General features: G+C 67.8%; 53 protein-coding genes and 1 pseudogene. 37 read left to right on the forward strand and 17 right to left on the reverse strand.

The window, feature by feature from the left end; all coding sequences use genetic code 11:
* A pseudogene (locus A9W96_RS08500) lies at positions 1–175 on the reverse strand (slipin family protein); the annotation flags it as partial.
* A 516-nt stretch (positions 176–691) separates the two neighbouring features.
* On the opposite strand from A9W96_RS08500, the gene A9W96_RS08505 reads away from it, so the two are divergent.
* Together A9W96_RS08505 and A9W96_RS08510 are read left to right on the forward strand one after the other, a co-directional pair.
* The gene (locus A9W96_RS08505; RefSeq protein ID WP_067138934.1) at positions 692–1,849 is read left to right on the forward strand and encodes a PPE family protein; all 1,158 of its coding nucleotides are present in this window, start codon (positions 692–694) and stop codon (positions 1,847–1,849) included.
* 91 nt (positions 1,850–1,940) lie between these two features.
* Positions 1,941–3,038, forward strand: a complete 1,098-nt coding sequence (locus A9W96_RS08510) for a PPE family protein (RefSeq protein ID WP_067138937.1) — start codon at positions 1,941–1,943, stop codon at positions 3,036–3,038.
* 7 nt (positions 3,039–3,045) lie between these two features.
* On the opposite strand, the gene A9W96_RS08515 is transcribed toward A9W96_RS08510, so the two are convergent.
* Complete coding sequence (locus A9W96_RS08515; protein WP_066865197.1) at positions 3,046–3,396, reverse strand: hypothetical protein; 351 nt, start codon at positions 3,394–3,396, stop codon at positions 3,046–3,048.
* Positions 3,397–3,463: 67 nt separating this feature from the next.
* Here A9W96_RS08515 and hisN point away from each other — a divergent pair, with 67 nt between their 5' ends.
* The 29 genes from hisN (at position 3,464) to nuoN (ending at position 34,443) form a co-directional block, all read left to right on the forward strand.
* Positions 3,464–4,264 carry a histidinol-phosphatase gene (gene hisN, locus A9W96_RS08520; RefSeq protein ID WP_067138941.1) on the forward strand — a complete coding sequence of 267 codons (801 nt, stop codon included), beginning with the start codon at positions 3,464–3,466 and terminating at the stop codon, positions 4,262–4,264.
* Between the two features lie 80 nt (positions 4,265–4,344).
* A complete protein-coding gene (locus A9W96_RS08525) occupies positions 4,345–5,742 on the forward strand; it encodes an acyl-CoA dehydrogenase family protein (protein ID WP_067138944.1) in 1,398 nt (465 codons plus the stop codon).
* Between the two features lie 31 nt (positions 5,743–5,773).
* Positions 5,774–6,979, forward strand: coding sequence for an acyl-CoA dehydrogenase family protein (locus tag A9W96_RS08530; RefSeq protein ID WP_066870799.1), 1,206 nt, complete (start codon positions 5,774–5,776; stop codon positions 6,977–6,979).
* A 66-nt stretch (positions 6,980–7,045) separates the two neighbouring features.
* A complete protein-coding gene (locus A9W96_RS08535; RefSeq protein ID WP_067138947.1) occupies positions 7,046–8,044 on the forward strand; it encodes an acryloyl-CoA reductase in 999 nt (332 codons plus the stop codon).
* A gap of 22 nt (positions 8,045–8,066) precedes the next feature.
* Positions 8,067–9,038 (forward strand): NADPH:quinone oxidoreductase family protein, encoded by a 972-nt coding sequence (locus A9W96_RS08540; RefSeq protein ID WP_066870804.1) that lies wholly within the window; start codon positions 8,067–8,069, stop codon positions 9,036–9,038.
* Between the two features lie 171 nt (positions 9,039–9,209).
* Entirely contained in the window at positions 9,210–10,304 is a 1,095-nt protein-coding gene (locus tag A9W96_RS08545) for a homogentisate 1,2-dioxygenase (RefSeq protein ID WP_067138950.1), read from the forward strand.
* Between the two features lie 54 nt (positions 10,305–10,358).
* Positions 10,359–11,546, forward strand: a complete 1,188-nt coding sequence (locus A9W96_RS08550; RefSeq protein WP_067138953.1) for a S9 family peptidase — start codon at positions 10,359–10,361, stop codon at positions 11,544–11,546.
* Positions 11,543–12,748 carry a CaiB/BaiF CoA-transferase family protein gene (locus tag A9W96_RS08555; RefSeq protein ID WP_066870815.1) on the forward strand — a complete coding sequence of 402 codons (1,206 nt, stop codon included), beginning with the start codon at positions 11,543–11,545 and terminating at the stop codon, positions 12,746–12,748. The genes A9W96_RS08550 and A9W96_RS08555 overlap by 4 nt, the downstream gene beginning before the upstream one ends.
* Positions 12,749–12,800: 52 nt before the next feature.
* Positions 12,801–13,694, forward strand: a complete 894-nt coding sequence (locus A9W96_RS08560) for a hydroxymethylglutaryl-CoA lyase (RefSeq protein ID WP_067138956.1) — start codon at positions 12,801–12,803, stop codon at positions 13,692–13,694.
* 15 nt (positions 13,695–13,709) lie between these two features.
* Positions 13,710–14,333, forward strand: coding sequence for a TetR/AcrR family transcriptional regulator (locus A9W96_RS08565; RefSeq protein WP_067138959.1), 624 nt, complete (start codon positions 13,710–13,712; stop codon positions 14,331–14,333).
* Between the two features lie 24 nt (positions 14,334–14,357).
* Positions 14,358–15,596: an acyl-CoA dehydrogenase family protein gene (locus A9W96_RS08570; RefSeq protein ID WP_067138962.1), complete on the forward strand. Its 1,239-nt coding sequence runs from the start codon at positions 14,358–14,360 to the stop codon at positions 15,594–15,596.
* Positions 15,596–16,981 carry a phosphotransferase family protein gene (locus A9W96_RS08575; protein ID WP_067138965.1) on the forward strand — a complete coding sequence of 462 codons (1,386 nt, stop codon included), beginning with the start codon at positions 15,596–15,598 and terminating at the stop codon, positions 16,979–16,981. Before A9W96_RS08570 ends, A9W96_RS08575 begins: the two co-directional genes overlap by 1 nt.
* A gap of 26 nt (positions 16,982–17,007) precedes the next feature.
* Complete coding sequence (locus tag A9W96_RS08580; RefSeq protein ID WP_067138968.1) at positions 17,008–17,430, forward strand: nuclear transport factor 2 family protein; 423 nt, start codon at positions 17,008–17,010, stop codon at positions 17,428–17,430.
* 47 nt (positions 17,431–17,477) lie between these two features.
* Positions 17,478–18,014, forward strand: coding sequence for a YceI family protein (locus A9W96_RS08585; RefSeq protein ID WP_067139038.1), 537 nt, complete (start codon positions 17,478–17,480; stop codon positions 18,012–18,014).
* Between the two features lie 56 nt (positions 18,015–18,070).
* Positions 18,071–18,484, forward strand: a complete 414-nt coding sequence (locus A9W96_RS08590) for a response regulator (protein ID WP_066870833.1) — start codon at positions 18,071–18,073, stop codon at positions 18,482–18,484.
* 375 nt (positions 18,485–18,859) lie between these two features.
* Positions 18,860–19,237 (forward strand): NADH-quinone oxidoreductase subunit A, encoded by a 378-nt coding sequence (locus A9W96_RS08595; protein ID WP_007772880.1) that lies wholly within the window; start codon positions 18,860–18,862, stop codon positions 19,235–19,237.
* Between the two features lie 8 nt (positions 19,238–19,245).
* Positions 19,246–19,800, forward strand: a complete 555-nt coding sequence (locus A9W96_RS08600; RefSeq protein ID WP_007772881.1) for an NADH-quinone oxidoreductase subunit B family protein — start codon at positions 19,246–19,248, stop codon at positions 19,798–19,800.
* A complete protein-coding gene (locus A9W96_RS08605) occupies positions 19,797–20,504 on the forward strand; it encodes an NADH-quinone oxidoreductase subunit C (protein WP_067138971.1) in 708 nt (235 codons plus the stop codon). The genes A9W96_RS08600 and A9W96_RS08605 overlap by 4 nt, the downstream gene beginning before the upstream one ends.
* Positions 20,504–21,829 carry an NADH dehydrogenase (quinone) subunit D gene (gene nuoD / locus A9W96_RS08610; protein WP_066870839.1) on the forward strand — a complete coding sequence of 442 codons (1,326 nt, stop codon included), beginning with the start codon at positions 20,504–20,506 and terminating at the stop codon, positions 21,827–21,829. Before A9W96_RS08605 ends, nuoD begins: the two co-directional genes overlap by 1 nt.
* The gene (nuoE, locus tag A9W96_RS08615) at positions 21,826–22,584 is read left to right on the forward strand and encodes an NADH-quinone oxidoreductase subunit NuoE (RefSeq protein WP_067138974.1); all 759 of its coding nucleotides are present in this window, start codon (positions 21,826–21,828) and stop codon (positions 22,582–22,584) included. The genes nuoD and nuoE overlap by 4 nt, the downstream gene beginning before the upstream one ends.
* A complete protein-coding gene (gene nuoF / locus A9W96_RS08620) occupies positions 22,581–23,921 on the forward strand; it encodes an NADH-quinone oxidoreductase subunit NuoF (RefSeq protein WP_067138977.1) in 1,341 nt (446 codons plus the stop codon). The genes nuoE and nuoF overlap by 4 nt, the downstream gene beginning before the upstream one ends.
* Before the next feature lie 60 nt (positions 23,922–23,981).
* Positions 23,982–26,396 (forward strand): NADH-quinone oxidoreductase subunit G, encoded by a 2,415-nt coding sequence (locus tag A9W96_RS08625; protein ID WP_067138980.1) that lies wholly within the window; start codon positions 23,982–23,984, stop codon positions 26,394–26,396.
* A gap of 5 nt (positions 26,397–26,401) precedes the next feature.
* The gene (nuoH, locus tag A9W96_RS08630) at positions 26,402–27,673 is read left to right on the forward strand and encodes an NADH-quinone oxidoreductase subunit NuoH (RefSeq protein ID WP_067139044.1); all 1,272 of its coding nucleotides are present in this window, start codon (positions 26,402–26,404) and stop codon (positions 27,671–27,673) included.
* The gene (nuoI, locus tag A9W96_RS08635; protein WP_066870854.1) at positions 27,666–28,211 is read left to right on the forward strand and encodes an NADH-quinone oxidoreductase subunit NuoI; all 546 of its coding nucleotides are present in this window, start codon (positions 27,666–27,668) and stop codon (positions 28,209–28,211) included. The genes nuoH and nuoI overlap by 8 nt, the downstream gene beginning before the upstream one ends.
* Before the next feature lie 26 nt (positions 28,212–28,237).
* On the forward strand, positions 28,238–29,029 hold the full coding sequence (locus tag A9W96_RS08640) for an NADH-quinone oxidoreductase subunit J (protein ID WP_197499460.1): 792 nt from the start codon (positions 28,238–28,240) through the stop codon (positions 29,027–29,029).
* A complete protein-coding gene (nuoK, locus tag A9W96_RS08645; protein WP_007772892.1) occupies positions 29,026–29,325 on the forward strand; it encodes an NADH-quinone oxidoreductase subunit NuoK in 300 nt (99 codons plus the stop codon). The genes A9W96_RS08640 and nuoK overlap by 4 nt, the downstream gene beginning before the upstream one ends.
* A 10-nt stretch (positions 29,326–29,335) precedes the next feature.
* Positions 29,336–31,222: an NADH-quinone oxidoreductase subunit L gene (nuoL, locus tag A9W96_RS08650; protein ID WP_067138986.1), complete on the forward strand. Its 1,887-nt coding sequence runs from the start codon at positions 29,336–29,338 to the stop codon at positions 31,220–31,222.
* 48 nt (positions 31,223–31,270) lie between these two features.
* A complete protein-coding gene (locus tag A9W96_RS08655; protein WP_197499459.1) occupies positions 31,271–32,857 on the forward strand; it encodes an NADH-quinone oxidoreductase subunit M in 1,587 nt (528 codons plus the stop codon).
* Positions 32,854–34,443 (forward strand): NADH-quinone oxidoreductase subunit NuoN, encoded by a 1,590-nt coding sequence (gene nuoN, locus A9W96_RS08660; protein WP_067138992.1) that lies wholly within the window; start codon positions 32,854–32,856, stop codon positions 34,441–34,443. Before A9W96_RS08655 ends, nuoN begins: the two co-directional genes overlap by 4 nt.
* Positions 34,444–34,453: 10 nt before the next feature.
* On the opposite strand, the gene A9W96_RS08665 is transcribed toward nuoN, so the two are convergent.
* From A9W96_RS08665 to A9W96_RS08685, 5 genes are all read right to left on the reverse strand, one after another.
* A complete protein-coding gene (locus A9W96_RS08665) occupies positions 34,454–34,846 on the reverse strand; it encodes a hypothetical protein (protein ID WP_231999633.1) in 393 nt (130 codons plus the stop codon).
* 64 nt (positions 34,847–34,910) lie between these two features.
* Complete coding sequence (locus tag A9W96_RS08670) at positions 34,911–36,167, reverse strand: DUF58 domain-containing protein (RefSeq protein WP_067138998.1); 1,257 nt, start codon at positions 36,165–36,167, stop codon at positions 34,911–34,913.
* 7 nt (positions 36,168–36,174) lie between these two features.
* Positions 36,175–37,152, reverse strand: coding sequence for a MoxR family ATPase (locus A9W96_RS08675; RefSeq protein WP_066870876.1), 978 nt, complete (start codon positions 37,150–37,152; stop codon positions 36,175–36,177).
* Positions 37,153–37,171: 19 nt separating this feature from the next.
* Positions 37,172–37,654 (reverse strand): hypothetical protein, encoded by a 483-nt coding sequence (locus tag A9W96_RS08680; protein ID WP_066870879.1) that lies wholly within the window; start codon positions 37,652–37,654, stop codon positions 37,172–37,174.
* Positions 37,651–38,604, reverse strand: a complete 954-nt coding sequence (locus A9W96_RS08685) for a DUF4129 domain-containing protein (protein WP_066870887.1) — start codon at positions 38,602–38,604, stop codon at positions 37,651–37,653. Before A9W96_RS08685 ends, A9W96_RS08680 begins: the two co-directional genes overlap by 4 nt.
* A 177-nt stretch (positions 38,605–38,781) precedes the next feature.
* On the opposite strand from A9W96_RS08685, the gene A9W96_RS08690 reads away from it, so the two are divergent.
* A complete protein-coding gene (locus tag A9W96_RS08690) occupies positions 38,782–40,167 on the forward strand; it encodes an HNH endonuclease signature motif containing protein (protein WP_067139001.1) in 1,386 nt (461 codons plus the stop codon).
* Here A9W96_RS08690 and A9W96_RS08695 read toward each other — a convergent pair.
* Positions 40,164–41,051, reverse strand: a complete 888-nt coding sequence (locus A9W96_RS08695; RefSeq protein WP_067139004.1) for an SDR family NAD(P)-dependent oxidoreductase — start codon at positions 41,049–41,051, stop codon at positions 40,164–40,166. The genes A9W96_RS08690 and A9W96_RS08695 overlap by 4 nt on opposite strands.
* Positions 41,048–41,650: a TetR/AcrR family transcriptional regulator gene (locus A9W96_RS08700; protein WP_066870894.1), complete on the reverse strand. Its 603-nt coding sequence runs from the start codon at positions 41,648–41,650 to the stop codon at positions 41,048–41,050. The genes A9W96_RS08695 and A9W96_RS08700 overlap by 4 nt, the downstream gene beginning before the upstream one ends.
* A 46-nt stretch (positions 41,651–41,696) precedes the next feature.
* On the opposite strand from A9W96_RS08700, the gene A9W96_RS08705 reads away from it, so the two are divergent.
* Both A9W96_RS08705 and A9W96_RS08710 read left to right on the forward strand, forming a co-directional pair.
* Positions 41,697–42,863, forward strand: coding sequence for a phosphotransferase family protein (locus A9W96_RS08705; RefSeq protein WP_067139007.1), 1,167 nt, complete (start codon positions 41,697–41,699; stop codon positions 42,861–42,863).
* On the forward strand, positions 42,863–43,978 hold the full coding sequence (locus A9W96_RS08710) for a hypothetical protein (protein WP_066882001.1): 1,116 nt from the start codon (positions 42,863–42,865) through the stop codon (positions 43,976–43,978). Before A9W96_RS08705 ends, A9W96_RS08710 begins: the two co-directional genes overlap by 1 nt.
* Positions 43,979–43,993: 15 nt before the next feature.
* On the opposite strand, the gene A9W96_RS08715 is transcribed toward A9W96_RS08710, so the two are convergent.
* A complete protein-coding gene (locus A9W96_RS08715; protein WP_067139009.1) occupies positions 43,994–45,361 on the reverse strand; it encodes an LLM class flavin-dependent oxidoreductase in 1,368 nt (455 codons plus the stop codon).
* Positions 45,358–46,593 (reverse strand): MFS transporter, encoded by a 1,236-nt coding sequence (locus A9W96_RS08720; RefSeq protein WP_197499461.1) that lies wholly within the window; start codon positions 46,591–46,593, stop codon positions 45,358–45,360. Before A9W96_RS08720 ends, A9W96_RS08715 begins: the two co-directional genes overlap by 4 nt.
* 226 nt (positions 46,594–46,819) lie before the next feature.
* Here A9W96_RS08720 and A9W96_RS08725 point away from each other — a divergent pair, with 226 nt between their 5' ends.
* On the forward strand, positions 46,820–48,166 hold the full coding sequence (locus A9W96_RS08725) for a flavin monoamine oxidase family protein (protein WP_066870911.1): 1,347 nt from the start codon (positions 46,820–46,822) through the stop codon (positions 48,164–48,166).
* On the opposite strand, the gene A9W96_RS08730 is transcribed toward A9W96_RS08725, so the two are convergent.
* Positions 48,161–49,126, reverse strand: coding sequence for an alpha/beta fold hydrolase (locus A9W96_RS08730; RefSeq protein WP_067139016.1), 966 nt, complete (start codon positions 49,124–49,126; stop codon positions 48,161–48,163). The genes A9W96_RS08725 and A9W96_RS08730 overlap by 6 nt on opposite strands.
* Positions 49,127–49,245: 119 nt before the next feature.
* Here A9W96_RS08730 and A9W96_RS08735 point away from each other — a divergent pair, with 119 nt between their 5' ends.
* The gene (locus tag A9W96_RS08735) at positions 49,246–50,631 is read left to right on the forward strand and encodes an NAD(P)/FAD-dependent oxidoreductase (RefSeq protein ID WP_067139019.1); all 1,386 of its coding nucleotides are present in this window, start codon (positions 49,246–49,248) and stop codon (positions 50,629–50,631) included.
* A 17-nt stretch (positions 50,632–50,648) separates the two neighbouring features.
* Here A9W96_RS08735 and A9W96_RS08740 read toward each other — a convergent pair whose 3' ends face one another.
* Positions 50,649–51,743, reverse strand: coding sequence for a helix-turn-helix domain-containing protein (locus tag A9W96_RS08740; RefSeq protein WP_067139022.1), 1,095 nt, complete (start codon positions 51,741–51,743; stop codon positions 50,649–50,651).
* A gap of 42 nt (positions 51,744–51,785) precedes the next feature.
* Positions 51,786–52,952: a glycosyltransferase gene (locus A9W96_RS08745; protein WP_067139025.1), complete on the reverse strand. Its 1,167-nt coding sequence runs from the start codon at positions 52,950–52,952 to the stop codon at positions 51,786–51,788.
* Between the two features lie 187 nt (positions 52,953–53,139).
* Between A9W96_RS08745 and A9W96_RS08750 the strand changes: the two genes are divergently transcribed.
* Complete coding sequence (locus tag A9W96_RS08750; RefSeq protein ID WP_067139028.1) at positions 53,140–54,051, forward strand: chemotaxis protein CheB; 912 nt, start codon at positions 53,140–53,142, stop codon at positions 54,049–54,051.
* Here A9W96_RS08750 and A9W96_RS08755 read toward each other — a convergent pair.
* The 3 genes from A9W96_RS08755 to A9W96_RS08765 all read right to left on the reverse strand — a co-directional run.
* On the reverse strand, positions 54,048–55,889 hold the full coding sequence (locus A9W96_RS08755; protein ID WP_067139030.1) for a CheR family methyltransferase: 1,842 nt from the start codon (positions 55,887–55,889) through the stop codon (positions 54,048–54,050). The two genes, A9W96_RS08750 and A9W96_RS08755, sit on opposite strands and share 4 nt — an antisense overlap.
* A 50-nt stretch (positions 55,890–55,939) precedes the next feature.
* A complete protein-coding gene (locus tag A9W96_RS08760; RefSeq protein ID WP_067139033.1) occupies positions 55,940–56,698 on the reverse strand; it encodes an STAS domain-containing protein in 759 nt (252 codons plus the stop codon).
* The coding region (locus tag A9W96_RS08765; RefSeq protein ID WP_304441730.1) for a chemotaxis protein CheB at positions 56,695–57,279 on the reverse strand (585 nt) is incomplete at its 5' end. The genes A9W96_RS08765 and A9W96_RS08760, both read right to left, overlap by 4 nt.

A 57,279-nucleotide genomic window follows, 5' to 3' on the forward strand; every position in this document is an offset into this window, starting at 1 on the left:
ACGCGCGATGGTTGAGGTTGTCGACCACTTCCTGCAGCGTCTCGGGATGCCGCAGGAACGGCGTGATGATGCCGACCGGTAGCGGGGAGACGACGGTCGAGTTCTGATCCGCCCCCAACTCCAGCAGCGTCTGCACGTACCGCGGCTGCAGCGACGCCGGACTCTCGGACAGGGTCGGCATCATCACGCCGTTCCTGCGGCATCCCGAGACGCTGCAGGAAGTGGTCGACAACCTCAACCATCGCGCGTGACGAACCACGCCGCGACCAGATACCAAGCACGTCAAATACTTTCGTTGTTCAACAGACGTCAAGTTAGGCGTTGCCCACGGTGAACGGAAAATGAACGATAGGTGAACAGAAACTGAATTCTGCCTGGTCCCAGCCGTGAAATAGGCAAAACCCCGCAAGCATCGGCGGCACCTGCGACTTTTAAAGGGCCCGAACCCCCGAAGGTCTTTCGTGATGCCCTGCGCGCACTCTCCGCCATCCCGGTAAGCACCACGCCGCCCGCCCGAACGGGCGTGGTGTCAACGCGCCGGGCCGCCCTCTCATCTGACGGGGGTGAGCTTCGCCGACCGGCCGAGCGAATCGCGGGAGCGGCCCATAGATCCGAAAAACACGCCGATGCGGCGAGCGCCGGCGCCGGTGGCGTTTGTCCGAAAACCGCACATTGAGGGGACGTATCACCCATGGATTGGGCTTTCTTTCCACCCGAAATCAACTCCGCCCGGATGTACACCGGACCCGGATTGGCCTCGCTGTTGGCCGCCGCCGGAAGCTGGGACGCGCTGTCGGCCGAACTGGCCTCCACCGCCGAGTCCTACGAGTCGGTGCTCGCGGGCCTGGACCTGCAATGGCGCGGCGCCGCCGCCGAGTCGATGGCGTACGCGGCCGCCCGCTACGTGGGCTGGCTGCAGGCGACCGCCGAACAGACGAAGCAGACGGCCATGCAGGCGCGGACGGCCGCGGCGGCCTATGAGCAGGCGTATGCGATGACCGTGCCGCCGCCGGTGATCGCCGCCAACCGCACGCTGGTGGCGTCGCTGGTGGCGACGAACATCGTGGGCCAGAACACCGCGGCCATCGCCGACACCGAGGCACAGTACGCCGATTTCTGGGCGCAGGACGCCGCCGCGATGGCCGGCTACTCGGTGTCGTCGAGGGCGGCGACGACGCAGTTGCCGCGCTTCGGCACCGCAAGCAAGTCCACCACCGACTCCGGGGTGAGTGACCAAAACGCCGCCGTGGCCGCGGCCAACACCAATTCCAGCGTGAACAAGGCCGCCACGCAGACGCTTTCGGCACTGAACGACCCGTCTGGGACGGTGAATAACTACTACCTTGATGCGTCGACAACGAACTCGGGCAATAACGCCTTCCGGGTCCTCGACGCCATCCAGGGGACGGGCCTCGGCTTCAGCGCTCCGTACAACATGGAGCAGTTCGTGTCCGGCATCATCGGCGCGGAGAACAATTTGGGCATTCTGGCCAAGCCCGGTGCGGCCGCGGCCAATGTCGCTCCCGCCCTCGCGGCGCCGGCACTGCGCGGCGCCGCCTCGGGCCTGGGCGGTGGGCTGGGCAACGTCACCGCGACCCTCTCGCACGCCGGCACGATCGGGCCGATGTCGGTGCCCGCAAGCTGGGCCGCGCCCACGAGCACCCACATCTCGCCTTTGGAACCCGCCGGCTTCACCACGCTGCCGGGAACCGAAGAGCCGATCGCGTCCGGATATCCCGGCTACCCGGGCATGCCCGGCGGCGGTGCCGCCCGGTCCGCCGGCGCGGGTGCGCCGCCCCGCTACGGCGTGCGGCTCACCGTGATGCCACGCCCGCCGGCCGCCGGGTGACGTGTCGCCAATCCGCCGACTGCCGCCGGTCATAGGAACAATGCTCCGCCGCAAGCAGTTTCGCTTCACGCAGCCTTTAAAGCTGTAAGACATGGAATTCGGCTTTCTTCCGCCGGAGGTGAACTCCGGCCGGATGTACGCAGGTCCCGGGTCGGCCTCGCTGTTGGCTGCCGCGGGAGGCTGGGATTCGCTCGCGGCCGAGCTGGGCGTCACGGCCGCGGTGTACGAATCGGTGCTGTCCGGTCTGACGGGTGTGTACTGGCACGGCCCCGCAGCCCAGGCGATGGCGGCCGGTGCCGCCCCCTACGTCGCGTGGCTGTATATGACCGCCGAACTTGCTCAGCAGACGGCAACGCAGGCCCGGGCCGCCGCAGCGGCCTACGAGCTGGCGCATGCCATGACCGTGCCCCCGCCGGTGGTCGCCGCCAATCGCACCCAATTGGCGACCCTGGTGGCAACGAACTTCTTCGGCCAGAACACCGCGGCCATCGCGGCCACCGAAGCCCAATACGCCGAATACTGGGCTCAGGACGCCGCCGCGATGTACGGCTATTCCGCCAGTTCGACTGCGGCAGCCCAGTTCTCGCCGTTCTCCTTCCCGCGACGGACCACCACTACCGACGGGGTGGCGGCACAGCAGGACGCCGTCGTCAAAGCCGCCGCGGATGCCTCGAACTCGGGCACCAACTCGGGTTCGCAGGTGGTGGTGAACTCCCCGACTTCCAATTCGTCGTCGCAACTCTTCCGGATTCTCGACACCATCCAGGGCGCCCAGACCACGTTCAGATCCATTTTCACCACCGAGGGCACTACCGCCGGAATCATCCAGGCCGACAAGAACTTAGGCATCTTGCCGAACCTCGCGGCCGCCCCGGTCGCACTGCCCAAGGCGCCCGCACTCAGCGCTGCCACCTCAGGCCTGGGCAACGTCGACGCGGTGCTAGCGCGGGCCGGACGGATCGGCCCGATGTCCGTGCCGGCCGGCTGGACGACCGCGGCCGGCAATCCCGCCGCGGCAGCGCCGGGCAGCGGCCTGGCCGACCTGACGGCGACCGAACTGGTGACCCCAACCGGATCCACGCCGGGCATACCCGGACTTCCGGGCGGGACGGTCCGCCGGGCGGCGCTCGTGGTCCCCCGCTACGGCAGGCGGATCACGGTGATGACGCGCCCACCCGCGGCCGGCTGACGGACGCTCAGCCCGCGGGCGGCTGCGGCGGCGCGGGCGGCGGAACCGCGGGGGCGAATTTCCAGTTGTCCGGATTCCTCGGCGAATACACCACCGGAAACAGCTGGCCGATGGTCGGCCACTGGTTCACGTCGACGGCCATGCGCTGATACACCGCGTGTTCGTTGACGGTGGGACCGTTGATCACGCCGGCGATGGTGACGAATTGTTCGCCGGTGGCATCGGGGCGGGGGCTGATCCCGGTGACCAGCAGCGTGCCGCTGAGCAGCTCACCTCGCGGGCCGCGCGGGACGAACCGCTGGACGAGAAACACCCCCAAGATGGCCACCAGCAAAAGCAGCAGTCCGAATTCCCACACGACGCCATGGTAGGACCGTGATAAGACTGCGTCATGAGTCGCGCCGGCGACGATCCGAAGTGAAGCGATGAGGAGGAGCGTGCACAACAGCCAGGACGATCTGGCGCTGGCACTGACGCTGGCCGACCGCGCAGACGCGCTGACCTCCGCCCGATTCGGCGCGCTGGACCTGCGCGTCGACACAAAACCCGACCTGACGCCGGTGACGGACGCCGATCGCGCGGTCGAAACCGAGCTGCGCGAGGTGCTCGCGCGCGAACGGCCCGACGACAGCATCGTCGGTGAGGAGTTCGGCGGCGACACCACCTTCACCGGACGTCAGTGGATCATCGACCCGATCGACGGCACCAAGAACTTCGTCCGCGGGGTGCCGGTGTGGGCCACCCTGGTCGCATTGCTCCAAGACGGCATCCCCGTCGTCGGCGCCGTGAGCGCCCCGGCGTTGCAACGCCGGTGGTGGGCCGCGCACGCCCAGGGCGCGTTCGTCGCTATCAACGGTGCGCCCGCGCGCCGACTCTCGGTTTCCTCAGTGGCACAACTGAATTCGGCGAGCCTCTCGTTCTCCAGCCTGTCCGGGTGGGCGCAGCTGGGTGTGCGGGATCGATTCATCGCGCTGACCGACGCCGTCTGGCGGGTGCGCGCCTTCGGCGACTTTCTGTCCTATTGCCTGCTCGCCGAAGGCGCCGTCGACATCGCCGCAGAACCCGAAGTGTCCGTGTGGGACCTCGCGGCGCTCGACATCCTGGTGCGCGAAGCGGGCGGGACGCTGACGGCCCTGGACGGCACCGCCGGACCGCATCACGGCAGCGCCGTGGCCACCAACGGCCTGTTGCAGCAGCAGGTGCTCGACAGCCTCGCTGTGAATTAGTTAACAAGTGTTCTCCGTGAACTTACTCCGGAGTAAGATCGGCGCTATCCGCATCGCCCAACGACCTGAGGCTGCCGAAAATGACCGGTTCCGGTTCTCAACAGACATCCGCCCGCTCCCGCGTCAAACGACGCGACCACAAATCCGCCGTCGGGCTACAACCCCACAAACGCACCGGCGTCGACATCGCCATCGCGCTGATCACCCCGCTCGTCGGGCAGGAATTCCTGGACAAATACCGGCTGCGTGACCCGCTCAACCGCGCGCTGCGCTACGGCACCAAGACGGTCTTCTCCACCGCCGCCACCTCGTCCCGGGAATTCAAGCGAATTCAGAACCTGCGCGGCGGGCCGACCCGGCTCAAGTCCAGCGGCAAGGACTACTTCGATCTGACGCCGGACGACGAACAGAAGATGATCGTCGAGACCCTCGACGAGTTCGCCGAGGAAGTGCTGCGGCCCGCCGCACACGACGCCGACGAGGCGGCCACCTACCCGCCCGAGTTGATCGCCAAGGCCGCCGAGCTGGGCATCACTGCGATCAACATCCCCGAGGACTTCGACGGCATCGCCGCGCACCGGTCCAGCGTGACCAACGTGCTGGTCGCCGAGGCGCTGGCCTACGGCGACATGGGCCTGGCGCTGCCGCTGCTGGCGCCGGGAGGCGTGGCCTCCGCGCTGACCCATTGGGGCAGCGCCGATCAGCAGGCCACCTACCTGCCCGAGTTCGCCGGCGAGAACGTGCCGCAGGCCTGCGTGGCCATCGCCGAGCCACAACCGCTCTTCGACCCCACCCGGCTCAAGACCACCGCGGTGCGCACCCCGAGCGGATACCGTCTCGACGGGGTGAAGTCGTTGGTGCCGGCCGCGGCCGATGCCGAGCTCTTCATCGTCGGCGCGCAGCTGGATGGCAAGCCGGCCCTGTTCATCGTCGAATCCTCGACCAAAGGCCTTAGCGTAAAACCGGATCCGAGTATGGGGATTCGCGCGGCGGCACTGGGCCACGTCGAACTCTCCGGGGTGACGGTGCCGCGCAGCGCCCGGCTCGGCGAGGACGAGGCCACCGACGAGGACTACTCCGAGGCGATCGCGCTGTCCCGGCTCGGCTGGGCGGCGCTGACCGTCGGCACCTCGCACGCGGTGCTCGACTACGTCGTCCCGTACGTCAAGGAGCGCCACGCCTTCGGTGAGCCGATCGCCCACCGGCAAGCGGTGGCCTTCATGTGCGCCAACATCGCCATCGAATTGGACGGTCTGCGGCTGATCACCTGGCGCGGCGCGGCGCGCGCCGAGCAAGGCCTGCCGTTCGTCCGCGAGGCGGCGCTGGCCAAGCGGCTCGGCGCGGACAAGGGCATGCAGATCGGCCTGGACGGCGTCCAGCTGCTGGGCGGCCACGGCTACACGAAAGAGCACCCCGTCGAACGCTGGTACCGCGACCTGCGGGCCATCGGTGTGGCCGAGGGCGTCGTCGTCATCTAAGTCGTTAACCCATTCGAGTGAAAGTTCAATCATGGCAATCAATCTGGAACTTCCCCGCAAGATGCAAGCGGTGACGACCAAGACCCATCAGGGCGCCGCCGAGTTGATGCGGCCGATCGCCCGCAAGTACGACCTCAAAGAGCACGCGTACCCCGTCGAGCTCGACACCCTGTTCAGCCTGTTCGAAGGGGCCTCGGAGTCAATCGAATTCGCCGGAGCCAACGCGCTGGGCGGCGAGGACGAAGAACGCGACAAGAACCACAACGGCGCCAACATGGCGGCGCTGCTGCAAACCCTGGAAGCCAGCTGGGGCGATCTCGCGATGATGCTGTCGGTCCCCTACCAGGGCCTGGGCAACGCCGCGATCTCCGCCGTCGCAAACGAGGAACAGCTGCAACGACTGGGCAAGGTGTGGGCGGCGATGGCCATCACCGAACCCGGCTTCGGCTCGGACTCCGCGGCGGTGTCGACCACCGCCACCCTGGACGGCGACGAATACGTGATCAACGGCGAGAAAATCTTCGTCACGGCCGGCTCGCGCGCCACCCACATCGTGGTGTGGGCGACGCTCGACAAGGCGCAGGGCCGCGCGGCGATCAAGTCGTTCGTCGTGCCGCGTGAGCATCCCGGTGTCACGGTCGAACGGCTCGAGCACAAGCTCGGGATCAAGGGTTCCGACACCGCGGTCATCCGGTTCGACAACGCCCGTATCCCGAAGGAAAACCTGCTCGGCAACCCCGAAATCGAGGTGGGCAAGGGCTTTTCCGGGGTAATGGAGACCTTCGACAACACCCGGCCCATCGTCGCGGCCATGGCCGTCGGCGTCGGCCGCGCCGCCTTGGAGGAGATTCGCAAGATCCTCACCGAGGCCGGTGTCGAGATCTCCTACGACAAGCCCTCGCACGTCCAGAGCGCCGCCGCGGCCGAGTTCATCCGGATGGAAGCCGACTGGGAGGCCGCCTACCTGCTGTCGCTGCGGGCGGCATGGCAGGCCGACAACAAGATCCCCAACTCCAAAGAAGCGTCGATGAGCAAGGCGAAGGCCGGCCGGATGGCCACCGACGTCACGCTCAAGACCGTCGAATTGGCAGGCACCACAGGCTATTCCGAGCAGACGCTGCTGGAGAAATGGGCGCGCGACTCGAAGATCTTGGACATCTTCGAGGGCACGCAGCAGATCCAGCAGTTGGTGGTCGCTCGCCGGCTGCTGGGACTGTCTTCGTCCGAGCTCAAGTAACTCAGGTACGCCACTCGGCGGAATCCGGCAGTGTCGCTTTGCTCTGCGGTGAGGTTAGGTCAAGGCATGGACACTTTTCACGCGCTCGTCGCGCGTCAAGATGGCGACCGGATAACCGCGTCGGTCGAAACCCTTCGCCCGGATGATCTGCCGCCCGGCGAAGTGACCGTCCGGGTCCTGTACTCCAGCGTCAACTACAAGGACGCCCTGGCGCTGACGCCGGGAGGCGGTGTGGTGCGCGACTACCCGGTGGTGCCGGGCATCGACCTGACCGGCGAGGTGGTGGAGTCGACGTCGGCCGACTTCGCGGTCGGTGACCAGGTGCTGGCCCACGGGTACGCGATCGGCACCGGCCACCACGGCGGCTACGCCGAATACGCGCGGTTGCCGGCCGACCAGGTGGTCGCGCTCGGCGCGTTGAGTCCACACGAGGGCGCCGCGATCGGGACCGCGGGCTTCACCGCGGCGATGAGCGTGCAGGCCCTGATCGACTGGGGCATCGCGCCCGACGCCGGTCCCATCGTCGTCACCGGGGCCACCGGCGGAGTCGGCTCGGTCAGCGTCGACCTGCTGGCGACCGCCGGCTACCAGGTGGTCGCCTCCACCGGTAAGGCCGAGGCCGCCGACCGGCTGAAAAACCTTGGCGCGGTAGAGGTTATCGGGCGGCTGCCCGCCGACCCCGACGCCAAGCCGCGGCCGCTCGGCAAGGCACGCTGGGCGGGCGGGGTCGACTGCGTGGGCGGCGCGACGCTGGCCGACGTGCTCAGCACCGTCGACTACGGCGGCGCCGTGGCGGCCAGCGGCCTCACCGGCGGTCCGGCGCTGCACACCACGGTGTTGCCCTTCATCCTGCGTGGCGTCGCACTGCTGGGCATGGACTCGGTGCTGATGCCGATCGGCGCGCGCCGCGAATTGTGGGCCCGGCTCGGCGACTCGTTGCGGCCACGCCACCTGGACGCGCTGGTCAGCGACGTCGACGTGAAAGATGTCGTCGGCGTGATCGACCAGGTGCGCGCCGGCAAGTTCTCCGGCCGGGCCGTAGTGCGGGTGGCCGGCGGCTTCTGAGCGGCCAGTAGGCTCTGGTGGCATGCGCGCGGTACAGGTGACTCGACTCGATGGTCCGGACGCGGTCGAGCTGACCGACATCGACGAACCGTCGGGCGACGGGGTCGTCGTCGACGTGCACGCCGCCGGGGTGGCCTTCCCGGACGCCCTGCTCACCCGCGGCCTCTACCAGTACCGCCCGGAGTTGCCGTTCGTGCTCGGCGCCGAGATCGCCGGCGTGGTCCGGTCGGCACCCGAGGGCGCGAACGTGAGCGCCGGCGACCGGGTCGTCGGGCTGACGATGCTGTCCGGCGGCATGGCCGAGGTCGCGGTGTTGGCTCCGGATCGGGTGTTCAAGCTGCCCGACAATGTGAGCTTCGAGGCGGGCGCCGGCCTGCTGTTCAACGACTTGACGGTGTACTTCGCGCTGACCGTGCGGGGTCGGCTGCAGCGTGGCGAGACGGTTCTGGTGCACGGCGCGGCCGGCGGCATCGGAACTTCGGCGCTGCGGCTGGCGCCGGCGCTGGGCGCGTCACGCACCATCGCCGTGGTCAGCACGCAGGACAAGGCCGACATCGCCACGGCGGCCGGCGCGACGGATGTGGTGCTGGCCGACGGTTTCAAGGACGCGGTCAAGGAGTTGACCCACGGACGTGGCGTCGACATCGTCGTCGACCCGGTCGGCGGCGACCGATTCACCGATTCGCTGCGGTCGCTGGCCCCCGGCGGGCGGCTGCTGGTGGTCGGGTTCACCGGCGGTGAGATTCCCACAGTGAAGGTAAATCGGTTGCTACTCAACAACGTTGACGTGGTCGGCGTGGGCTGGGGCGCGTGGGCCGGGACGCATCCGGGCGCGCTGGCCGAGCAATGGGCCGGACTCGAACGGTTGCTCACCTCCGGGGAGTTGGCCCCGCCCGAGCCGGTGGCCTACCCGCTGGAGCAGGCCGCCACCGCGGTCGCCTCCCTGGAGAACCGCAGCGCCAAGGGAAAGGTCGTGCTGCGCGTCCGCAGTTAGGCGCCGCATCTGGTCATTGGCCACGGCGGTTTCGGCACAGGTGGGTCGACCGTCAGTGGCGTTGTGGCTCGCGCCACGGCACTTGTGTCGCCCAAAAAGAGAAAGTAATGTCACTTTCAGTTTTGCACTCCTGATCGGCAGCGAGCTGGTCCCCCGTCGGAGGAGCCGTCCGTGGAATCTTTTGTGCACCTGCGAAAAGGCCGAACACCGCGCCGCCTGCATGCCGACCTCGACGGCCTCAAGGACGACGAGTTGGGCCGGGGCGGATTCACCGGCCGCACCGCCAATCTCTACCGGCGCCACGATCCCACCGCCTATCGGTCGGTCGGGCCGCTGCGGCCCATCGACGTGCTGTCCAGCGAGCTCAAGCCCAGCGACGCCACCGAAGCCGGCGGTGGGCCGCTGCTGATGTTCAGCAACGACGACTGTCGAATCCTGTTGAGCCGACGTCTCGAGCCGATGCCGTTCTTCGTCCGTCATGTCGACGGCGACCTGCTGTGCTTCGTTCACCGGGGCAGCGGCCTGGCCGAGACCGAATTCGGGCCGCTGCGCTACCGGGAGGGTGACTGGCTGTACATCCCGAAGTCCTGCACCTGGCGCCAGCTCCCCGACAGCGCGACGACGATGCTGATGATCGAGGCCACCGACGAGTTCCGGGTGCCGCCGCCGGGCGCGCTGGGCCGCCACTTCCCGTTCGACCCGTCGCAGGTCGTCATCCCGGAGCCGGCACCGGCCGACCCTGACGCAACCGACGGCGAGTTCGAGGTCCGGCTCATCCATGAGGGCGGCCCGACAACGCTGTTCTACCAACACAATCCGCTGGACGTCGAGGGCTGGCGTGGCGACAACTTCGCGTTCACCTTCAACATCGCCGACTACAACGTGGTCACCTCCGACAGCGTGCACCTGCCGCCGACCGTGCACCTGTTCATGCAGGCCACCGGCGTCTACGTGATGAACTTCCTGCCCAAGCCCGCCGAGGGGATTCCGGGCACCGAACGCACCCCGTGGTATCACCGCAACGTCGACTACGACGAGATCGCCTTCTTCCACGGCGGCTCGCTGTACGGCATCCCGATGCCGCCGGGCTTGATTTCGCATGCGCCACAAGGGGTTCACCACGGCGCACCCGAAAAGGCCCGAGAACGGGCGCGACGCAAATTCGGCGACTACTCGCGCGTCGACTGGCAGGTGATCGCCATCGACACCCGGCGGCGGCTGACCCCGTCGGCCGAAGTACTGGCCCACGACCTAGGACAACACTGACATGAGGCACGCCGGCGACGATGCAGAGCGAAGCGATGAGGAGGAGCGGCGTCAATGAAAACGGCTGTGAAACACGAGTACGACCGGATCCCCTATCTCGTTGCGTTTCAAAACAATTCCGGGGTCCGCGACGTCTACGGCGGCCTGGCCGAGATCACCGTGTTGGAGAGCTACCTGCTCAAGCCGAAGGACAAGCCGTCGGACACCGTGCTGGTGTTCATGCATCCCATCGGCGGCGGGGCCTACCTGCCAATGATCAACGCGCTGGCCCGCGCCGGCCATCACGTCATCTATTGCAACAGCCGCTTCCGCGGCACCGACTCGGCGCTGCTGATGGAGAAGGTGGTCGAGGATCTCGGCGAGTGCATCAAGGACGCCAAAAAGCGGCTGGGCTACGCCAAGGTGGTGCTGGCCGGATGGAGTGGCGGCGGCTCGCTGTCGGTGTTCTATCAGCAGCAGGCGCAGAATCCGACCATCACGTCCAGCCCGACCGGCGACGGCCCCGACCTCACCAAACTCGACCTGCCCGCCGCCGACGGCATCATGCTGCTCGCCGCGCACATCAGCCGGCACGGCACGCTGACCGAATGGCTGGACGCGTCCATCCTCGACGAATCCGACCCCACCAAGCGCGATCCCGAACTGGACCTGTACAACCCCGACAACCCCAATCAGCCGCCGTACAGCCAAGAATTTCTGGATCGCTACCGGCAGGCGCAGATCGACCGCAACCGCCGCATCACCGCATGGGTCAGGGACAAGCTGGCCGAGCTGGCTGCAGCCGGGCGGCCCGACGACGAGTTCGGCTTCGTCGTGCACGGCACCATGGCGGACCCGCGCTGGCTGGACCCGACCGTCGATCCCAACGAACGCGCCCCGGGCACCTGCTATCTGGGGGATCCTCAGGTGGTGAACATGAGCCCCGTCGGACTGGCCCGGTTCTGCACCCTGCGCGGCTGGCTGTCGCAGTGGAGCTATGACGACGCGCGCGGCGACGCGGTGGCCTGCGGGCCCGATATCGCGATCCCGGCGCTGGTGATCGGTAATCTTGCGGATGACGCCTGCACGCCCAGCCATACCCGGCGGCTGTTCCAGGCGATCGGACATGAGGACAAGGAAATGCACGAAATCCCCGGCGCCACACACTATTACGCCGGACCCGACCAGCGCGACGCGCTGCGGGCTGCCGTCACCATCGTCACCGACTGGCTGGTGCGGCACGACTTCGCGAGCGCCGAATGACGGTGACCGGCCCCCTGGACGGCATTCGGGTGCTCGAACTGGGCACCCTGATCGCCGGTCCCTTCGCCGGGCGACTTCTCGCCGACATGGGCGCCGACGTGATCAAGGTGGAACTGCCCAAAGCCCCGGACCCGCTACGCACCTGGGGCCAGGCCGAACTCGACGGCCAACACGTCTTCTGGACGGTGCACGCGCGCAACAAGAAGGCGATCACCCTGGACTTGCGCCACCCCCGCGGGCGCGAGCTGTTCTGCGACCTTGTCGAGAAATCCGACATCGTGGTGGAGAACTTTCGCCCCGGCACGCTGGAAAAATGGAGCCTGGGCTACGACGTCCTCAGCGAGCGCAATCCGGGGATCATCCTGGTGCGGGTGTCGGGCTACGGGCAGACCGGACCCGATGCCACCAAGGCCGGCTACGCCTCGGTCGCCGAAGCGGCCAGCGGACTGCGGCACCTCAACGGTTTCCCCGGCGGGCCGCCGCCCCGCCTGGCGCTCTCGCTCGGTGACAGCCTGGCCGGCATGTTCGGCGCGCAGGGCGCGCTGGCCGCGCTGTACCGGCGCAGTGTCACCGGGCGCGGCCAGGTGGTCGACGTCGCATTGACCGAATCATGTTTGGCCGTACAGGAATCCACCATTCCCGACTATGATGTCGGCGGAGTGGTGCGTGGACCGTCGGGCACCCGGCTCGACGGCATCGCGCCCTCGAACATCTACCGCAGCGCCGACGGTTCGTGGGTGGTGATCGCCGCCAACCAGGACACCGTGTTCGCCCGGCTGTGCAAGGCGATGTGCCGCCCGGAGCTGGCCACCGACGACCGGTTCGCCACCCACGTCGCGCGTGGCCGCAACCAGGACGAACTCGACAACATCATCGGCGCCTGGGCGGCGCAACGCCGGCCCGCTGACATCATCGAAACCCTGTCCGCCGCAGGGGTGATCGCCGGTCCGATCAACACCGTCGCCGAGGTGGTCAACGACCCGCAGCTGCGCGCCCGCGACATGTTGATCGAGCACTACGACGAGCGGCTGCAGCGCAACGTGCTGGGCCCGGGCATCGTGCCGGTGCTCTCGGAATCGCCCGGCCGCCTGCGCCACGCCGGGCCAGCCCGTCCGGGCCAGCACAATGACGACGTCTTCATCGGGTTGCTGGGCAAGACGGCCGAGGAGCTCGCGGAGCTGCGCTCCGAGGAGGTGCTATGACCGCCCGCGCCGGCGACGATGCAGAGCGGAGCGATGAGGAGGAGCTGCGCCGATGACTCACGTCGACATCCGCGAGGTGGCCCTGCGCGACGGTCTGCAGATCGAAACGCCAATCCCGTTGTCGGCCAAGCTGGAACTGCTGGCCGCGGTGGCGGCGACCGGGGTCCGCGAGGTCGAGGTCACTGCATTCGTCTCCCCGACGAAGGTGCCGTCGATGGCCGATGCCGCCGAGTTGGCCGCCCATCTGCACGACTATCCCGACATCGAATTCTCGGCCCTGGTGGCCAGTCCCAACGGCGCCAAGCGGGCCGTCGCCGCCGGGTTGCGCTCCATCGAATACGTGGTGGCCGCCGACGACACCTTCAGCAAGGCCAACGTCGGACGCAGCAGCGCCGAGGCCACCGAGGCGATCGACGAGATCATCGCCATCGCCCATGGCAGCAATGTCACCGTCGAAGTCGTCATCGCCACCGCCTGGGACTCACCCTTCGAAGGCCCCACCCCGCCCCAGCGGGTGCTCGAGATCGCGGCGGCCGCCCGCGAGCGCGGCGCCGACCGCCTGTCCATCGCCGACACCATCGGCACCACCACCCCGGGCCGGGTGAGTTCGCTTATCGCGCAACTACGTCCGGTGATCGGCGACCTGCCGCTGGGCGGACACTTCCACAACACCCGCGGCTCCGGGCTGGCCAGCGCCTACGCCGCGGTCAACTCCGGGGTGACCCGGCTGGACTCCTCGGCCGGCGGGCTGGGCGGCTGCCCCTTCGCGCCGGGCGCCACCGGCAACATCGCCACCGAGGATCTGGTGTACCTGTTGGGCGACAGCGGCATCGACGTCGACGTCGACCTGCACGCCGCCATCGCCGCCGCCGACGTGGCGAAATCGCTGGTCGGACACGACCTGCCGAGCGCCCTGTTGCGGGCCGGCGACCGAAAGCGACAGTAAGTGCGGGGGAACTGAATGTCCGCCCCGGAGGCAGCCCGCGAGCTGACCGCCAAAGGTCGCCAGACCAGGCAGGCCATCGAACAGGCCGCCCGTAAACTGTTTGCCGAACGGGGCTTTCACGGCACCACCCTGGCCGACATCACCTCGGCCGCGGGCAAATCACCGGCGGTCTTCTACCGATACTTCGCCGACAAGGAAGACCTGCTGGCCGGACTCGCGGAGTCGTTCCTGCACGAGGTGGTGACGCCGTCGGGGCTGAGCGTTCACCTGCCGGACTCGCCCGACGACGACGCCTTCTTCACCTCGGTGGTCACCGGCTACTGGAACATGTTCAAACAGAACATCGGCATCATGATCGCGGTCGCCCAGCTGGCCGCCACCCAGCAGCGGTTTGCGGCCGTGCAGAACGAGTTTCGCCGCTTCGGCGTGGACATCGTGGCGGCATCGGTGCGGCGTGCGCAGGAGCAGGGCTACGGCGCCGAGCTCAACCCGCAACACACGGCGGCGGCCATCGCGCTGTTGTTCGAGAACTTCACCACCGTCTTCGTCGGGCAGTCGGGTCTCGGCATGGAGATCAGCGACGAGGACGCGATCGCCACGCTGTCGACGGTGTGGAAGAAGACTCTCTATGGTGCGTAACGCGAGAACCGCGAGGAGATAACCGTGGATTTCACCCTGCCAGAACACCTCCCGGGCGTGCTCGCCGAGATGGACGAGTTCATCGAGACCGAGATCAAGCCGCTGGAACGTGAGAACATCCAGTACTTCGACCAGCGTCGCGAGCATGCGCGCACCGACTGGGACAACGACGGGATCCCGACGCGCGAGTGGGAGGACCTGCTCTCCGAGATGCGCCGACGAGCCGACAAGGCAGGTTGGCTGCGCTACGGACTGCCCGCCTCGCTGGGCGGCCGCGACGGCAGCAACGTCGACATGGCGATCATCCGGGAGCACTTGGCGCACAAGGGCCTTGGCCTGCACAACGACCTGCAGAACGAGTCGTCGATTGTCGGCAACTTCCCGCAGGTGATCATGATGGAGCGGTTCGGCACCGACGAGCAGCGCAAGGCGTGGTCGGAGGCGTTGATCACCGGGGAGCGGTCCATGGCCTTCGGGCTGACCGAACCCAAGCACGGTTCGGATGCCACCTGGCTGGAAACGCACGCCGAACGCGACGGCGACAGCTGGGTGATCAACGGCTCCAAGCGGTTCAACACGGGGGTCCACCGCGCGACCCACGACCTGGTCTTCGCCCGCACCTCCGGTGAGCCCGGCAGCGCCCGGGGCATCACCGCGTTTCTGGTGCCGACGGACACCCCCGGATTCAACGTCCCCTACTACTGGTGGACGTTCAACATGCCGACCGACCACGGCGAGGTCGAGCTCACCGATGTGCGGATTCCCGCCGATGCGGTGCTCGGTGAGGTGGACCGCGGGCTGGAAGTCGCGCAAACCTTCTTGCACGAGAATCGAATTCGGCAAGCTGCCAGCAGCCTGGGGGCGGCGCAATACTGCATCGACCGGGCCGCCGAATACGCCGGCGCCCGAACGGTGTTCGGCAAGCCGCTGTCGGTCAACCAAGCGGTCCAGTGGCCGCTGGCCGAGTTGGCGACCGAAGCGCAAATGGTGCGGCTGCTGGTGCACTACGCCGCCTGGCATCTCGACCGCGACCACCACATGGAGGTCTCGGACAAGGTGTCGATGGCGAACTACCGCGCCAACCGCCTGGTGTGCGACGCCGCCGACCGCGCCATGCAGATCTTCGGCGGCCTCGGCTACAGCCGCCACGAGCCGTTCGAACACATCTACCGCCACCACCGTCGCTACCGGATCACCGAGGGCGCCGAGGAAATACAGATCCGCCGGGTGGCGCAGCGGCTGTTCAAATTCGGCAAGAAGTGATGGACAGCATCGAGTCAGCGGAGCTGGGCACCAAACTGGCCGGGGTGCTCTCGGCCGCCCTTGGCGCCGACACCGCGGTCGTGAATCTGCGGGCGTTGACCGGTGGCGCCAGCAGGACCACCTGGGCGTTCGAGGCCGTCACCGGCGCGCAGCGTCGCGCACTGATTCTGCGCACCGGCCCACCCGACGATGTGCATGCCGGGATGGAGCTGGAAGCCAGGACGCAGGCCGCCGCACGCGCCGCCGGCGCGCCGGTCCCCCACGTGTTGATCGCCGACAATTCGCCCGCCGCACTGGGCAATCCGTTCCTGATCTGTGACGAGATCAAGGGCGAGACCATCGTGCGGCGCATCCAGCGTCAGCTGGAGCGCGCCGACGGACCGGCGGCCCGCGCGCAATTGCTGCAGCAGTGCGCGCAGGCGGCGGCCGCCATTCACCGCGCCGACCCAGACGTCCCGGATCTGACCCACGAGGATCAACTCGCCGAATGGCGGCAACGCCTCGACGACATGGGCGACACCACCGCAACCTTCGAGTGGGGGTTTCGCTGGCTGACCGCGCACCGTCCCCCACCGTCGCCGGCGGTGTTGGTACACGGCGATTTTCGGATGGGCAACCTGATCGTCGACGGGTCAAACCTTGCCGCGGTGCTGGACTGGGAACTCGTGCACGTCGGGGAGGCCTACGAAGACCTGGCCTGGTTCTGCATCCGGGCCTGGCGATTCGGCGCTCCGGCCAGCCTCGGCGCCGGCGGCTTGGGCAACATCGAAAGCTTCCTACGGGCCTACGAGCAGGCCAGCGGGACTACCGTCGACCGGATGGCGTTTCACTGGTGGCTGGTGCTGGCCACCCTGCGCTGGGGCGTCATCTGCCGCTTCCAGGCCGAGCGGCACCTGAGCGGGCAACATCGCTCGGTCGAGTTGGCCACCATCGGCCGCCGGGTGTGCGAGACCGAGTGGGACCTGCTCAACCTGCTCGCGCCCGCCGACGATGCGCGCCGCGCGGTGGCGCGAGGAGGAGGCGGGCAATCGGGGCCGGGCGCAACCGTGACCGGCGCACACGGCCGCCCGCGGGCCGCCGAACTCGTCGCCGCGGTCGCCGAATTCCTGGAGAACGACGTGCGCGGGGCGACCGAGGGGCAGGTCAACTTCCACGCCCGCGTCGCCGCCAACGCGCTGCGCATCGTCGAACGCGAACTGCGCGACGACAGCGCGGCCCGATCCCGCGCGGCACTGGCCGACCTGGGCTTCGCCGACGAGGAAAAGCTGGCCGCCGCGATACGCTCCGGCGAGTTGGACGGCCAAGCGGAGCGGGTCACCGCGTGCCTGCGCACCCTGGTACGACGCCGATTGGCCGTCGCGCACCCCGGATACGACAGCGAATAGCCCCGCGAGCGACAGAGGAGCCAGGCATGCCCGCTTCCAGCGCCGAGACGGTCATCGATGCGGCCAACCGCCTGTTCACGGCGATCGAACGCGGCGACGTCGACGCGGTCGACGCGATGTGGAGCGACGACATCGCGGTATGGCGCGTCGGCTCGCGCCGCGGCCCACTCACAGCGGACGACAAGGCCCGCGCGATGCGGGTCATCGAGTGGTTCATCGGCGCCACCACGCAGCGCCGCTACGAAATCCTCGACCGGCAGATCTTCGCGGATTCTTCGCAGGGATCCGCGCGGGGCTTCGTCCAGCAGCACATCTTGCACGCCACCGGGCATGCCGGACAGTCGATCTCGCTGCGGGTCTGCATCGTGATCAGGGTGGGCACCAACGGCCTGATCGAGCGCATCGACGAATATTTCGATCCCGCAGGGATCGCGCCGTTGCTGAACTAGCGCTAGATTCGCCACGACACTTGCGGGTGACGACACTTGGGGTGACGATGACGACTTTGGAGACACTGCTTCACGATCCCGACATGGCCGGCGCGTGGAACCTGGTGCGGGATCGCTCGGCCATCACGTTCAAGATCCGCAACATGTGGGGCCTGCTGAACGTCAAGGGCCGCTTCACCGACTTCACCGGCGACGGCCAACTGAGCGGCAACGGAGCGGTTTTCGGCCGCGTCGACATCCGGACCGCCTCACTGGACACTGGCATCGGCCGTCGCGACACACACCTGCGCTCGGCCGACTTCTTCGACGTCGACCGCTTCGCTGAGATCAGCGTCGTGGTGACCGCGGTGCACCCGACGAAGGGCAAGGCCGCCGACCTTCGGGCGACCTTCACCATCAAGGGCGTCACCGAGGAGGTGACGCTGCCGGTCACGATCTCCGAGCTGGAGGACGGCTCGATCCGAATCACCGGCGAAACCAAGCTCGATCGCGACCGGTTCGACCTGGGTTGGAACCGCCTCGGCATGATGAGCTCCACGGCAACCGTCGCCGCGGACGCCATCTTCGTGCGGGCATCGCATTAAAGGATTTCTGCGGGCACTCCCGCCCAACCGGGTGCGACACCAGTAGCATCTGCACCGTGCCCGACTCCACCCCCCAGTCCAGCGTCGCCCTGCGGATCCTCGTCTACAGCAGCAACGTCCAAACCCGCGAACGGGTGATGCGGGCGCTGGGCAAGCAGCTGCACCCCGATCTGCCCGAGCTCAGCTATGTCGAGGTGGCGACGGGGCCGATGGTGGTGGCGACGATGGACAAGGGCGGCATCGACTTGGCCATCCTGGACGGCGAGGCCACTCCGACCGGCGGGATGGGAATCGCAAAGCAGCTCAAAGACGAACTCGAGAACTGCCCGCCCCTGGTCGTGCTGACCGGGCGGCCCGACGACGCGTGGTTGGCCTCCTGGTCGCGGGCCGAGGGCGCGGTGCCCCACCCCATCGACCCGATCGTGCTGGGACGCACGGTGCTCAACCTGCTGCGGGCACCGGTTAGCTGACTCCAGTCCGCGTCGCGGCTTTGCTGCGACCACTGTTTTCGCGCCACCGAATGCGGGCCTGTCCGCCCTGGCGACGCCGTTGATCTTTAGCGCCGCAGCGATCGGCGCAGCAGCGCCTTTGCTGGTGCTCCCCGCCTAGCCGATGTGGCGGATCGCGTCCGGCGACGGGCGTTGGTTTCACCGGCTATCGAGTTTGCGCAGCACAGCGCTGCGTGGCACCGCCAATACTGCAAAATGCCCACCCCGGACAAGCGCACTGCACGCCGCGACGCTATGTTGTAAATCACTGTGGCGGGCTTGCGACCCAGTTCGTCACAGCAGCCCGGTTACCGCCTGGCCGCTGCAGGCGGCTCGTACGACGGATCATGGAGCGAGTTGAACGTCTACATACCCATCCTGGTGCTAGGCGCCATCGCCACCGCCTTTGCCGTGGGCTCGGTGGCGATCGCGAGCCTGGCCGGCCCGTCACGGTTCAACAAGTCGAAGATGTCGGCCTACGAGTGTGGAATCGAACCCACCGAGACATCGGTGAGCGGCCCGCATGCGACGGCCGGGCAGCGCTTTCCGGTGAAGTACTACCTCACCGCGATGCTCTTCATCGTCTTCGACATCGAAATCGTGTTCCTGTATCCCTGGGCTGTCAGCTATGACGCGCTGGGCACTTTCGCTCTGGTCGAAATGGTGATTTTCATGCTGACGGTTTTCGTGGCCTACGCCTACGTGTGGCGCCGCGGCGGCCTGACGTGGGATTGAGGTAAGACGTGGGTCTTGAGGAACAGCTGCCCGGCGGGATCCTGCTGTCCACAGTCGAGAAGGTTGCGGGCTACGTCCGCAAGAACTCACTGTGGCCGGCGACATTCGGGTTGGCCTGCTGCGCCATCGAGATGATGGCAACGGCCGGGCCACGATTCGACATCGCCCGGTTCGGCATGGAGCGCTTCTCGGCCACCCCACGCCAGGCCGATCTGATGATCGTCGCCGGGCGGGTCAGCCAGAAGATGGCCCCCGTCCTGCGGCAGATCTATGACCAGATGGCCGAACCGAAATGGGTGCTGGCCATGGGCGTCTGCGCGTCGTCCGGCGGAATGTTCAACAACTACGCGGTGGTGCAGGGCGTCGACCACGTGGTTCCGGTGGACATCTACCTGCCCGGCTGCCCACCGCGACCGGAGATGCTGCTGTACGCAATCCTGAAGCTGCACGAGAAGATTCAGGAGATGCCGCTGGGCGTCAACCGGGAGACCGCCATCGCCGAGGCCGAGCAGGCGGCGCTGTCGGCGCGGCCCACGATCGAGATGCGCGGACTGCTGCGATGAGCACGCCGGACCAAGATCCCAAGCAAGCGATCAGCGGCGCCGACGAAGAGGTAATCGACGTGCGCCGCGGCATGTTCGGCGCCAAGGGCACGGGCGACACGTCCGGTTACGGACGGCTGGTGCGCGAGGTGGTGCTGCCGGGCAGCAGCCCGCGGCCCTACGGCGGTTATTTCGACGAGGTGGTCGACGGCCTGGCCGCGGCGTTGAACCAGGACAACGTCGAATTCACCGACGCCATCGAGAAAGTCGTGGTGTACCGCGACGAACTCACCCTGCACGTCCGCCGCGACGCGCTGGTGCAGGTCGCTCATCGGCTGCGGGACGCCCCCCAACTGCGCTTCGAAATGTGCCTGGGCGTCAGCGGGGTGCATTACCCGCACGAGACGGGTCGCGAACTGCACGCGGTGTACCCGCTGCAGTCGATCACGCACAACCGGCGTGTCCGCCTGGAAGTGTCTGCGCCCGATAGTGATCCGCACATCCCCTCGCTGTTCGGGATCTATCCGACCACCGACTGGCACGAGCGGGAGACCTACGACTTCTTCGGCATCATCTTCGACGGACATCCGTCGTTGACCCGCATCGAGATGCCCGACGACTGGCACGGACACCCCCAGCGCAAGGACTACCCCCTCGGCGGGATTCCCGTCGAATACAAAGGCGCACAAATACCCCCGCCCGACGAGCGGAGAGCGTACAACTGATGAGCACTACCACCGAAGCGACGCACGACGGCGCCGGCGAGAAGTTCGTGGTCGCCGGCGGTCAGGACTGGGACAAGGTCGTCGAAGCCGCCCGCGGCGCCGACCCCGGCGAACGCATCATCGTCAACATGGGCCCCCAGCATCCGTCCACCCACGGGGTGCTGCGGCTGATCCTCGAGATCGAGGGCGAGACGGTGACCGACGCCCGTTGCGGCATCGGGTATCTGCACACCGGCATCGAAAAGAACCTCGAATACCGCTACTGGACCCAAGGCGTCACGTTCGTGACCCGGATGGATTACCTCGCACCGTTTTTCAACGAGACGGCCTACTGCCTGGGCGTGGAGAAGCTGCTCGGCATCACCGACCAGATACCGGAGCGGGTCAACGTCATCCGGGTGATGATGATGGAGCTCAACCGGATCTCGTCGCATCTGGTGGCGTTGGCCACCGGCGGCATGGAGCTGGGTGCCATGACCCCGATGTTCGTCGGCTTCCGGGGGCGCGAGATCGTGCTGACCCTGTTCGAATCGATCACCGGCCTGCGGATGAACAGCGCCTACGTCCGGCCCGGTGGTGTGGCGCAGGACTTGCCGCCCAACGCGGAGACCGAGATCGTCGAGGGCCTCAAGGGGCTCAAGCAGGTGCTGCGCGAAATGAGCGGTCTGCTCAACGAGAACGCCATCTGGAAGGCCCGCACCCAGGACGTCGGTTATTTGGATCTGACCGGGTGCATCGCGCTGGGCATCACCGGACCCATTCTGCGTGCCACCGGGCTGCCCCACGATCTGCGCAAGAGCGAGCCGTACTGCGGATATGAAAACTACGAATTCGACGTGATCACCGAAGACACGTGTGATGCTTACGGGCGCTACATGATTCGCGTCAACGAGATGTGGGAGTCGATCAAGATCGTCGAGCAGTGTCTGGACAAGCTGAAGCCCGGCCCGACCATGGTCGAGGACCGCAAGATCGCCTGGCCGGCCGACCTGAAGGTGGGCCCCGACGGCATGGGCAACTCGCAGGAGCACATCGCCAAGATCATGGGCGGCTCGATGGAAGCGCTGATCCACCACTTCAAACTGGTCACCGAGGGCATCAGGGTTCCCGCGGGCCAGGTTTACACGGCAGTCGAGTCGCCGCGCGGGGAGCTGGGCGTGCACATGGTCAGTGACGGCGGCACCCGGCCCTATCGGGTGCACTATCGAGACCCCTCCTTCACCAATCTGCAGTCGGTGGCGGCGATGTGCGAAGGCGGCATGGTCGCCGATCTGATCACCGCGGTCGCCAGCATCGACCCGGTCATGGGCGGGGTGGATCGGTGACCGGGCCGCAGGGACAGCCGGTCTTCATCCGGCTCGGTCCACCGCCCGACGAGCCCAACGCGTTCGTCGTCGAGGGTGCGCCCAAGACGTATCCACCCGAGGTGCGGGCGCGGCTGGAGGTCGACGCCAAGGAGATCATGGGGCGCTACCCGAACAAGCGCTCGGCGCTGCTGCCGTTGCTGCACCTGGTGCAGGCCGAGGATTCCTACCTGACGCCGGCGGGGCTGGAGTTCTGCGGTGAGCAACTGGGCCTCACGGGGGCGGAAGTGTCCGCGGTGGCCAGCTTTTACACCATGTATCGCCGGGGTCCCACCGGCGATTATCTCGTCGGTGTCTGCACAAACACGTTGTGCGCCATCATGGGTGGCGACGCCATCTTCGACGCCCTGAAAGAACACCTGGGCGTCGGCAACGATGAGACCACCGCCGACGGGTCGGTCACCTTGCAACACATCGAGTGCAACGCCGCCTGCGATTACGCGCCGGTGGTGATGGTCAACTGGGAATTCTTCGACAACCAGACGCCGGACTCGGCGCGCGAACTCGTCGACTCGCTGCGCGCCGGCGAGCCCAAGCCGCCCACTCGCGGAGCGCCGCTGTGCGTCTTCCGCGAAACGTCGCGCATCCTGGCCGGCCTGCCCGACGAGCGTCCCGACCAAGGCCAGGGCGGCGCCGGCGCCGCCACCCTAGCCGGCCTGAAGGTAGCCAAGGAACTCGGCATGCAGGCGCCCGGCGCGCCGGAAGGCCAGCAATGACAACGACTTCGGACACCTCGCAGGCGACGCCGCTCACTCCGGTCATCAGCCGCTTCTGGGACGATCCCGAGTCCTGGAGCCTGCAGACGTATCACCGCCACGGTGGATACGAGGCGATGAAGAGGGCCCTGGCGATGGAGCCCGACGAGGTGATCGGGCTGGTAAAGGACTCCGGGCTGCGCGGGCGCGGCGGCGCGGGCTTCTCGACGGGCACGAAGTGGTCGTTCATCCCGCAGGGCGACACCGGGGCGGCGGCCAAACCGCATTACTTGGTCGTCAACGCCGACGAGTCGGAACCCGGGACGTGCAAAGACATTCCGCTGATGCTGGCGACACCGCACGTCCTCGTCGAGGGTGTCATCATCGCCGCCTACGCGATCCGGGCCAGCCACGCGTTCATCTACGTGCGCGGGGAGGTGCTGCCGGTGCTGCGCCGCCTGCAGAACGCGGTGGCCGAGGCCTACGCCGCGGGCTATCTGGGCCGCGACATCAACGGCTCCGGCTTCGACCTCGAACTGGTGGTGCACGCCGGCGCCGGTGCCTACATCTGCGGTGAGGAAACCGCGCTGCTGGACTCCCTGGAGGGCCGTCGCGGCCAGCCGCGGCTGCGCCCGCCGTTTCCCGCCGTGGCCGGGCTGTACGGCTGCCCCACCGTGATCAACAACGTCGAGACCATCGCCAGCGTGCCGCCGATCATCGGCAACGGCGTGGACTGGTTCCGTTCGATGGGCAGCGAGAAATCCCCGGGCTTCACGCTGTATTCGCTGTCCGGTCACGTCACCCGCCCCGGCCAGTACGAGGCCCCGCTGGGAATCACGTTGCGGGAGTTGCTCGCCTACGCCGGCGGCGTGCGCGCCGGGCACCGGCTGAAGTTCTGGACACCCGGCGGCTCGTCGACCCCGCTGCTGACCGACGAGCACCTCGACGTGCCGCTGGACTACGAGGGCGTCGGCGGGGTCGGCTCGATGCTGGGCACCAAGGCGCTCGAGATCTTCGACGAGACCACCTGCGTGGTTCGCGCCGTGCGGCGCTGGACGTACTTCTACAAGCACGAATCCTGCGGAAAATGCACGCCGTGCCGCGAGGGCACGTTCTGGCTGGACCAGATCTACGAGCGGCTGGAAACCGGCAAGGGCACCAGCGACGACATTGGCAAGCTGCTCGACATCTCCGACACCATTCTCGGAAAGTCGTTCTGCGCCTTGGGTGATGGTGCCGCCAGCCCGGTGATGTCGTCGATCAAGTTCTTCCGTGACGAGTACGTCGCGCACGTCGAGGGCGGCGGATGCCCCTTCGACCCCCGAGACTCCATGCTGACGCCGAACGGAAAGGCTTGAGGCCCGGATGATCCGCGACGGCGACGATGCAGAGCGAAGCGATGAAGAGGAGCGGCGCTCATGACTAGTGCGGCCAAGACCGAGACCGGTGACGAGGTCCGTCCGCCGGACATGGTGACGCTGACCATCGACGGCAACGAGATCAGCGTCCCCAAGGGAACTTTGGTGATTCGGGCCGCCGAGTTGATGGGCATCCAGATCCCGCGGTTCTGCGACCACCCGCTGCTGGAACCGGTCGGCGCGTGCCGGCAGTGCCTGGTCGAGGTCGAGGGCCAGCGCAAGCCGATGGCCTCGTGCACCACGGTCGCCACCGACGACATGGTGGTGCGCACCCAGCTGACGTCGGAGGCCGCCGACAAGGCCCAGCACGGCGTGATGGAGCTGCTGCTGATCAACCACCCGCTGGACTGCCCGATGTGTGACAAGGGCGGCGAGTGCCCGCTACAGAATCAGGCAATGTCCAACGGCCGCAGCGATTCTCGCTTCACCGACGTCAAACGCACCTTCGCCAAGCCGATCAACATCTCCTCGCAGGTTCTGCTGGACCGCGAGCGCTGCATCCTGTGCGCGCGCTGCACGCGGTTCTCCGAGCAGATCGCCGGCGACATCTTCATCGACATGCAGGAACGGGGCGCCCTGCAGCAGGTCGGCATCTACGCCAACGAACCGTTCGAGTCCTACTTCTCGGGCAACACCGTGCAAATCTGCCCGGTGGGCGCGCTGACCGGAAGCTCGTATCGGTTCCGGGCCCGGCCCTTCGACTTGGTGTCCAGCCCCAGCGTCTGCGAGCACTGCGCTTCCGGATGCGCCCAGCGCACCGACCACCGCCGCGGCAAGGTGCTGCGCCGGCTGGCCGGTGACGATCCCGAAGTCAACGAGGAGTGGAACTGCGACAAGGGCCGGTGGGCGTTCACCTACGCAAGCCAGCCCGACGTGCTCACCACTCCCCTGATCCGCGACGCCGACGGCTCGCTGCAACCGGCCTCGTGGTCGCACGCGATCGCCGTCGCGACCAGGGGCCTCGAGGCCGCGCGTGGCCGCACGGGGGTGCTCGTCGGCGGCAGGGCGACCTTGGAGGACGCCTACGCCTACTCCAAGTTCGCGCGAATCGTGTTGGACACCAACGATATCGACTTTCGCGCCCGCCCGAGTTCGGCCGAGGAGGCCGACTTCCTGGCCGCCCGGATCGCGGGCAAACCGATCACCGTCAGCTACGCCGATCTGGAATCGGCGCCGGTCGTCGTGCTGGCCGGCTTCGAGCCCGAAGACGAGTCACCCATCGTGTTCCTGCGGTTGCGCAAGGCGGCCCGCAAGCACGGGTTGCCGGTCTACGCGATCGCGCCGTTCGCCACCCGCGCGCTGACCAAGATGTCCGGGCGGCTGATCAAAACCGTTCCGGGCGCCGAAGCTACGGCGCTGGACGGGTTGGCCACCGGCGAGGTGGGCGACCTGCTGTCCACCCCGGGCGCGGTCATCATGGTCGGCGAACGGCTTGCCTCGGTGCCGGGCGGGTTGTCGGCCGCGGCCCGGCTCGCCGACACCACCGGCGCCCGCCTGGCCTGGGTGCCGCGGCGCGCCGGGGAGCGGGGCGCGCTGGAGGCCGGTGCGCTGCCCGGGCTGCTGCCCGGAGGTCGCCCGGTCGACGACGAGACCGCCCGGGCGCAGATCGCCCAGGCGTGGCACGTGTCCGAATTGCCGTCCGGCAGGGGGCGTGACGCCGACGCGATCCTGACCGCCGCCACCGACGGAACGCTGGGCGCGCTGCTGGTCGGCGGTGTCGAGCCCGACGACTTCGCCGATCCGGCCGCGGTGCTGGCGGCGCTGGACGGTGTCGGCTTTGTCGTCAGCCTGGAGCTGCGGCACAGCGCCGTCACCGAACGCGCCGACGTCGTCTTCCCGGTCGCGCCGGTGACACAGAAGGCCGGCGCATTCGTCAACTGGGAGGGCCGCTTCCGGCCGTTCGAGGCCGCGCTGCGGACGACTCAGGACGCCAGGCAATCCGACCACCAGGTGCTCGACACGCTGGCCGACGAGCTGGGCGTCTACCTGGGGATGTCCAGCGTCGAGACGGCCCGCGAAGAGCTTGCAGCGCTGCGAAATTGGGACGGCAAGCGTGCCGCGAACCCGGACGTCGCCGCCCCGCAACCCGCCCAGCCCGGCGCCGGTGAGGCGGTACTGGCCGGCTGGCGGGCGTTGCTGGACAACGGCCGCATGCAGGACGGCGAGCCGCATCTGGCGGGCACCGCGCGCAAGCCCTTCGCCCGGCTGTCGGCCGATACGGCCGCCGAGATCGGCGCCGCCGACGGCGACGCGGTCACGGTCAGCACGTCGCACGGATCCATCAGCCTGCCGCTGGTGATCACCGACATGCCCGACCGGGTGGTGTGGCTGCCGGTGAACTCGCCCGGCTCGGCGGTGCACCGCCGACTCGGCGTGTCGGTCGGCAGCACAGTCAAGATCGGAGTGGGCTCATGACTGGGTTGACCGCATTCGGGCACGACACCTGGTGGTTGGTGCTCGGCAAGGCACTGGCGATCTTCGTGTTCCTCATGCTGAACGTTCTGGTGGCGATCCTGCTCGAACGCAAAATCCTGGGCTGGATGCAGCTGCGGCCCGGCCCCAACCGGGCGGGCCCGTGGGGGGTACTGCAGAGCCTGGCCGACGGAATCAAGTTGGCGCTCAAGGAAACCATCACCCCGGGTGGCGTCGACAAGTTCGTCTACTTCGCGGCGCCGGTCATCTCCACGATCCCGGCGTTCACCGCCTTCGCGTTCATCCCGTTCGGTCCGGTGGTGTCGGTGTTCGGCCACCGCACGCCGCTGCAGCTGACCGACCTGCCGGTCGCCGTGCTGTTCATCCTCGGCCTGTCGGCGATCGGCGTGTACGGAATCGTCCTGGGCGGTTGGGCTTCCGGGTCCACCTACCCGCTGCTGGGCGGGGTGCGCTCCACCGCCCAGGTGATCTCCTACGAGGTGGCGATGGGGCTGTCGTTCGCGGCGGTCTTCCTCTACGCGGGCTCCATGTCGACGTCGCAGATCGTCGCCGCGCAGGACCGGGTCTGGTACGCGTTCCTGCTGCTGCCGTCGTTCGTGATCTACCTCATCTCGATGGTCGGTGAAACCAACCGGGCGCCTTTCGATTTGCCCGAGGCCGAGGGCGAGCTGGTCGCGGGATTCCACACCGAATACTCGTCGCTGAAGTTCGCGATGTTCATGCTGGCCGAGTACGTCAACATGATGACGGTCTCGTCGCTGGCCACTGTCCTGTTCTTCGGTGGCTGGCACGCGCCGTGGCCGCTGAACATGTGGGCGGGCGCCAACACCGGATGGTGGCCGGTGCTGTGGTTCACCGCGAAGATGTGGACCTTCCTGTTCGTCTACTTCTGGCTGCGGGCCTCGCTGCCCCGGCTGCGCTACGACCAGTTCATGGGGCTGGGCTGGAAGCTGCTGATCCCGGCCTCGCTGGTCTGGGTGCTGATCGCCGCTGTGATCCGCACGCTGCAGAACCAGGGCTACGCGCACTGGACCCCGATACTGGTGGCCAGCAGCATCGTGTTCGCCACGGCGCTCGTGCTGTTGCTGCGAAAGCCGTTCAGCGCGCCGGGTATTCGCGCGCTGGAGAAACAGCTGCGCCGCGAGGCGAAGAAGCTCCCGGCCGCAGCGATCCCCGCGCCGGTATTCCCGACACCGCCGCTGCCGGCGAAAACCCAGAAGTCTTTGGCGGCTGCGAGCAAGGAGGAAGCACGTGGCTAAGTTTTTGGACGCCGTGGCCGGATTCGGCGTGACGTTCGGATCGATGTTCAAAAAGAATGTCACCGAGGAGTATCCGGAGAAACCGGGCCCCGTCAAGCCGCGCTATCACGGCCGCCACCAGCTCAACCGCTACCCCGACGGGCTGGAGAAGTGCATCGGGTGCGAACTGTGCGCCTGGGCCTGCCCGGCCGACGCGATCTACGTCGAGGGCGCGGACAACACCGAGGAACTCAGGTATTCGCCCGGCGAACGCTATGGCCGGGTCTACCAGATCAATTATCTGCGCTGCATCGGCTGCGGCCTGTGCATCGAGGCCTGCCCGACCCGGGCGCTGACGATGACCAATGACTACGAGATGGCCGACGACAACCGCGCCGACCTGATCTACGAGAAGGACCGGCTGCTGGCGCCGCTGCTGCAGGACATGCTCGCGCCGCCCCACCCGAGGACCGCCGGCGCCACCGACAAGGATTACTACCAGGGCAATGTGACCGCGCACGGGTTGCGAGAGATCGAGCAGGCCGGAGACTCCCGGTGACCGGATTGACCGGCCACGCAGTCGTCGTGGCGTCCAGTTTTGCCCACGACACCATCGTCCGAACCTCCACCGGCGAAGCGGTCGCCTTCTGGGTGCTGGGCGTGCTGGCCGTGCTCGGCGCGATCGGGGTGGTCACCGCCGTCAACGCCGTGTATTCGGCGATGTTCTTGGCGATGACCATGATCATCCTGGCGATCTTCTACATGATCCAGGACGCGCTGTTCTTGGGTGTGGTGCAGGTCGTGGTCTACACCGGCGCGGTGATGATGCTGTTCCTGTTCGTGCTGATGCTCATCGGTGTGGATTCCGCGGAATCGCTCCAGGAGACGCTGCGCGGTCAGCGCGTCGCCGGGGTGGCGGCCGGTATCGGGTTCGGCATCCTGCTCATCGCCGTGATCGGCAACGTGGCCACCGGCGGTTTCGCCGGCCTGACCACCGCCAACGCCAACGGCAACGTGGAAGGGCTGGCGGCGCTGATCTTTTCGCGGTACCTGTGGGCGTTCGAGCTGACCAGCGCGCTGCTGATCACCGCGGCCGTCGGGGCGATGGTGCTGGCGCACCGCGAACGCTTCGAGCGCCGCAAGACCCAGCGCGAGCTCTCCCAGGAACGCTTCCGGCCGGGCGGACACCCCACGCCGATGCCGAACCCCGGCGTCTACGCCCGCCACAACGCGGTCGACGTGGCCGCGTTGCTGCCGGACGGCTCGTACTCGAAGCTTTCGGTGTCGCCGATACTGCAAAGCCGCGGCGCCGACGGGAAGAGGACAACAACGTCCACCGAGCCGAGCCCGAGTCTCTCCCAAGGCGGTACGTCGTGAATCCGGCCAATTACCTATATCTTTCGGCGCTGCTGTTCACCATCGGCGCCTCCGGGGTGTTGTTGCGCCGCAACGCCATTGTGATGTTCATGTGCGTGGAGCTGATGCTCAACGCGGTCAACCTCGCGTTCGTCACGTTCGCGCGGATGCACGGCCACCTGGACGGGCAGATGATCGCGTTCTTCACGATGGTGGTCGCCGCCTGCGAAGTGGTCATCGGCCTGGCCATCATCATGACCATCTTCCGTACCCGCAAATCGGCGTCCGTCGACGACGCGAATCTACTCAAAGGCTGAAGACGCCAACATGACTCAATACACCTGGTTGCTGGTGGCGCTGCCATTGGCGGGCGCCGCGATCCTGCTCTTCGGCGGGCGACGCACCGACCGGTGGGGGCATTGGCTGGGCTGCGCCACCGCCCTCGCGGCCTTCGGGGTGGGCCTGAGCCTGCTGAGCGAGCTGCTCGGCCGCGCCGCCGACGACCGCGTCATCCACCAGAAGGTGTTCAGCTGGATCCCCGTCGGGCAGCTCCAGGTGGATCTCGGACTCCAAATCGACCAGCTGTCGGTGTGTTTCGTTCTGTTGATCTCCGGCGTCGGGTCACTGATCCACATCTATTCGGTGGCCTACATGGCCGAAGACATCGACCGCCGCAGGTTTTTCGGCTACCTCAACCTGTTCCTGGCGTCGATGCTGCTGCTGGTCGTCGCAGACAACTACGTGGTGCTCTACGTCGGTTGGGAAGGCGTCGGCCTGGCCTCCTACCTGCTGATCGGGTTCTGGTATCACAAGCCGACGGCGGCCACCGCCGCCAAGAAGGCGTTCGTGATGAACCGGGTCGGCGACGCCGGGCTGGCCCTGGGAATGTTCTTGATGTTCAGCACTTTCGGCACGCTGTCCTACGCCGGGGTCTTCGCCGGCGCACCGGCGGCCAGTCGGGGCGCGCTGACCGCCATGGGATTGCTGTTGCTGCTGGGCGCGTGCGCCAAATCCGCCCAAGTTCCGCTGCAGGCCTGGCTCGGTGACGCCATGGAGGGTCCCACCCCGGTCTCCGCGCTGATCCACGCCGCCACCATGGTGACCGCCGGGGTGTATCTGATCGTGCGGTCCAACCCGCTGTACAACCTGTCGCCCGATGCGCGACTGGCCGTGGTCATCGTGGGCGCGGTCACGCTGCTACTCGGGGCGTTCATCGGGTGCGCCAAGGACGACATCAAGCGGGCGCTGGCGGCGTCGACGATGAGCCAGATCGGCTACATGGTGCTGGCGGCCGGCCTCGGCCCGGCCGGCTACGCCTTCGCGATCATGCACCTGCTCACCCACGGCTTCTTCAAGGCCGGCTTGTTCCTCGGCTCCGGCGCGGTGATCCACGCGATGCACGAAGAACAGGACATGCGCCGCTACGGCGGTCTACGTGCGGCACTGCCCATCACGTTCGTCACCTTCGGCCTGGGCTACCTGGCGATCATCGGCGTGCCGCCCTTCGCGGGCTACTTCTCCAAGGACGCCATCATCGAGGCGGCGCTGGCCGCCGGTGGCACGCAGGGGTATGTGCTGGGCGGCGCCGCGCTACTGGGCGCCGGCGTCACCGCGTTCTACATGACGCGCGTGATGCTGATGACCTTCTTCGGCAAGAAGCGCTGGGGTCCGGGCGCCCACCCCCACGAGGCGCCCGGCCTGATGACGTGGCCGATGATCCTGCTCGCCGTCGGCTCGGTGTTCTCCGGTGGCCTGCTGGCGGTGGGTGGCACCCTGCAGCGCTGGCTCGAGCCGGTCGTCGGAAAGCACGAGGAGGTCACCCACGCATACCCGGTCTGGGTCAGCTCCGCGCTGGCGCTGGGCGTCGTGATCATCGGCATCGCGGTGGCCTACCGGTTGTATGCGAAGGCACCGATCCCGCGGGTGGCTCCGCTTTCGGTCTCGGCCCTGACTACCGCGGTCCGCAACGACTTCTACGGCGATGCCGTCAACGAAGAGGTGTTCATGCGCCCCGGCGCACAACTGACCAAGGCACTCGTCGACGTGGACAACGCGGGTGTCGACGGCTCGGTCAACGGGCTGGCAGCGCTGGTGAGTTCGACCTCAAATCGGCTGCGGGGGCTGCAAACCGGCTTCGCCCGCAACTACGCATTGTCGATGCTGACGGGCGCCGTGCTGGTGGTCGCGCTGATCCTGGCGGTGCGGTTGTGGTGACCGCGCCGGCGACGATGCAGGACGAAGCGATGAGGAGGAGCGGCGCTGGTGAATAACGTTCCGTGGCTGAGCGTGCTATGGCTGGTGCCGCTGGCCGGCTCCGTGCTGATCATCCTCACGCCGCCCGGGCTGCGGCAGCTCGCCAAGTGGACGGGTCTGGTCTTCGGCGTCGCCACCCTGGCCGTGGCGATCGTCGTCACCGTCGGGTTCAAATCCGGTGGCGCTCCCTACCAATTCGTCGAGAAGCACCAGTGGATTCCGGCGTTCGGGGCCGGTTACACGCTGGGCGTCGACGGGATTGCGGTGGTGCTGGTGCTGCTGACCGCGGTGCTGATTCCGGTGCTACAGGTGGCCGGCTGGAACGACGGGGGCGAAGGCAACCCGCGCGGTGTACACGCGTACGTCGCTCTCACGCTGGCCATCGAATCCATGGTGCTGATCTCGGTCGTCGCGCTGGACGTACTGCTGTTCTACGTCTTCTTCGAGGCCATGCTCATCCCGATGTACTTCCTGATCGGGGGCTTCGGCGGCGGAGCCGGGCGCTCGCGCGCGGCCGTGAAGTTCTTGTTGTACAACCTGTTCGGCGGGCTGATCATGCTGGCCGCGGTGATCGGGCTGTATGTCGTGACCTCCCAGCACGGTTCGGGCACCTTCGACTTCCGTGAGATCGTGGCCGGCGTCGCCTCCGGCCGCTACGGCGCGGACTCAGCGGTGTTCAAGGCGTTGTTCTTGGGCTTCATGTTCGCGTTCGCGATCAAGGCCCCGCTCTGGCCGTTCCACCGCTGGCTGCCCGACGCCGCGGTCGAGGCCACCCCCGCGACCGCGGTGCTGATGATGGCGGTGATGGACAAGGTCGGCACTTTCGGCATGCTGCGGTACTGCCTGCAGCTGTTCCCCGGCGCCTCAACGTATTTCCGGCCGCTGATCGTGGTGCTGGCGGTCATCGGGGTGATCTACGGCGCGATCGTCGCCATCGGCCAGACCGACATCATGCGGCTGATCGCCTACACCTCGATCTCGCACTTCGGGTTCATCATCCTGGGCATCTTCGTGATGACAAGCCAGGGGCAGAGCGGGTCGACGCTGTACATGCTCAACCACGGTCTGTCCACGGCGGCGGTGTTCCTCATCGCCGGCTTCCTGATATCGAGACACGGCAGCCGCGCGATCGCCGACTACGGCGGCGTGCAGAAGGTGGCGCCCATCCTGGCGGGCACCTTCCTGGTGTCGGCCATGGCCACCCTGTCACTGCCCGGGTTGGCGCCGTTCATCAGCGAATTCCTGGTCCTGCTGGGAACTTTCAACCGGTACTGGCTGGCCGCCGCGTTCGGGGTCACCGCGCTGGTGTTATCGGCGGTCTACATGTTGTGGCTCTACCAGCGGGTGATGACCGGGCCGGTCGTCAGCGGTAATGAAAAGATCGGCGATCTGCGCGCCCGCGAATTGATCGTCGTCGCGCCGTTGATCGCGCTGCTGCTGGTGCTCGGCATCTATCCCAAGCCGGTGCTCGACATCATCAACCCCGCCGTCGAGAACACCATGACCACCATCGGCCAGCACGACCCCAAGCCGACCGTCCCGGTGGCGACACCCAGACCGGCCGACCTACCCCGGACCGCCGAAGGACCGCGATGACCCTCCCAACCCCGAGCATCCAGTACTTTTTGCTGTGCCCGACGCTCATCGTGTTCGGCGTCGCCGTGGTGGCCGTCCTCGCAGAGGCGTTCCTGCCCAGGCGAATTCGCTACGCGGCGCAGGTAACGCTTGCGCTCGGCGGCGTGATCGCGGCGTTCGTCGCGGTGATCGCCGTGAGCCGCTCGATTCCAGGCTCCGGGCGCGTCGCGGTGTTGGGCGCCATGGCCATTGACCGCCCGACGCTGTATCTGCAGGGCACCGTCCTGCTGGTCGCGGTGCTGGCCATCATCTTTATCGCCGAACGAACCCAGGCCAGGGCTGGCAATAAGGTCTCCGTAGGCGTCGGCAGGGCCGGTTCGGGTGGCCTGGACTCCTTTACCCCGCAGGCGTCGGCGGTGCCCGACAGTGACGCCGAACGGGAGGCCGAGCGGGCCGGAGCCGCCCAGACGGAGCTGTTCCCGCTGGCGCTGTTGTCGGTCGGCGGCATGATGGTTTTCCCCGCCTCCAACGACCTGTTGACCATGTTCGTTGCGCTGGAAGTGCTGTCGTTGCCGTTGTACCTGATGTGCGGCCTGGCCCGTCATCGCCGCCTGCTGTCGCAGGAAGCCGCGATGAAGTACTTTCTGCTGGGCGCGTTTTCGTCGGCGTTCTTCCTCTACGGCGTGGCGCTGCTGTACGGCGCGACCGGCACCTTGCTGCTGACCGGAATCCGCGACGCGCTGGCCGCGCAGGGCGATACGTCGATGGCGCTGGTCGGTGTGGCGCTGCTGTCGGTCGGTCTGTTGTTCAAGGTTGGTGCCGTTCCGTTCCATTCGTGGATTCCCGACGTGTACCAGGGCGCGCCCACCCCCATCACCGGGTTCATGGCGGCCGCCACCAAGGTGGCGGCTTTCGGTGCGCTGCTGCGGGTTATCTACGTGGCGCTGCCGCCGCTGCACGATCAGTGGCGCCCGGTGCTGTGGGCCATCTCCATCCTGACCATGGCGGTGGGCACCATCACCGCGGTGAACCAGACCGACGTCAAACGGATGCTGGCCTACTCGTCGGTCGCCCACGTCGGATTCATCCTCACCGGCGTCATCGCCGACAACCACACGGGCCTGTCCGCCACGCTGTTCTACCTGCTGGCCTACAGCTTCAGCACCGTCGGCGCGTTCGCCATCGTCGGCCTGATCCGCGACGCCGACGGGGTCGAGGACGCCACGCTCTCGCACTGGGCGGGGCTCGGGCAGCGCTCCCCCATTGTGGGCGTGATGTTTTCGATGTTCCTGTTGGCCTTCGCCGGCATCCCCCTGACGAGCGGATTCGTCAGCAAGCTCGCCGTGTTCAAGGCCGCCGCCCAGGGCGGTGCCGTGCCCCTGGTGATCGTCGGTGTGGTCGCGAGCGGGGTGGCCGCCTACTTCTACGTGCGGGTGATCGTGTCGATGTTCTTCACGGAGGCGACCGAGGACACGCCGCACGTGGTGGCGCCGGGCATCTTGAGCAAGGCCGCGATCGCGGTGTGCGCCGCGATCACCGTGGTGTTGGGCATCTTCCCGCAGCCGCTGCTGGATCTGGCCGACCAGGCCGCCGAGTTGCTGCACTGACGCAGCGCGGTCAATTCATGAACGGCCGGACGGCCAGCAGGTAGGTCAGCAGCGCCGCCAGCGGGGCGACCAACGGCAGCCACGGCAGCTGCAGCGGAAACGACGTCGCAACCAACCCGGCGACCGTAAACCCCACGGCGCCAAGCGCGGTCGGCCAGCTGTCCAGCACCACGAGCGCGGTGGTGCCGGCCGCATGGCGGCACACCAGGTAGGCGGCGGCGCACAGACCGGCCAGCGCGACGAATATCACCGGCGGGCTGGACAGCAGGACGGTAACGGCCGCCAACAGCACGGCAACCGTTGCGGCCCGGCGCAATACGATGCCGACCGCGACCGCGACGAGTGCGGCCACCCATCCGGCGATCGCGGATTCCTGCCAGCCGTCGGCGGCCAGCCCCACCATGAGCAGGCCGAAGGCCGTCGCGAACGCGGGCGCCCCCGCCCGCGCCAGTGTCCCGGCGCCGCCGTCAGCCACGAAGCCTCCCCCGCACCCGCCGTCGCCGATCGGGCAGCACACCCATCGACTGCTCCAAACCGCTATCGCCGGGCCACGACACGATATCGACGCCGATGGTGGCCATGTCGCGATACATCGCGGAGCGCTGCAAGGCCCACATCCGATCCACCAGGGGGTCCTGTTCGTCTTCGAACGGCGACGTGTCCAGAACGTCGACGGCCAGCACGACATGGCCCCGCTTGCGCAGATTGATCAGGGCCAAGGCGAATTCGGTGTCGAGCAGCGTGGAGAACGCGATGACGATCGCCCCGGCGGGAACCGCCGCGCGTGGCGCCAACGTGCCGGTGGTGTGTTCGAACCGGTCACCGGCGCGAAGGACGGTGTCGAGCACCCGATAGAACTGGCGCTGCCCGATGTCGGCTCCCAGCCAACGCGGCTGGTTGCCCCCGAGGGCGACGATGCCGGCCCGGTCACCATGGCGCAGTGCGGTTTGCACCACCTGCGCCGCGCCGCGAACGACGCGTTCGGTGGCCTCGGTCGCCGGCCCGGCCGGCTGCCGGTAGCCGTCGATCAGCACCACCACGTCGGCGGCGCGGTCGGTCAACCGCTGCGTCACGTGCAGTTGACCCCGGCGCGCGCTCACCGGCCAATTCACCGCCCGCAGTTGGTCGCCGGGCACGTAGAGACGAATGTCGGCATATTCCACACCTGGACCGATGTGGCGGGTCAGGTGGGCACCCAACCGGTCGAGCAGCTCGGTCTGCGGGATGGGCGTCTGTTGCGGCGGTGTCAGCGGGAACACGATCACCTCGGCGGCCCCGACGACCGCCGTCCCGGTGAGCAGCCCACCGCGGGCGACCACGTCGATGCGAACCTCAATCGAATACCGGCCCCAGCGCCGCGCGGTCGCCGTGACCGTTTTCGCTTGGCTCCCATCGGATTCCGTGATGCCGAGTTCCATGCCCGCGATGTCGGGAACCGTGAGCCGCACGGCCGAAGCCGCGTCGTCCGTCACCCACACCCTGATGCGTGCCTGCTCGCTCTCGAAGCAACGCTGGGTGTCGGGATCGCCGTGCACCCGAACCGTCGGCACCGGGCGCTGCCAGCTGATCGAGCACAACACGCCCAGCAGCGGCGCCGCGAAGGCGATCAGCTGCCACCGGCCGCCGATCACGGCGGCGGCCATCGCGAATCCCGCGCAGGTGGCGATCGCTCGGGTCAATTCCGATGCACGCCAGCGGAACTCGACCGTCGTGCTGCGGGTCATGCTGGCCTCATCCGGTCTCGCCGGCGCCGGCGCCGGTGCGGGGCACCGGTAGGCGGTGCAACAGCTCCGCGATGACGTCGGCACCCTGGATTTTTCGTACCCACATCTCCGGACGCAGCGTGATCCGGTGCGAGACCGCCGCGATGGCGAGCGCCTTCACGTCCTCGGGGATGACGTAATCGCGGCCGAGCAGCAGCGCGCGGGCGCGGGCGAGCTGGACCAGATCGAGTTCGGCGCGGGGGCTGGCCCCGACGGCGACCTGCGGATGGTGCCGGGTGGCGTTGGCCAGTGACACCACATAATGCAGGACGTCTTCATGCACGGTCACCTGCTCGACCGATTCGCGCATGGCCAGCAGATCGTGGGCGTCCACCACCTGGTTGACCGTCGGTTCGGCCGAACCGCGTTCGAGGCGGCGGCGCAGCATCGACGTCTCGTCGCGCTCGTTGAGATACCGCAGTTCCAGCCGGATCGCGAACCGGTCGAGTTGCGCCTCGGGCAGCGGATACGTGCCCTCGTACTCGATCGGATTGTCGGTGGCCAGGACGATGAAAGGCTGTGGCAGCTGGTGTGTTTCGCCGTCGATGCTCACCTGCCCTTCGGCCATCGCCTCCAGCAGCGCCGCCTGGGTTTTCGGCGGCGTGCGATTGATCTCGTCGGCCAGCAACAAGTTGGTGAAGATGGGGCCGGGTCGGAACGCGAAGCGGCCGGACTGCATGTCATAGATCGTCGAGCCGAGCAGGTCGGCGGGTAACAGGTCGGGCGTGAACTGCACCCGGGTGAATTGCAGACCCAACGCTGCGGCAAACGATCTCGCGATCAGCGTCTTGCCCAGGCCGGGCAGGTCTTCGATGAGGATGTGGCCGCGCGCCAGGACCGTGGTGAGGATGAGCCGCAGCGCGGATCGTTTCCCCACCACCACGCGTTCTATCTCGTCGAGAATCGCTTCACAGTGGGCGGTCGTGGTGGCGGCCGGCAGCGTCATGGTGGGATCGCGCCTCCTGTCATACCTGCTCCAGCTTTTGCAGAATCTCTTGCAGCGCCGCACGGCCCGGACCGGGTTGGCGGTCACCGCCGCGCACCACGTTGTTGGGATTGACCCATTCCCACAGTTCCACACCAAACAGCATGCGTCCGGTTGCGTGATACGCCCCGGAGTCCTTGGATCGCCTTTGGCCAGTTGTCATCTCGTACCGGCGGGCGAGCATCGGGCGTAGATGCCTGTCCCAGTCGGCCCGCGTCGACTCCGACCACCGGATCGTCGTCTCGGTGGTGGCAAGCCAGCGGCGCAACGAATCCCCGAGATCGTCGGCGTCGGCCTCCGTGTCGGCATCGGGCCCCCGCGCCAATGCGCGACGCAGAGTGAGCAGCACCAGCGCCAGCCCCACGCCGGAGGCCGCCAACACCCAGCGTCTATCCTGCTGCGTCAGCGCCAACAGTTCGATGCCGACGATGAGGCAAACGCCAAGGGTCGTAATCTTTTTCATGCGGCACTCCGCGAACCCAGCTCGTCGAGGACCAACCGGAGGACGCCTACCGCGATGTCGCGGTGGCCCTCGTTCATCACATGGGGGCTGAACCGCGCCTCGGCGAACAGGTTCACCAATTGGACGGCGTTGTCGGCGTGCAGGGCGTGGTGCTCGACCGCGCGGGCCAGCACCTCGGTGGGGGTGTCGAATTCCCGGGGGGCGGCGCCGGGAACATGTGCGAGTTCACGTTCCATCGCGGCATAGCAGGCGATGATCGCCTCGCGCGGTTCGCGGCTCAGGTCCGTCATCTCGGCCAGACCGCGTTCGGCGGCCCGCGCCAGCGACTCCGAACGCGCCGCCGGCGCCGGCGGCTCCGCCGGTTCGTCGGCGACGACGGGTGCGGTCGGACGCCAGCGCCGTCGCGCCGTGGCGACCGTACCGCCGACGAACAACACCAACATCGCGACCGTGCAGGCAAGCAGGATCCCGAGCAAGTTCTGCGAGCCGTCGCGGGGACGGTGTTGAGGCTGCTGCTGCGGCGGCGGCGCGGACGGGTTCGTCGGCGGCGCCGCACCGGTATCGGGTGGTGACGGGGCCGGCGCGACGCCGTGGCCCAGGAAGCGGGCCAGCAGCATCACGACCACGAGCCAGGCCGCGATCACGGCGAGTCCGATCAGCAACACGCGCCAGCTCGGCCGCCCCCGGCCGGTGCCGAGCATCTCGGACAGTGCCCCTGCGGTCGGCGCGGGAGCGCGGGGGTCACGCAACCGCGCGACGACGGCGATCGCGATCAGCGCGAGCGTCACGGCCAGGGCCGCTACCACGAAGGCCAGCGCCGCGCGACCGCCCGACTCGTTGCGCACCGCATCGTGACGAGCCGGAAGGTAGCCGCGCAGGGCGGCCGCGACCACGAGCAGCAGGACGATCAGGGCAACGACTCGCCCTGTCGGCTTGTCTATACCAGGCATTGGCACACCACTCGATTGGTTGCCTGCCGCCGTCGCGGCACTGACTTTTCTCATACTTGCACGTCAAGCGGCCCCAGGGCCAGGACCGGCGTCGCCGCTTATCCACAGTCGGCGGTTCATCCACAGACGGTGCGTGGGCGGTGCCTGTTCGAACTCGTGTTCGATACCGTGGGCTGTATGGGTCCTCTGGTGAACGCGGAACTGGCGCGAGAGCGCATCTGCTCGGCGCTCGACGCGATCGATGCTGCCCACGAGGTGCTGCGCCAGACCCCGTCGGACGCGGTCGGCAATGCCTTTCGGGTCGGCGTCGCCGAGCGCCTGGAGGCCCAGGACCGCGCCAATCGCGGCCTGATGTACCGGACTTTCGGCGAAATCGCCGAGCCGCCGGACGGGTCAGAGTGCGTTCCGGCGGTGCGCGGCACGCTGTGGGCGCGGCTACGCATCACTCCCAAGGAAGTCGCGCGCCGCTTTCGGCTCGCTGCGCGTCTCCAGCCGCGCCATTCGCTGACCGGCGCGCCCCTGGAACCCGAACTGCCGGCGTTGGCGGAGGCGGTGGCCGCCGGCGCGGTGGGTGAGGACCACATCCGCGCCGTCTGCGCCGCCGTGGACACCTTGCCCTCCTGCGTATCGCCGTGTGATGTGGCGGATGCCGAGCGCACGCTGGTACGGCACGCGACCAAGCTCGACGCCGCCGTGGTCACCAAGCTGGGCCACCGGATTGCCGACTATCTCAATCCCGACGGCCGCTTCACCGACGTCGATCGCGCCCGCCGCCGTGGCGTGTACCTCGGCCCGCAGGGGCCCGACGGAATGTCCCGACTCTCCGGCCTACTGGATCCCGAGGCCAGGGCCTACTTCGAAGCCCTCGAAGCGGCGGTGCGGCCCGGGCGCCATCAGACCCCCGACAGCGATCCCGAGACGCGCGATGATCGCACCCCGGCCCAACGCGGCCACGACGCCCTCAAGCTTGGCCTCGAAATCGCCCTCGCCTCCGGCGGTCTCAGGGCGCACCGCGGGCTGCCCGTCACCGTGATCGCCACGACCACGCTGGCCGAACTCGACCGAGCCGCGCACGCCGCGGTCGACTCGTCGATCCCGATGCCCGCGCCGGCGCACACCGGCGGCGGTTCACGACTGCCCATGCCGGATTTGATTCGCATGGCCGTCAAGGCGATTCACTATCTTGCGGTGTTCGACGAGCACACCGGCCGGCCGTTGTATCTAGGGCGTCAAAAACGCATCGCATCCGCGGACCAACGGCTCGTCTGCTACGCCCGTGACCGAGGCTGCACCCACCCCAATTGCCTCGAACCCGGCTATCATTGCGAAATTCACCACGCCCACGAATGGGCAGAGGGCGGACGCACGGACGCCGACAACCTGTTCTTCGCCTGCGGATCCGACCACGGCGCGGTGGGGCGCGGCGAATGGCGCACCGCGGTGGCCGGCAACGGCCGACTCGCCTGGACCGACGGCAAGGGGCCGCCCGAGGTCAATCATGCGCACCATCCCGACGAGCTGCTGCGCGGGGATCCCGACCCGCCCGAAGGCCAGCCGGTCTAGGCAGGCGTGAAAGGCCGGAAACTGCCGTCGAGGACCTGAAGGTGACCGATGGTGCGGCCGGTGACCTTCCCGGGATCGACTAGGGCCAATTCGACTGCCGCACGGGCGAATTCATCCTCCGACGCGGTGTCATCAAAGCTGCGGGCATAGTAGGCGAGCCCCGGGGTGAGGATCGGTTTGGACGGCGACAGCGCATTAACCGCGATGTTGTGGTCGGTCAGATCGAATGCGGCGCACTGGGTCAGGTGCTCGAGCGCGGCCTTGGATCCGCCATACCCGGGCAGCACGCCACCGCTGCGGTCGGCGTACGGCCCATCGCCCGGCAGTCGCGACGCGACCGAGGTGATGTTGATGATCGAGCCGCCACCCGCCTCGATCATGTCGGGGCACACCATCTGCATCAGCTCGTAGGCCGCGAAGACGGCGATGTCGAAGTGCCGGCGATACGCGTGCAGGGGCGTGCTGACGAATCCCGGCCAGCCTGGCTTGACGGCACCCGACGGCTTGGCGGCAGCCGACGGCTTGGCGGTGCCGTCACGCGGTTGCGCGCCCGGCTTCGGCGGTCGCCCGGGCGCGGTGAAGGCCGCATTGTTGACCAGAATCCCGATGGGACCCAACGCCTCTCGCGCCGACTGCACCAGCCGGGCAACCTGCTCACGGTCGGTCAGGTCCGCCCGGACCGGCAGGGCACGCCCGCCGGCGGCCTCGATGTCGGCGACGGTCTCGCCAATGGTTCCCGGCAGCCGGTCGTCCCAGACTTCTTCGGTACGCCCGGCGACCGCCACGGCGGCACCCTCGGCGGCCAGGGCCAGCGCGATGGCCCGGCCCAGACCGCGGCTGCCGCCGGTGACGATCGCGGCGCGACCGGCAAGCCGCCCCGTCACCGCCGCACCCCGTGTACGACGATGGCGGTGGTCTGCTCCACCCACGCCTCGTCGAGCTCCTCTTCCGGACGCAGCAGCATCCGCAGCATCGTCGCTCCCCCAATCAACTCGATCAACCGGTCGGGATCCACATCGGGATGGGCTTCGCCCCGGTCAACCGCCTCCCGCAGCCGCACCCGCACCGCGGTGAACAAATCCACGAACCGCGACATCACCCGCGCGTTGAGCGCCGGGTCGGCCGTCATGTCGGCAACCAGACCGGGCAACGCGGCACGCACCACCGGGGTGGTGAACACGTCGCGGGTGGCCTCGATCATCATCCGCATGTCGGCGGCGATGTCCCCGGCCGGCGACTCCAGGGCGGTCGGGGCCGTCGGGAACGCGGCCTCGTGCACCAGCTCGGCCTTGCTCGACCACCGGCGGTACAGCGCGGATTTCGTGGTGCCGGCGCGCTCGGCGACCGCGGCCAGGCTGATGTTGGAATAGCCCGTTTGGACAAGCAGTTCCGCGGTCGCCGAAAGGATCGCGGAGTCGATACGCGGATCGCGCGGGCGGCCGGCGCCGGAGGCCTTGTCAAGGCCGGACGGGTCTGCTTTCATAACGCTACCTACCGTATCGTAATTGCCTCAACGAAGGAGGCACCTTATGGCAACAGAACCGGCGGTCGACAACGTCGACCGGCTGCAACGCTCCAGCCGCGACGTCAGCACATTGCCGACGGTCATGTCACGCTGGCTCTCCACCGTACTGCCGGACGCCGCAAATCCCGAGGTGACCGTGGAAAGCGGCGTGGATTCGACGGGCATGTCGTCGGAAACGATCATCCTGACCACCCGCTGGCAACAGGACGGCCGGCCGACCGAACAGAAGCTGGTGGCGCGGGTGGCGCCCACCGCCGAGGATGTGCAGGTCTTCCCGACCTACCGGCTCGACCACCAATTCGACGTCATCCGCAAAGTGGGTGAGCTGACCGACGTGCCCGTGCCCCGGGTGCGCTGGCTGGAGAACACCGGCGACGTCCTGGGCACACCGTTTTTCGTGATGGACTACGTCGAGGGTGAGGTGCCGCCCGACGTCATGCCGTACACCTTCGGCGGCAACTGGTTTGCCGACGCGCCCGCCGAGCGGCAGCGCGAACTGCAGGACGCCACCGTCGGCGTCCTGGCCACGTTGCACTCGATCCCGAACGCGCAGAGCACATTTGGCTTCCTCACCGAGGGGCAATCCGGCGACACCGCGCTGCGCAAGCACTTCAACTGGGTGCGGTCCTGGTATGACTTCGCGGTACCCGACATCGGGCGATCACCGCTACTGGAGCGGACCTTCGACTGGCTGGAGGCCAACTGGCCGGCCGCGGCGGCCGCCGCCGAGCCGGTGCTGCTGTGGGGTGACGCCCGGGTCGGCAACGTGCTGTACCACGATTTCCGGCCGGTGGCGGTGCTGGACTGGGAGATGGTGACGTTGGGTCCGCGCGAGCTGGACGTGGCGTGGATGATCTTCGCGCACATGGTCTTTCAGGAGCTGGCCGGCCTAGCCACCCTGCCCGGGCTACCCGGGGTGATGCGCGAGGAGGACGTGCGCGCCACCTACGCGCGGCTGGCCGGAGTCGAAGTCGGCGACCTGCACTGGTTCTACGTGTACTCCGGCGTGATGTGGGCGTGCGTGTTCATGCGCACCGGCGCCCGGCGGGTGCACTTCGGCGAGACCGAAAAGCCCGACGACGTCGAATCACTGTTCTATCACGCCGGATTGATGCGCAGGCTAATCGGTGAGGGGTTGATCGGCGAGGGCTTAATCGGAGAGGACCAGTAATGCTCGGACCGCTCGACGAGTTCCCGGTACATCAGATCCCCCAGCCGATCGCCTGGCCGGGCTCCTCGGACCGCAACTTCTACGACCGCTCCTACTTCAACGCCCACGACCGCACCGGCAACATCTTCGTGATCAGCGGCATCGGCTACTACCCCAACCTCGGGGTCAAGGACGCGTTCCTGCTCATCCGGCGCGGGGATACCCAGACCGCCGTTCATGTTTCGGACGCCATCGATCAAGACCGGCTCAACCAGCACGTCAACGGCTACCGCGTCGAGGTCATCGAACCGCTGCGCAAGCTGCGCCTCGTGCTCGACGAAACCGAAGGCATCGCAGCCGATCTCACGTGGAATGGCCTGTTCGACGTCGTGCAGGAACAACCGCACATCCTGCGCTCGGGCAACCGGGTCACCCTGGACGCGCAGCGCTTCGCGCAGCTGGGCAGCTGGAGCGGGCACATCGTCATCGACGGCGAGCAGATCACCGTCGACCCCGACACCTGGCTGGGCAGTCGCGACCGGTCCTGGGGCATCCGACCGATCGGCGAGGCCGAGCCCGCGGGCCGGCCCGCCGACCCGCCCTTCGAGGGGATGTGGTGGCTCTACGTACCCATGGCATTCGACGATTTCGCCATCGTGCTCATCATCCAGGAAGAGCCCAACGGGTTCCGCTCGCTCAACGACTGCACCCGCATTTGGCGCGACGGGCGCGTCGAGCAGCTGGGCTGGCCCCGAGTCAAGATCCACTACCGCTCCGGGACCCGCATCCCGACCGGCGCGACGATCGACGCCACCACCCCGGACGGGACCCCGGTCCACTTCGACGTCGAGTCCAAGCTGCCGGTGCCCATTCACGTCGGCGGCGGCTACGGCGGCGACTCCGACTGGATCCACGGCACCTGGAAGGGCGAAAAGTTCGCCGAGCGGCTGACGTACGACATGACCGACCCGGCCATCGTCGGCCGCGCGGGGTTCGGCGTGATCGACCACGTCGGCCGCGCGGTCTGCCGCGACGGCGACGGCGAGCCGGTCGAGGGTTGGGGCCTCTACGAGCACGGCGCGCTGGGCCGCCACGACCCGTCCGGGTTCAAGGATTGGCTGACGGTCGCGCCCTAGGTCAGCGGCGGTAATTCAGCGGCGGTAGGCCGCGCCCGGGTGGTCGTCGGGCAGCAGCGGCCCCCCGGCGCCGAGCCGCTGGCGCAGCGTGGAACGCGGCGGCCGCTCGGGGACGCGTCCCCGCCGACGCAGCTCGGGGACAACGAACTTCGCGAAATCGACGAAGGTGCCCGGGGTCGTCACGTAAGCCAGGTTGAACCCGTCGACGTCGGCCTCGGTGACCCACCGCTCGAGTTCGTCGGCCACCTCGGTCGGCGAACCCACCAGCACCGGGCCGCGGCCGCCGATCCCGATCTCCTCGGCCAGCTCGCCCACCGTCCAGGCGCGTTCCGGCGCGGCGGTGGTGAACGAGGCCAGCGCCGAGCGGTTGGCGTCGGTCTCTACGTATTTCAGCGGTTCGCCGGGGTCGAGTTCGGCCAGGTCGACCCCGGTCCAGCCGCCGAACAACGCCAGCGCTGCGGCGGGGCTGACGTACCGCCGGTATTCAGCCAGCTTGGCGACGGCCTCGTCGTGGGTCTCGGCGACCACCGGGGTCACCATGGTGAACACCTTGATCGAGCGTGGGTCGCGGCCCAGCTCGGCGGCGGCGGTCCGCAACGCGCGCACCGGACCGCGAACGATCTGCGGCGTCGGGCCCGACACGAAGACCGCCTCGGCGTGGGCCGCCGCGAACCGCACGCCCCGCGCCGACGCGCCCGCCTGGAACAGCACCGGGGTGCGTTGTGGCGACGGCTCGCACAGGAACGGACCGGGCACCGAGAAATAACGGCCCTTGTGCTCGATGTCGTGCACCTTGGCCGGGTCGGTGAAGACGCCCCGCTGCGGGTCGCGCACCACGGCGTCGGCCTCCCACGACCCCTCCCACAGCTTGTAGCAGACCTCGAGGTACTCGTCGGCGATCTCGTAACGCTGGTCGTGCGGGATCTGGGCGTCCAGGCCCAAATTCCTTGCGGCGCTGTCCAAATAGGACGTGACGATGTTCCACGCCACCCGGCCGCCGGTCAGGTGGTCCAGCGTCGAGAGCCGGCGGGCCAGCGCGTAGGGCTGCTCGTAGGTCAGCGACAGGGTGATCCCGAAGCCGAGGCCCTCGGTCACCGCCGCCATCGCCGAGACCGCGGCCGTGGGGTCGTTGACCGGAAACTGGGCGGCGTCGAGGACCGCAGCGTCGCGCGAGCCGCCGTACACGTCGTAGACCCCGAGCACGTCGGCGAGAAACAACGCGTCGAATCCGCCGGTCTCCAGGATGCGGGCCAGCTCGGTCCAATAGCCCAGCTCCCGGTACCGGTAGCCCTGATCGTCGGGATGCCGCCACAACCCCGCGGACTGATGCCCGACACAGGCCATGTCGAAGGCGTTGAGAAAGATCCTGCGCGGCGCACTCACCCGATGTCATCCTCACGCGTCTCGCGCGCCGCGTACGCGGCGGCAATCGTGATCACCGCCAGCACCGCGAAGTACGCCACGATCAGCCACGGCCGGCTACCGCCGACCACCAACAACGACGCGGCGATCAACGGCGCGAACCCTCCCGACAGTACGGCACCGATCTGATAACCCAGCGACGCGCCGCTGTAGCGCACCCGGGTGCCGAAGAGCTCGGCGAACCAGGCCGCCTGCGGGCCATACATCGCGTCATGAACGACGTTGACGCCGAACACGATTGCCAGCACGACCCATAGCGCCGACCCGCTGCCGGCGGCCAGGAAGAACAACGCCAGGGCCACGACGCCGGCCAGCGCGCCGAACAGATACGGTGGCCGCCGCCCCACCCGGTCCGACAGCAGCGCCCAGCCCGGCGTGCTGAGCAACCCGAGCGCCGAGGAGACCAGCACCGCGATCAGACCCACCGCGCTGCCCTTGCCGAATGAATCCTGAAGATAGCTAAGCGAATACGTCGTCAACAAGACGAAAAGCCCGATCTGCGACAGCCGCAACCCGGTGGTGATGACCACGTTGCGCGAGTCGGTGCGCAGCACCTCCACTATCGGCAGCCGGGCCAGCTCGTCGCGCCGCTTGAGCCGCTCGAAGATTTCCGCATCGGTGAGCTTCAGCCGGACGAACAGGCCGATGCCGACCAGAAAAACGCTGAGCAGGAACGGGATTCGCCATCCGTAGGTGAGGAAGGCCGGCCCGGTGACCTTGCGCGCGAGGAAGAACACCGAGGTCGCCAACAGCATGCCGGCCGGCGAGCCCAACTGGGTGAAGCTGCCGAACAATCCGCGACGATCGGGCGGTGCGTGCTCCACCGAGAGCACGGCGGCGCCACCCCATTCGGCCCCCACGGCCAGGCCCTGCACCACCCGCAGGGTCGCCAGCAGCGCCGGCGCCAGCAACCCGGCCGCGGCATAGGTCGGCAGCGCTCCGATCGCGGTGGTGACCAGACCCATCACCACCAACGCGCCCACCAGAACCGCCTTGCGGCCCAACCGGTCGCCGAAGTGCCCCGACAGCACCGCACCGAGGGGCCGGGCCCCGAATCCGGCGGCGTAGGTGGCGAACGAAGCCAGTGTCCCCGCGGTCGATGAGATATTCGGGAAGAAAAGCGGTTTGAAGACCAACGCCGACGCGGTCGCGTACAGGTAGAAGTCATACCACTCGATGGTGGTGCCGATCATGCTGCCCAGGGCCACGGTGCGCAGGTTCGGCGCGGTGCCGGCGACCACGGCTGAACTGGCAGGACTGGCGGCAGAACTGGTGACGGGGCTTTCGGAAAGCACGTGGTGGCAGCGTAATTAACATAGCGAGCTAGGCATATGTTTGCCATCGCCGTGAGCCAAACGCCGGCGACCAGCTTGTAAGAAATTGCCATGAAATGCGCAGAAATGCGGTTCACTAGACCGCGTGTCGAATCCGCCGCGCATTGTCGACGTTGTCGTCGTCGGTGCGGGCTTCGCCGGACTCGCCGCGGCGCGCGAGCTGGCACGGCAAGGCCACGATGTGGCGGTTTTCGAGGGCCGCGACCGCGTCGGCGGACGGTCCCTGACCGGCAGCGTCGCCGGATTGCCGGCCGATCTGGGCGGCACGTTCGTCGGGCCGACCCAGGACGCCGTACTGGCGATGGCCGCCGAACTCGACGTCCCGACCACCCCGACGCATCACGACGGCAAGAACCTGATCCATTGGCGCGGGTGGACGCACGCGTATCACGGCACCATCCCCAAGCTTTCGCTGACCGGCCTGCTGGATATCGGCCGGCTGCGCTGGCAATTCGACAGGATCGCGCGCAGCGTCCCGCTGGCGGCGCCGTGGGACGCCCGCCGCGCGCGTGAACTCGACGGCCTGTCGCTCGGCGGCTGGTTGCGCTCGGTGCGTGCGACGGCTTCCTCGCACGACCTGCTGGCGATCGTGGCGCGGGTGACCTGGGGATGCGAACCCGACGACGTGTCGATGCTGCACGCCGCCCGCTACGCGCACGCGGCCGGCGGGCTGGACCGGCTGCTCGACGTCGAGGACGGCGCCCAACAGGACCGCTTCCCCGGTGGCACGCAACAGATCGCCGAGGCGGCGGCCGCCGAACTGGGCACCCGGGTGGTGCTCAACGCCCCGGTGCGGCGGATCGAGCGGCACGGCGCGGGCGTCACCGTCACCACCGACCTCGGCGAGACCGAGGCCGGGTTCGTCATCGTCGCCATCCCGCCGGCTCACCGCGCCTCCATCGAGTTCACTCCCCCGCTGCCCGCCGAGTACGAGCAACTCGCCCGGCACTGGCCGCAGGGCCGGCTCAGCAAGGCCTACGCCGCCTACTCCACGCCGTTTTGGCGGACCAACGGGTTTTCCGGGCAGGCGCTGTCCGACGAGGGCCCGGTCTTCATCACGTTCGACGTCAGTCCGCACCCGGACGGACCGGGCATCCTGATGGGTTTCGTCGACGCCCGCTCGTTCGACTCGCTACCCAGCGATCAGCGTCGCCGCGACGCGTTGCGCTGCTTTGCAACGCTTTTCGGAGACGACGCGCTCAAGCCCTTGGACTACGTCGATCACCGTTGGGGCGCAGAGGAATTCGCGCCGGGCGGCCCCACCGCCGCGGTGCCGCCGGGATCGTGGACCCGGTTCGGGCCGTGGCTGCGCGAACCGGTCGGGCCGATCCACTGGGCCGGCACCGAAACCGCCGACGAGTGGACCGGTTTCCTCGACGGGGCGATTCGGTCCGGGCAGCGCGCGGCCGCGGAGATCACCGCGCTGCTATGAGCTGATCCGGCGGGTGGCCGCGTTGCGCATCGCCGTTTCGGCGAGCGCGCGCAGCTGGCGGTTCACCTCGCGGGGGTGTTCGAGCATCGAGCAGTGCCCGCCGGGCAGTTCGACCAGGTCGATCAGGTTGGGCACGCTGCGCGCGATCCTGCGGGACTGGCTGATCGGGGTGAGCCGGTCGCGTTCGCTGCCGATGACCAACGTCGGGACGGTCAATCCGTCCAGGTCGAGATAGCGCGACCCGAGAGACGCGACCAGCGCCCTCGCGCACCCCGCCCGTCCCGCCGGTGAGGTGCTCTCGAAGAGCTCGTAGACAAGCCTGGCGATGCCCGGATCGGCGTCTCGTCCGGTGGCCAGCATCGCCACCACATAGCGGCTCGGGATGCGGGCGGGACCGGGCACCGCGAACCCACCGAACGCATTGATCAGGGTGCGGCCGGCCAGAACCCGGGCCGGCGACAACCCGTAGGGCACCGGCAACAGCTGCACCTTGCGGATCAGATCGCCGGTGGTGGTGTTGATCAGCGCGACCGCGTCCGCGCGCCGGGGAACCTTGTGGCGGTAGCGCTCCGACCACGCCGCGATGGTGATGCCGCCCATCGAGTGGCCGGCCACCACGGCGCGTTCGTGCGGCGCCAAGGTCGCATCCAGCACCGAATCCAGGTCGGAGGCAAGGTGTTTGAGGCTGTAATTATTGGCTCGTGGCACGCCGCTGCGGCCGTGGCCGCGATGATCGAAGGCGATCACCCGGTAGTCGTGGGACAGGTCGGCGATCTGGTACGCCCACGCCCGGATGGCGCAGGTGATGCCGTGCGTCAAGACGATCGGATAACCGTCGGGCGGCCCGAACACCTCCGCGTGCAACCGGGTGCCGTCGGCCGCCCGGACCGTGACGGTCTCACTGGGCGGCAGCCGGTCGGGGAACGGGTCAACCGGGCGGGCCGATCGTCGAGCACTCATCACCGCTCCCCCCTCCAACGCGGCGCCGTTGCCGCAGCTAAGGATGGGACGATTTTATCCCTAAGTTCGGTTCGCTTTTGGTAAATCCGGCAAACGATTCTTATGAGACGCTTAGACTCGTGTCGGGGTTGTCGCGCCGGGCATTCTTCGCGGCCGCGACCGGCGTGGCCGGTGGCGCGCTGGCCGCCGGGTGCGCACCGAACCAACCGACACCCGCCACGGGCCGCCCGTCCGCTCGGCCCGCGCCGGACACCACCTCGATCCTCGTCGTCGGCGCCGGGATGGCGGGTTTGTCCGCCGCCCGCATCCTTGCCGACGCCGGGCGCCCGGTTCGCGTCATCGAAGCCCGCGACCGCATCGGTGGCCGGGTCTGCACCGACCGCGGCTGGGGCACGCCCCTGGAGCTGGGCGCCTCGTGGATCCACGGCACGACGGACAACCCGCTGACCGAGCTGGCCCGCCGGGCGCGATCGCAACTGGTAAGCACCGACTATTACGGGTGGGTCAGGCTCGCGGTCGATCCCGCGCTACAGCCGCTGGATTACCAGAGCGCAACCTGGCGATCGTTTGTCGAACGGGCGCGCGGTCTGCGCGACGCGACAAGCCTGGGCGCCGCGGTGCAAGCCGCCGCCGACGGCGCACGGCTGTCCGCATCCGACCGCGCCCAGCTGGCCTTCTATCTGACCACCGAGATCGAGGACGAATACGCCGCCGACGCGAATCAGCTTTCGGCCGCCACCTTCGACAAGGGCGATTACGCCGGCGGCGACCAGGACGTCATCATCAACGGCTATGACGCCCTGCCCAATTCGCTTGCCGAGGGGCTGACCATCGAACTCAACACGCCGGTCACCGCGATCGTGCAACGCGATGACGCAGTCATCGTGCGGGCCAAAGACAAGTCGTTTCGGGGTCCGGCCGCGATCGTCACCGTTCCCCTCGGCGTGCTGAAATCCGGTGCGATCGCCTTCGATCCGCCGCTGCCCGACGCGCACGCCCGGGCCGTGACCGCCCTGGGTTTCGGCGCATTGTCCAAGAGCTTCTTTCGCGTGGACCAGCGAACGTGGAAGGTAGACAACGCTTTTTACCAGTACCTCGGGCCCGAAGGCGGGCTGTGGTCACAATGGTTCACCCTGCCCGGCGATGCCGGCCCAATCGTGTTGGCGCTCAACGGCGGCGAGCGCGGGCGATTCGTGGAGTCACGCGCGCCCGGGGACGTGCTGGCCAGCGCGCTGCCCGTGGCCCGCCGGCTCTTCGGCGACAACATCTCGCTGACCGAGGTGCGGACCTCGAACTGGACCGTCGACCCGTACGCCCTCGGCGCCTATTCGTTTCACCCGCCCGGCTCCGGCCTCGACGACCGGCGCCGGCTACAGCAACCGATCGGTGACCGGCTTTACCTGGCGGGTGAGGCGGTGGGCATCGACAATCCGGCCACCGCGGCGGGCGCGCTGGCCAGCGGGCGCTATGCCGCCGATCAGCTCCTGCATCGACTGAACGGTTGACCCGGCAGGCTTGGCCGTCAGGAGGATGCGGCCTGCTGCCTCAGCGTGGTGTGCGGGCTTTGGCCATAGGTCTGCCGATAGAGCACCGCGAATCGACCGGTATGCGCGAAGCCCCACCGCTGGGCGATCTCGGTGACGGTCGAGCCGGGGGTCGTCGCTGTCATCAGCTCTTGATGGGCGCGGCTGAGCCGGACGCGGCGCATGTATTCGGTCGGAGTCGTGTCGAGCTGTCGCCGAAAGAGGTACTGCACCGCCCTGGGGGTCAGGTGCACCGCCGCCGCGACCTCGTTGATGCCGATGTCTTCGGCGGCGTGGCGGTGGATGAAAGACACTGCCTCCTTGAGGGTTTCGGGCAGGGTGAGATCGCTGGCCGGGTCGTGTTCGGTGAGGTTGGACGGGTAGCACTCGAGCAGCGCACCGGCCACCAGGTTGGCCATACCCGCCGCGATCCGCGGCTGCGCGGCGGTGTCGGCGGAAGTCAACGTCGCCACCACATAGTCCAGGGCTCGGTGCCATGCCCGCACGGCCGCACGGGAGCGCGGGCGCCAATTCAAGAACCGGGTCTGCTGCCCCAGCGACGAATGCCAGTCCGCGGCGACTCTCTGCAACGCTTCCGCCTCGACCTTGATCACGTCGAAACGCGCGCTATTGCAGTGCAATACGCACGACATGCCATGCGCGACGAGAATGGGGAAGTCCGTGGTCGCCAGCGGACCGCCCGCGACGCTCAACGATCCCGCACGCGGCTGGACCACCACGATGGTGTCGGATGCCGAGATCTCGAGGGTCGAACGACCCTGGATCATCACCTCATCGACCGTCAACAGACCGGCATCACTGCGCCGATGTGACATCGCGGCGTGAGTGGTGAGCCCGGAGATGCGCCAGCCCGGTTGATACGCGCCGACGAAGAACCGCCGTGCGGCCTGTGCATCGACAGTGCGAAACTGCTTGTATTGCACAGCGGCTGGGCGGATCGCCGGTTCGGCCTCGCGGCCGAGCACCGGACGTGCGGGACAATAACCGGACCCGGGCCCCTCGTCCGATTCCCCGACGAGCCCCACTGCCGGCTTCGCGGGTTTGCGGGCGGCCTCACTCGTCACGGTGGTCATGGCCGGCCTGGATGCTTTGCGTTCGGGCCTCGCATCATTGCCTCATCGCGCCGTCGATGGTGCAGCGATCCGGTCCTGCGGCCCGACGGTTTCGTAAATGTTCAGTGTGTCGAGCGCAATTCGCGGCCACGCGAACCGCGACACGGCGCGGCTACGGCCCGACGAACCCATGCTCTTGGACTGAAAGCGCTGGCCGAGAAGCCTTCTCGCCGCCGCGGCCAACGCGACGGGATTCTCCGGCGGCACCACCAGACCGGTGATGTCGTCGAGCACGATGTCGGCCAGCACACCCACACTGGCCGCGACAACCGCCACCCCGCTGGACATGGCCTGCAACACGGCGGTGGCCCGGGGCGGTTGACGGGGCGTGCATGCCACCATGTCGGCAGACCGGATGAACTTGGGTAGTTCGGCATCGGCGACCCGGCCGGCGAAGCGCACGCGGTCGTCCACACCCAGCTCCGACGCGAGACGTTGCAGCTGCGCACGTGCATCGTCGTGGCCGCTGCTATTGGCGTCGTTTTCGACGATCAACAATTCGGCGCCGCGCACCTTGGGCAGCGCACGGATTGCGATATCGAGGCCATTGCACCACAACGGATTTGGCGCCACCAGCAGGATACGTTGCAGCCCGTTACGCGATACTGCCGGACCAGTCGGACTGTAGCGCTCGGCGTCAACACCGCACGTCAAAGTGTACACCCTGGCCCGGCGGTGACGCAGTCGGGTCAGCGCATCGGCGTCGACGCTGCTCTCACCCGTCACCCAGGTAGCGCTGCGCGCCAGGAGCGGTTCCACGCGCTCCCGTTCGTTCCGTTCCGCCCCGGCGTGGCCACGCGATGTCGCGGCCAACCCCAAAAAGGTCTGCACGGTCGGGATGTGTCGACGGCGCGCGGCCAGCTGGGCGGCCAAGCCGCCCAGCCAGCCGTAGGCGTGCACGACGTCTGGAGGCTCGGTCGACCAGATCCGGTCCAAAGTGGCCGCCCACTCCCCCACATCGGGCAGCACGTCAACCGGTGATGCCGCCTTGCGGGGACCGACGGGAACCGAGATGCGGTGGTAATTGGCCTCGGCGGCCACTTGCGCGGAACGCCGGCTGGCTCGTCGCAGGCAGATAGTGGCGTTGTGGCCCTGGGCCGCCAGCGCGGCGCATAGCTGCTCCGGGTCCTCCCCGACGACGTCGTCGCCACTGACAATTGCCACCCTCAACTGCTATTCCCTCCGCGCCACCGTCCTTCTGCCAACACCAGATGGCATACCCTGCGCGGAAATCGCGAAACGGCTGCGACGGCCTCTTCGCCTGCAGGCCCGAGGTTCGCCACGTGGACTAGAGGTAAGCGCTAAACCGGGATCGCCCGGGACTGCGGCGTGGGTCGGCAAGGTGGAGACTTGAGGGATGCAGACTCACGGGCACGGCACCGCCGTTGAGCTGGTGGCGCTGCTGGCGTCGGCGGGTGGCCTGGAAGCCCTGTCGACGGTCTTGCGCGATCTGCCCCCGGATTTTCCGGCCGCCGTCGTCGTGCAACAACACCTGGGGGGCCACACCAGCGTCCTGCCCACCATCCTGGGCCGACTGACGGATCGTCCGGTCGGCTGGGCGCGCCAGGGACAGGCCCTCACACCGGGACAGGTGGCGGTCTGCCCGCCGGGAATGCTGTTGGAAGTCACCGTCGATGCCCACTTCCGGCTGCACAGCGGGGTCAACCACGGGACCCAGGGGTCGGACGTGCTGCTGACGTCCATGGCCAGTTCGTACGGACCGAGGAGCGTTGCCGTGGTGCTGTCGGGGTCGGGACACGACGGGGCGGCGGGCACCGTCGCGATGAAGGATGCCGGTGCCATCGTCATCGCCGAAAGTCCGGCGACGGCGCAGTACCCGTCGATGCCGCTAGCCGCCGCGCGCGCCGGCGCCGACCTGGTGTTGGACATCGACGAAATCGGGCAGGTCTTGGTCGGCATCGTCGGTGGGGCACCGCTACCCCAACAGCGGAAATCACCGGCACCCCAGGCTATGGACGTCGGCGCGGCCATTGCCACCACCTACGGCGTTCTCGACGGCTTACCCCCGAAGTTTGGCAGCAACACTGCGGCGGCCCGGGGCGAGCTCGCCCGACGTCGGGCGGCAGAACTGCAACGCAGGCGGCGGGAGCTAACGGTGGGATTGGGCGCCACGCAGGAGACGGTTGCCTTGGCTCGACGCAGGGCCCAGGAATCACGGTCCCGCGCGCAACTAGCTCATCAGGCCACCGAGGAAGCATCCGTCCGGTGGCCGAATCGGTTGTCGCACCACCAGATCACGGGTAACTAACCGACAACCTCCATCAGCAGCAGCGCCCCGCCGACCGTCCCCTCGCTGGAGCGGAACGACGTGCACGTGATGCGCACCGTGGCCGGACGGCCACGCCGGTTCACGGCGTCCACCACCACGTGACCGGAGCTCTCCGGGTCGACAAAAGCGTTGCCGATCAAGGGCCGCACGGCATCAAGCGGCAGGCCGATGTCCAGGTTGGTCAGCCTTGACCCCGTCGCTTCGTCGGCCCGCAGCCCCCAGAGCTCCTCACAGCCGCGGTTCCACAGGATCACCTTCATTTCCCGGTCGACCACCACCATGCCCATCCGAACCGAGTCGATCAGCGAATCCTGGAAATGCTTGGCTTCGTCCAATTCCAGGCTGCGCTCGCGCAACATCTCGTTGATGGTGTGCAGTTCGTCGTTGGTGGACTGCAGCTCCTCGTTCATGGTCTCGAGTTCTTCGTTGGTCGACTGCAGTTCCTCGTTGGTGGTCTCGAGTTCCTCGACCGTGGATTGCAATTCCTCGTTGGTGGTCTCGAGTTCCTCGTTAGTGGATTGCAGCTCTTCGTAGGCCACCTCGAGTTGCCGATTGGTTTGGACGACCTTGTCCAGCAGCGCGCGCGTCGCGGTGACGTCGAAGAACACGATCGACACCCCGAGCAAGCCGTTCTCGGCGTCGACGAGGGGGTTGACGTGGATCTCGAACCACACCGTTTCGGCACCCGGCCGCTGCCACTTGACGTCCTGGATCCGCGCCGAGCGCCGCTCCACCTTGGCCTGCTCTAGATATGCACGAAGCTCCACCGGACGGTAGGACACCTCGAGATCGCGCAGCAGCCGGCCGATGTCGCGGGCCGAGAGCCCGAAGGTGGTCTCGGCCTGCTGGTTGATCATGGCGACGGTGTCCTCGCCGGTGACCACGATCTGGGCCACCGGACTGGCGCGAAATGCCAAGTCGCGCACCGTCGTCAACCCCGGCAGGTCCACGTTGCGCTCGTAGAACGCCGCATTGGGATCGTAGCGATCCACTCCGCCGTGAGTTCCGGCCACCTTGCGAAAGATCCGGTGTTTGAGGTTCACCGGAGTGAATCTTTCTCCGTGGCTGAGCAACATCTCGGCGTGCCCGAGAAACAGCGTGCCCTGCGGCGCTAGGGCGAAATGCAGACGCCCCAACACGTTTCGCTGCGTCTCCGCGTTGAGATACATCAGGCTGTTGCGGCACACCAGCAGATCCACGCGCGAGATCGGCGCGTCCTTGACCAAGTCGTTGCGGCCGAAGATCACCGCGCGCCGCAGGTCTTTGTGAAAAGCGTAGCGGCCGTTGAGCTGTTCGAAATAGCGCCCCAACAGATCCGGCGGTACGGACTCGACCGCCTTGGCGTCGTAGGAGGCGGCCCGCGCCTCGCTGAGCGCGTCCTCGTCGACATCGGTGGCGTAGATCTTGACCCGTTCCCGGAACCCGTCCGGTCCTAATGCCTCGGCGAAGAGCATGGCCAGCGTATAGGCCTCCTGCCCCGAGGCGCAGCCGGCGCTCCACACCCGAATCGGATCGGCGGGGCCGCGCTCGGCCAGCAACCGCGGTATGACCTCGGCGCTGACGAACTCCCACGCATCGGGGTCACGGAAGAACGAAGTGACGTTGATCAGGACGGTGTTGAACAGCGCGGTGAATTCATCGGAACTGGCCTGCAGGAAATCGAGGTAGTCGTCGAACGCGGCGTAGCCCGCCTGGTCCATCCGGTGCCGGACGCGCCGCATCAGTGAGGTGCGCTTGTAGCCGGTGAAGTCGAATCCGCGCGAATCCCGCATAAACCGCAACAGGGCTTCGAAAGCCTCGTCAGTCGTGGATTCCATGCACGTCCCGTCGATAACGATTTACCGAAGGACATGAACACTACTCGCGGTCAGAACTGGTTTTCCTGACCGATCAAAGCCCACACGGTTTTGCCCGACGACGTCGGGGTCGCGCCCCACGCCCGGCACAACGCGGCGACGATGGCCAGCCCAGAGACGATGTCGGCGCCGAGGGCGGCGTCTTCGTGCCGCCCGGGCAGGCGAGAACTGTTGTCCTCCACGGCGACCGTGACGGTGTCTTGGTAGCTCTCGACGATCAACACCGGTGCACTCCGCGTGTGGTCGAGAACGTTTTCGACGAAGACGGTGGCCAGCGTGGCAGCGACCGGGATCACCTCGCCGATGTCCCACTGGGTGAGCCATTCGCCGATCACACTGCGCGCAACCTCGAGGCTGCTGATGTTTCGTGCCAGGCTGGCGCGGGCCCGGCGTCGCACTCGCAGGGACTGACTCGCCACGGCGTCCAGGGCGATCTCGCGGGTGGCATGTATGGGCACATACCGGGTCACCCCGGCCGCGCTCATCGCGCGCCGCACCTGCGGGGCGGAAGCAACCAGCAGGATCGGCACATCGGGCCAGACGCTGACGTGCCAGCGAGCGCTGGTGAACACCGTCCACGCGGAGGCCGATGGCGCATGCAGGCCGTTGATGTCGACAATCACCGCGCGGGGTTCGTCGATCGCGGCCTTGATGACCGCGTCACGGATGGTCCGATAGGTCGAGCTGTCGAGTACCCCCGCCACGGTCAGGATCGGCAGGTCTTGAGACGTCTCCCGCTCGATCCGGACAGTCGGTCGGTCGCCGGTCATCCAGCTTCACCCTCTTGCTGGGCGGTGGTCGAGAGCCGGTCGCTGAGCAGGGTCAGCGCGCGCTCGGTCTCCTCCGCAATCGCCATGTAGCGCCGCACGAGCAGCTCGGTTCCAGCTTTGGCGGCCATGCCCCGGGCCAGCCTGGCCTTTTCCTGCAGGCTGCGCACCGCGATCCACATCGCCCCCTCGAGTTCGGTGTCCCGCGCGCCCAGCAGGGCCTCGGCCGTCCACGCGTGGCCCACCTGGCAGCGGAAATTGCCCTCGCTGACGGAAACCAGCGAGCCATTGCAGTCGGGGCAGGTGTAGCCCGACGGTGATCCCAGTTTCTCGGTATCGAAATCGGTCGCGAACCGCGACATCATGGCGATGCGGTTCTCGAGCTCCATCGCGGAGTCGCGCTCCATGTCGGAATCCTCTATCTCTCGGTGCGACAGCTCTTTGAGGACCGCGCCGATGCCGGCCGCCGGCGACTGCCGATCCACCACGCCGGCATCAACGGCGTTGGTCGGCATCGCCGGGAACAACGCGTCCTCGGGTGACTGGCCGATGGTGGTTCCGCCGCGCGAACGGATGGCGCCCAG

Origin of the sequence: Mycobacterium sp. 1245852.3, assembly GCF_001669335.1 — a bacterium.
GTDB classification, from domain to species: domain Bacteria; phylum Actinomycetota; class Actinomycetes; order Mycobacteriales; family Mycobacteriaceae; genus Mycobacterium; species Mycobacterium europaeum_A.

Excerpts from the sequence above, each read along its gene's own strand:
- A9W96_RS08505 (WP_067138934.1), top strand. The coding sequence starts at position 692 with ATGGATTGGGCTTTCTTTCCACCCGAAATCAACTCCGCCCGGATGTAC.
- A9W96_RS08510 (WP_067138937.1), top strand. The coding sequence starts at position 1,941 with ATGGAATTCGGCTTTCTTCCGCCGGAGGTGAACTCCGGCCGGATGTAC.
- hisN (WP_067138941.1), top strand. The coding sequence starts at position 3,464 with ATGAGGAGGAGCGTGCACAACAGCCAGGACGATCTGGCGCTGGCACTG.
- A9W96_RS08525 (WP_067138944.1), top strand. The coding sequence starts at position 4,345 with ATGACCGGTTCCGGTTCTCAACAGACATCCGCCCGCTCCCGCGTCAAA.
- A9W96_RS08530 (WP_066870799.1), top strand. The coding sequence starts at position 5,774 with ATGGCAATCAATCTGGAACTTCCCCGCAAGATGCAAGCGGTGACGACC.
- A9W96_RS08535 (WP_067138947.1), top strand. The coding sequence starts at position 7,046 with ATGGACACTTTTCACGCGCTCGTCGCGCGTCAAGATGGCGACCGGATA.
- A9W96_RS08540 (WP_066870804.1), top strand. The coding sequence starts at position 8,067 with ATGCGCGCGGTACAGGTGACTCGACTCGATGGTCCGGACGCGGTCGAG.
- A9W96_RS08550 (WP_067138953.1), top strand. The coding sequence starts at position 10,359 with ATGAAAACGGCTGTGAAACACGAGTACGACCGGATCCCCTATCTCGTT.
- A9W96_RS08555 (WP_066870815.1), top strand. The coding sequence starts at position 11,543 with ATGACGGTGACCGGCCCCCTGGACGGCATTCGGGTGCTCGAACTGGGC.
- A9W96_RS08560 (WP_067138956.1), top strand. The coding sequence starts at position 12,801 with ATGACTCACGTCGACATCCGCGAGGTGGCCCTGCGCGACGGTCTGCAG.
- A9W96_RS08565 (WP_067138959.1), top strand. The coding sequence starts at position 13,710 with ATGTCCGCCCCGGAGGCAGCCCGCGAGCTGACCGCCAAAGGTCGCCAG.
- A9W96_RS08575 (WP_067138965.1), top strand. The coding sequence starts at position 15,596 with ATGGACAGCATCGAGTCAGCGGAGCTGGGCACCAAACTGGCCGGGGTG.
- A9W96_RS08580 (WP_067138968.1), top strand. The coding sequence starts at position 17,008 with ATGCCCGCTTCCAGCGCCGAGACGGTCATCGATGCGGCCAACCGCCTG.
- A9W96_RS08585 (WP_067139038.1), top strand. The coding sequence starts at position 17,478 with ATGACGACTTTGGAGACACTGCTTCACGATCCCGACATGGCCGGCGCG.
- A9W96_RS08605 (WP_067138971.1), top strand. The coding sequence starts at position 19,797 with ATGAGCACGCCGGACCAAGATCCCAAGCAAGCGATCAGCGGCGCCGAC.
- nuoD (WP_066870839.1), top strand. The coding sequence starts at position 20,504 with ATGAGCACTACCACCGAAGCGACGCACGACGGCGCCGGCGAGAAGTTC.
- nuoF (WP_067138977.1), top strand. The coding sequence starts at position 22,581 with ATGACAACGACTTCGGACACCTCGCAGGCGACGCCGCTCACTCCGGTC.
- A9W96_RS08625 (WP_067138980.1), top strand. The coding sequence starts at position 23,982 with ATGACTAGTGCGGCCAAGACCGAGACCGGTGACGAGGTCCGTCCGCCG.
- nuoL (WP_067138986.1), top strand. The coding sequence starts at position 29,336 with ATGACTCAATACACCTGGTTGCTGGTGGCGCTGCCATTGGCGGGCGCC.
- nuoN (WP_067138992.1), top strand. The coding sequence starts at position 32,854 with ATGACCCTCCCAACCCCGAGCATCCAGTACTTTTTGCTGTGCCCGACG.
- A9W96_RS08665 (WP_231999633.1), bottom strand. The coding sequence starts at position 34,846 with ATGGTGGGGCTGGCCGCCGACGGCTGGCAGGAATCCGCGATCGCCGGA.
- A9W96_RS08670 (WP_067138998.1), bottom strand. The coding sequence starts at position 36,167 with ATGACCCGCAGCACGACGGTCGAGTTCCGCTGGCGTGCATCGGAATTG.
- A9W96_RS08675 (WP_066870876.1), bottom strand. The coding sequence starts at position 37,152 with ATGACGCTGCCGGCCGCCACCACGACCGCCCACTGTGAAGCGATTCTC.
- A9W96_RS08680 (WP_066870879.1), bottom strand. The coding sequence starts at position 37,654 with ATGAAAAAGATTACGACCCTTGGCGTTTGCCTCATCGTCGGCATCGAA.
- A9W96_RS08685 (WP_066870887.1), bottom strand. The coding sequence starts at position 38,604 with ATGCCTGGTATAGACAAGCCGACAGGGCGAGTCGTTGCCCTGATCGTC.
- A9W96_RS08690 (WP_067139001.1), top strand. The coding sequence starts at position 38,782 with ATGGGTCCTCTGGTGAACGCGGAACTGGCGCGAGAGCGCATCTGCTCG.
- A9W96_RS08700 (WP_066870894.1), bottom strand. The coding sequence starts at position 41,650 with ATGAAAGCAGACCCGTCCGGCCTTGACAAGGCCTCCGGCGCCGGCCGC.
- A9W96_RS08705 (WP_067139007.1), top strand. The coding sequence starts at position 41,697 with ATGGCAACAGAACCGGCGGTCGACAACGTCGACCGGCTGCAACGCTCC.
- A9W96_RS08710 (WP_066882001.1), top strand. The coding sequence starts at position 42,863 with ATGCTCGGACCGCTCGACGAGTTCCCGGTACATCAGATCCCCCAGCCG.
- A9W96_RS08720 (WP_197499461.1), bottom strand. The coding sequence starts at position 46,593 with ATGATCGGCACCACCATCGAGTGGTATGACTTCTACCTGTACGCGACC.
- A9W96_RS08730 (WP_067139016.1), bottom strand. The coding sequence starts at position 49,126 with ATGAGTGCTCGACGATCGGCCCGCCCGGTTGACCCGTTCCCCGACCGG.
- A9W96_RS08740 (WP_067139022.1), bottom strand. The coding sequence starts at position 51,743 with ATGACCACCGTGACGAGTGAGGCCGCCCGCAAACCCGCGAAGCCGGCA.
- A9W96_RS08750 (WP_067139028.1), top strand. The coding sequence starts at position 53,140 with ATGCAGACTCACGGGCACGGCACCGCCGTTGAGCTGGTGGCGCTGCTG.
- A9W96_RS08755 (WP_067139030.1), bottom strand. The coding sequence starts at position 55,889 with ATGGAATCCACGACTGACGAGGCTTTCGAAGCCCTGTTGCGGTTTATG.
- A9W96_RS08760 (WP_067139033.1), bottom strand. The coding sequence starts at position 56,698 with ATGACCGGCGACCGACCGACTGTCCGGATCGAGCGGGAGACGTCTCAA.